Raw genomic sequence first — 52,468 nt, forward strand, 5'->3', positions numbered from 1 at the left:
CGGGTTGGCCATGGCGAAGACGAACGCGTCCTTCGCCATCGAGGCCACCGCCGCCTCGGGCACCGTGCCGCCGGAGACGCCGATGAAGACGTCCGCACCGGCCAGGGCCTGCTCCAGCGTGCCCGTGCGACCCGTCTTGTTCGTCAGGCCCGCGATCTCGGCCTTGACGTCCGTCAGGTCCGAGCGGTCCGCCGAGACGACGCCCTTGCGGTCGGTGACGCAGACGTCGCCGATGCCCGCGTCCACCAGGATCTTGGCGATGGCGATGCCCGCCGCGCCGGCGCCCGAGATGACGGCCCGCAGGTCGCCGAGGGTGCGACCGGTGAGCTTGGCGGCGTTGCGCATGGCGGCCAGCGTCACGATGGCCGTGCCGTGCTGGTCGTCATGGAAGATCGGGATGTCCAGCGCCTCCTGGAGGCGCCGCTCGATCTCGAAGCAGCGGGGGGCGGAGATGTCCTCCAGGTTGACCCCGCCGAAGGACGGGGCGAGACGGATGACCGTCTCGATGATCTCGTCCGTGTCCTTGGTGGCGAGCGCGATCGGAACCGCGTCCACACCACCGAACTGCTTGAAGAGAATGGCCTTGCCCTCCATCACGGGGAGGGAGGCTTCCGGGCCGATGTCACCGAGTCCGAGAACGGCCGTACCGTCGGTGACGACGGCGACCACATTGGACTTCCAGGTGTACTCGTTGACCAGGTCCGGCTGCTCGGCGATGGCGCTGCACACCTTCGCCACGCCGGGGGTGTACGCGAGGGACAGGTCGTCCTTGTTGAGGACGGGCACGGTGGCCTGAATGGCCATCTTGCCGCCCCGGTGCAGTGCGAACACCGCGTCGGGGTTGTTGTCCGTCGCACTGTCACTGCGAGGGTTGACGATCTCCGCTGCCACTTTGTGTGACCCCTTAAGTCCTTTGAATCGTTGAGGGTGGCCACTCCTGGTTAAGGGGTGGGCGGGCACCGCGTCCGTACTCCACGTCGACGGTTGGCCCGTCTCCGCGGAGGGGAGGTTCGTACGCGCGGGCGCGCCGCACGCGCGCCCTGAGCCCCGGATGAGGGGTGTAAGGATCTGTTCTACCCGAAGAACGCTCGGCCGGACGAGTCGATTCCCGCACGATCGTAGGCTCCTTGTCCCGGTTTTGGCTAAAAGTCCAAACCTCGGTGTCCAACAACCGAGACGCGCCGCAAAAACTGAGGCGAAAGCGGCTGGTCACAGGCTTTTGTGCGGCGCTGACAGCCGTTCCCCGCAGTCCTGTTGGGTGATCGGGGTCGCCCGTTATCTGATTTTGACCTTATGGGCAGTCTGAATGCGTCAGTCCGAATGGCAAGATGCCGTAATCACACAAGGTCGCGACACTCGATGGTGCGTGCCCCGACCGTTCTCGGATGCTTTTCCACCTGCCGGAGGAACCAGCTCATGACCGCAAGCACCACCCGTCGTACGACCGCCGCCCGGTCCCGGATCGCCGCGGTCGGCGCGATCGCGGTCACCGGTGCCCTGATCCTCACGGGTTGTGGCGACCAGACCGACTCTGGCTCCTCGACCCCCTCGGCCAAGACCGACAACAGCGCCCCGCTGTTCTCGAAGCTGCCGAAGAAGATCCAGGACGCCGGTGTCGTCAAGGTCGGTTCCGACACCGCCTACGCCCCGATGGAGTTCGTCGACGGCGGCAAGATCGTCGGCGTCGACCCCGACATCGCCGAGGCGCTGGGCAAGCAGCTCGGTGTGAAGTTCCAGTTCACCTCCGGCACCTTCGACGGCCTGATCACCTCGCTGGAGACGGGCCGCCAGGACGTCGCCATGTCGTCGATCACCGACAACAAGAAGCGCCAGGAAGGCCTGGACGACAAGGGCGCCAAGATCGGCAAGGGCGTCGACTTCGTCGACTACTTCTCGTCCGGCGTCTCGCTCCTGGTCAAGAAGGGCAACCCGGACAACATCAAGTCGCTCGACGACCTCTGCGGCAAGACGGTCGCCGTCCAGCGCGGCACCACGTACGAGGACACCTTCAAGGCGCAGGCCGAGAAGTGCGGCGACAAGAAGCTCACCATCGAGGCCTTCGACACCGACGCCGAGGCGCAGACCCGCGTCAAGGCCGGCGGCGCCGTGGCCGACCTGAACGACTTCCCGGTCACCGCGTACACCGCGAAGACGTCGGGCGGCGGCAACGACTTCGAGGTCGCCGGCCAGCAGGCCGACGTCGGCCTCTTCGGCATCGCGGTCTCGAAGGAGAACACCCAGCTCCGCGACGCCATCAAGGAAGCGCTCGACGCCATCATCAAGGACGGCTCCTACGCCAAGGTCCTGGAGAAGTGGAACGTGAAGGACAGCGCCGTGCCGTCCGCCACGATCAACGCAGGCAAGTGACTCCCGAGCGAGCGCACCACTGAAGGGCAGTCATTGTGACTGACAAGATCGACAAGGGTCCGGCCGCAACCCCGCCGGCCGGACCCGGCGCCTCGGGCACCACCTACGAGGCCATCAAGGCCATCCCCGTCCGCCACTACGGCCGCTGGATCAGCGCCGTGGTCGTGGCGGTCCTGCTCGCCTGGCTCGTCTACGCCTTCTCCCAGGGCAAGATCATCTGGGCGACGGTCGGCGACAAGCTGTTCGACCCGGCGGTCCTGGCCGGCCTCGGCAACACCATCATCATCAGCATCTCCGCCATGGCGCTGGGCCTCGTGCTCGGCATCCTGTTCGCGGTGATGCGACTCTCGAACAACCCGGTCACGAGCTTCGTGTCCTGGCTCTACATCTGGTTCTTCCGCGGCACCCCGGTCTACGTACAGCTCCTCGTGTGGTTCAGCCTCCCGCTGATCTTCCAGTACATCAACCTCGGTCCGATCTACAAGAACGAGACCGTCGACGTCATGACGCCGTTCATGGTCGCCCTGCTGGGCCTCGGCCTGAACGAGGGCGCCTACATGGCGGAGATCGTCCGTGCGGGCATCCAGTCCGTCGACGAGGGTCAGAGCGAGGCCTCGCACGCCCTGGGCATGACCCGGACGCAGACCATGCGCCGTGTCGTCCTGCCCCAGGCGATGCGGGTGATCATCCCGCCGACCGGCAACGAGTTCATCAACATGCTGAAGACCTCGTCCCTGGTCTCGGCGGTGCAGTACACCGAACTCCTGCGGGCCAGCTCCAACATCGGCAGCACGGCCGGCGCGGTCATCGAGATGTACTTCGTCGCCTCCATCTGGTACCTCGCCCTGACCAGCGTCTTCAGCGTCGGGCAGTACTACCTGGAGCGGCGCTACGCCCGCGGTTCGCTGCGCAGCCTGCCGCCCACGCCGTTCGAGCGGCTGAAGGCCAACCTGAACATGTTCCGCCGTACGGAGGTGGCGAAGTGACCGCCCAGCCGATGGTCAAGGCAGAAGGCGTCCACAAGTCGTACGGCGCCGCCCACATCCTCCGCGGCATCGACCTGGAGGTCGCGCCCCGGGAGGTCTTCTGCCTGGTCGGTCCGTCCGGCTCCGGCAAGTCGACGTTCCTGCGGTGCATCAACCACCTGGAGCGCGTCAACGCCGGCCGGCTCTCGGTCGACGGGCAGCTGGTGGGTTACAAGCAGAAGGGCGACAAGCTCTACGAGCTGAAGGACAGCGAGGTCGCGGCCCAGCGCCGGGACATCGGCATGGTCTTCCAGCGCTTCAACCTCTTCCCGCACATGACGGCCATCGAGAACGTCATGGAAGCCCCGGTCATGGTCAAGGGCGAGTCCAAGGCGGTGGCCCGTGCCCGCGCGGTCAAGCTCCTGGACCGCGTCGGCCTGGGCGACAAGGGCGGGAACTACCCGACCCAGCTCTCCGGCGGCCAGCAGCAGCGCGTGGCGATCGCCCGCGCGCTGGCCATGGAGCCGAAGCTGATGCTCTTCGACGAGCCCACCTCGGCGCTCGACCCGGAGCTGGTCGGTGACGTACTCGACGTCATGCGGGACCTGGCCGAGTCGGGCATGACCATGATCGTGGTGACCCACGAGATGGGCTTCGCCCGCGAGGTCGGCGACAACCTGGTGTTCATGGACGGCGGTGTGGTCGTCGAGTCCGGCAACCCGCGCGACGTCCTGGGCAACCCGCAGCACGACCGGACGAAGGCGTTCCTGTCCAAGGTGCTCTGAGCGGTACGAGCAGTACGCGCACGACGCCGCAGGGGCGGTACGGGATCCCGTACCGCCCCTGCGGCGTTTCCGCGCCGATTTCCTACTTCAGTCCTAGGACCAGCGCGTCCGAGGGGGAGCGCCAGACGGTACGGGCCTCGCCGAAGCCCGCCGCGCGCAGCGTCCGGGCGTGCCAGGCCTCGTCGGGGGTGTCGCCGTCGGCGTGCTCCCCGTAGATCGCGAACCGGGCCGCCGTCGGCCCGGCCAGCACGGGGTCCGCCGCTGCCAGCTCCCACCACTGCCGCCAGTCCAGGACCCCGTCCGCCTTGTCCCGATCCATGCCGGCGTGCCGGTGGGCGCGTTCGGCGGCGCCGATCCGCGGCGCCGAGGGGTCGGGCATGCGGTCGGCGTTCATGAACACCCCGCCCGGACGGACCAGGGGTGCCAGTTGCCCGTACAGCGCCGCCAGGTCGGGGCTGTGCAGCCAGTGCAGCGCGGTGGCGGTCAGGACCGCGTCGTAGGAGTCGTACGGGAGGGCCGCGCGCCAGTCGGGGTCCTTGAGGTCGGCGGTCACGAAGGTGACCCGGTCGTCGCCCTCGAAGTGGCCCCGGGCGATCGTCAGCAGCGCGGGGTCGAGATCCAGCCCCGTACTCGTCGCCGACGGGAACCGCTTGAGCAGCCGGTCCGTGATACTTCCCGTACCGCACGCCAGATCCAGTACCCGGGGGGAAGGGCCCACCAGTGCCTCGACCATGTCCAGCATCACCCGGAGCCGCTCCTCGCGGTCGGGCATGTACCACTCCTGCTGCCGGTCCCAGCTGTCCTGCCAGGCTTGCCAGTCCGTACCGATCGCGCCGGTCACAGCGTCCGTCACCCTGAAGCCCTCCATACGTAATACCCTCGAAGATGTATCAGCCGTTACCGCAGCTCGCGCTCACCCTAAACCGCAGCCGTAAGGACTACAAGTGGAACTGGCCCATTACTCGGACTATGCCGTGCGCCTGGTCAACACCGAGGAGCCGGCCCGCACCAAGGACTCGCTCACCTCGGTGGACGACGTCCGCGCCCTCTTCGGGACCAGCGTGCAGATGGCCCGCCGGGTCACCGACACCGACGTCACCCGGTTCCGCAACGTCCGCGGCCGGCTGCGGTCCGTCTTCGAGGCCGCCGACGGCGGGGACCACGTCCTCGCCGTGGACCTCCTCAACTCGCTGCTCATGGAGTTCCCGGTCAGCCCGCAGGTCTCCGGCCACGAGCTCGTCGGCCCCGACGGGCGACCCGACTGGCACATCCACCTCGCCGACCACCCGTCCAACGCCTCGGCCGGCTACGCCGCCATCGCCTCCATGGGCCTGGCCTTCCACCTCACCGTGCACGGCCCGGACCGCCTCGGCCTGTGTCAGGCCCCGCCCTGTCGCAACGCCTACCTCGACACCTCCACCAACCGCTCCCGGCGCTACTGCTCCGACCGCTGCGCCACCCGCGCCAACGTCGCCGCCTACCGCGCCCGCAAGCGGCTGGAGGCCGAGGAGTCCGCCCGCAGCACCCGCAGCGCCGACACCGCCCAGGACAGCCGGGCCCTCAGCGACCGCTGATCCATCGCGCGGGGCCGCAGCCGCAGCACGGCCGTCGCCAGCACCAGCTCCTCCGGGACGGCCCCGTAGTCGGTGCTGTCCCCGGACTCGTTGAACGGGTTGTCGCCGAGCATCCACCAACCGCCCGGGCGGCGCTCGGCCGCACGCTTGACCACCAGCAGGTCCTGCTGGAGCGGATGCCGGAACACGACCACGTCACCCGGCCGGACCAGCGCCCCGTACCGGACCACCAGCCGGTCCCCGTGCACGAGGGTCGGCACCATCGACGGGCCCGTCACCTCCACCACCTCGAAACGCGCCCGCGAGCGCCTGTTCTCCACCATCCGAGCCCTCCTCTTCCCTGCCCGCATGGTGCCGCACGGCCCCGTACGTTCGCTCACCACTCCTCGCGCGACCCTGGACTTTTGTCCTAAGCCCATGGGGGCGACGGCGAATTCCGCTTTCTCAGCGAGTAATCTCCCCTCTTGAGAAGACGATCACGAGGAGGACAAACTCCATGCTTACCCGCCTCTTCGCCCCCAAGGCGAAGGTCTCCGCCCACTGTGACCTGCCCTGCGGCGTGTACGACCCGGCCCAGGCCCGTATCGAGGCCGAGTCCGTCAAGGCCGTCCAGGAGAAGTACCAGGCCAACGACGACGCGGACTTCCGCGCGCGCGCCATCACCATCAAGGAGCAGCGCGCCGAGCTCGCGAAGCACCACGTCTCGGTGCTGTGGAGCGACTACTTCAAGCCCCCGCACTTCGAGAAGTACCCCCAGCTCCACACCCTGGTCAACGACACCCTGAAGGCCCTCTCGGCCGCCAAGGCGTCGAACGACCCGGCGACCGGCGCCAAGGCGCTGGAGCTCATCGCCGAGATCGACCGCATCTTCTGGGAGACCAAGGCCGCCTGATCCCGGGCGCCCCTGCATCCCCGCGCCTCCCCCCGGGCGGCGCGAACGACGACGGCCCGACCGCATCACGCGGTCGGGCCGTCGTCGCGTTTCCCGGAGCGGCCGCGCGGGAGGCGTGCGCGGGGCGCGTACGAGGTGCACGCGGGGGTGCGCAGGTCCCGGAGGGCGCGGCAGGGTGCGCGCCGGTGCCGCTCCGGTGCCGCGCCCGCGCGCGCCGGGTCGCCGGGGTGCCTACTCCTCGTCCTCGTCGTCATCGTCGAGGCGGGCCAGCCACGTGGCCAGGCGCTCCACCGGAACCTCGAAGTCCGGGTTGAGGTCGACGAAGGTGCGCAGCTGCTCGGCGAGCCACTCGAAGGTGACCTCCTCCTCGCCGCGCCGCTTCTCCAGCTCCTCGATGCCGCGATCGGTGAAGTACAAGTCGGGCTCCGTGCCGTGTCGGGATGGGGTGTTTCCCGCCAGGATAATCCGCCTTACGGCGAGACCTCCCGCCGTCCCGCGCCCCGGGGCTAGCCTGGACGTTCTCGGTGGGGTGAGCGGGGAGCGGGGGTCTGCGGATGCCGGATGGGCGCACGGCCGGCTCCGCGCGCGCCTTCGAGCTCCTGGAGCCCCTCGTCCGGGCGGCCACGGTACGCGTCCACGCGCCCCCGGGCGGGTATGAGACCCCCGGCAACGACGGGACCGGACCCACCTGGGGCAGCGGGTTCTTCATCGCCCCCGGCTGGGTCCTGACGTGCGCGCACGTGGTCGGCGAAGGGGGTGCTGCGGTGCGTCTGTCGGGGCGTGAGGTCGGCATCACCTTCTTCTCCGGAGCGTCCGCCGGAGCCGCCGGGACCACGGGCACGGTCACCGGCCGGGTGGAATGCGTCCTGCCGGAGCGGCTGGAGGAACACCGGCCCGGGCGGCGGGCCCTGTGGGACCTGCCCGACCTGGCCCTGGTCCGGGTGCTCTCGCCCGTCTCGCACGCCTGCGTCTGGCTGACCGACCGGGCCGGACCGCGGCTCGAGGAGGCCGCCTACTTCGGCTGCACCGAGGAACTCGGCATCCGCGAGATCACCGGCCGTACCACCCGGCTGCGCGGCACCGCCGGGAACGGCGCCGCGATCCGCCTCGGCGACGAAGACGAGATCGAGGCCGGGATGTCCGGCGGCCCCGTCGTCGACCTCACCCGCGGGGAGGTCGTCGGCGTCGTCAAGGCCCGGCGGTCCGCCGGCGGGGGCGGACTGGCCGTCTCCGTCTCCCAGTTGCGCACGGTACCGATGCCGGCGAACGGGCAGACCGGCCTGTACCGCCGCGTCATGCAGGCCCACGACCTGTACCACTACGACCGCCACCTCAGCGATCTCGACAGCCGCCGGACCTGGACCGACGTCCACGACGAACTCCCCGACCCCGACGACGCGTCGGACCGCCTCGGAGGCCGCGGCCGGCTGACCCCGGGCGAACGCACCACCCTGTGCGGGCTCCTCGCCGAACTCCCGCCGCCCGGCTCCTCGGAGGCCGTCCGGGAACTCGCCGAGCAGGCCCGGGGCGAGGAACCCGACACGGGGCTGCCGGCCCCGCTCAGCTGGCGCGACGGACTCGGCCTGCTGCACGACCCGCCCGGCGCGGGCGGCGAGGCCGCGGCGATGCTCCGCTACGCGACGGACGTGAGCGTCGCCGACCACCGCGAGCCGCCCTCCCCGGGCGCCGACGAGGAACTCTGGGACTGGGTACGGATCACCGCCGAGCGGCTCTGGCGCCCGCTGCGACGCGAGCTGGGGGAACGCCACGAGCGGGGCCTGGCCGCCCGCGAACGCCGCCGCCGGGCCCGCGCCGGGCAGGCCGTCCACGGCCCCGCCCGGCGGCGCGGCGGCCTGCCCCCGGGACCCTCGGTGCTGCTGGAGGTATGGGCCCACGGCTGGGAGGACGTCTACGACTGGCGGGTCTCGGTGCTGGCCGGCCCGGCGCGACCCGGCCGCGTCACCCCGGTGGCCTCCGGCGTACGGACGACCCCGGCCGCACTCCCCGACGCCCTGCGGGCCCCGCTCGCCGAAGGGTTCCGGCGCTGCGACACGCACGAGGCCCCCGCCCTGCTGGAAGTGGCGGTGGACCCCGAGCTGTTCGGACTGCCCGTGGACCAGTGGACGCTGTCGGGCGGCGTCCCCGTCGGCGTCCAACGGCCAGTCGTGCTCCGCCACCCGGCCGGACCGGGCGACGCCGACGACGCCGGCGGGGCCGCCGCGGCCGACCGGCGCTGGGCGCGGGTCCAGGCGGGCCCCCTGCTGGACCAACGGGCCGACTGCGCGCGGGGGCGCCCCCGCAGCCCCTCCCCGGAGTGGCTGCGCGCCCTGGTGGACAACACCGTCCCGGTGCTCTGCCGGGAGCCCGGCACCGAACCGACCCTGGGCGCGCTGCACCTCGTACGGGACGCGGGCTACGGAATGGCGGTGTGCCGACGGCCCCCCGGCGACCCCGGGGCCTCCTGCGCGCCGTTCCACCGCGGGCTGCGCGAGGAACTGGTCGACGCGGGCCGGGGCGCGGTGTTCCCGCTACGGCTCCAGACCCTGCGGGCCCGGGCCCACGGGGCCGACCCGGACGCGTACTGGGCTGCCGGCGCGGCGCTCGTCTGGCAGGACCCGACCCGGGCCCTGCCCGAGGACGAGCCGTTGCAGGGCGACCTGTGAGCCGGGCGGGACGGGGGCGGGGCGGACGGTCGCGGGGCATCCGGCACCCGGCGGCCGGGAGGGCCGCGCACGTGGTGGGGCATCGAGGGAGGGGACGGCCGTGAACGACGAATGGCTCATCTACCGGGGCGTGGGCGAACCCCACGACGGGATCGACGCGTTGCCCGACCCGCCGCCCTGGCGGGACTTCGACGGCGGCCCCGTCGCGGAGCCCTGCGGCGCGGCGGCCGCCCCGGACGGGAACGTGGCCCGCCGGCTCGGCGCCCACCGGCAGGCCGCCGAACTGCACCGGCCCGAACCCGAGGAGCTGGAGGCCGTCAACGCGGCCCTCTACCTGCGCCGACCGCTGCTGGTCACCGGCTATCCCGGAACCGGGAAGTCCACCCTGGCGCACGCCGTCGCGCACGAACTGAAACTGGGCCGGGTGCTGCGCTGGCCGGTGGTGTCGCGGACCGTGCTCCAGGAAGGGCTCTACCGCTACGACGCCCTCGCCCGGCTCCAGGACGTCCAGATCGCAGCGGGCGGCGGGGCCGGGGCCGGGGCCGGGGCCGGTTCCGTCGACGGGATCGGGAAGTACATCCGGCTCGGCCCGCTGGGCACGGCCCTGCTGCCCACCGCGAAACCCCGCGTGCTGCTCATCGACGAGCTCGACAAGAGCGACATCGACCTGCCGAACGACCTGCTGAACGTACTGGAGGAAGGGGAGTTCACCCTCCCCGAGCTGGAACGCGTCGCCGACACCGAACCCGAGGTCCGGGTGCTCACCGACGACGGGGCCCGGGTGACCGTACGGGACGGCCGCGTGCGCTGCCGCGCCTTCCCGTTCATCATCCTCACCAGCAACGGGGAACGGGACTTCCCCGCCGCGCTGCTGCGCCGCTGCATCCAGCTCAAGCTCGGCCAGCCCGGCGAGAAACGCCTCGCCACCATGGTCAGGGCGCACCTCGGGGAGGAGGCCGCGCAACTGGGCGCCGAACTGATCCGCGAGTTCCTCAGCCGCTCCCGGACCGAACTCGTCGCCGCCGACCAGCTCCTCAACGCCATCTACCTGACCCACTACGCCGCTCCGCCCACCCGGGAGGACCTTGCCGACCTGCTCATCCAGCGCCTCGATCGCCCGAGGTGAGCGCCCGTGTCCGCAGCCGTGCCGCCACCCCCCTTCGACCCCGAGGTCCGCGACCTCGCCGGGCTGCTGCGGGCCGCCGGGCTCGATCCGTCCGCCGAGGAACTGGCCGACGCCCTGTGGCTGGCCGCGCGGACCCGTCGCCCCGCGCGCACCGATCCCGATCCCGACGCCCCGGCGCCGGGCGAGCACCCCGAAGCCCCGTCGGAGTCGGGAGTTCGGGACGGGGCCGCCGGGGACGCGCCGGCGGCGCCGGAGCTCCCGGGGCCGGTCCCGCCGGAACCCGAGGTGGAGGATCCGGTCAGGCTGTACGCCGACGGGCCGGGCGCGTCCGGCGACGTCACGTCGGACGCCGAGGTCCCGGTCGGCGACGCCGTGCCCGTACGGGTTCCCGGGGCGGCCGCGCTGCCCCGGATACTCGACATCCAGCGGGCCCTGCGCGCCCTCCAACGCCACCGCCCGCCCGGGCCGCCCACCCGTACCGTCCTCGACGAGGACGCCACCGCGCAGGCCAGCGCCCGCGCCCTCGGCCTGGTCATCCCGGTCTTCCGGCCGGAGAGCCGGCGCGAGGCGACCGTACGGCTGGTCATGGACGCCTCCCCGTCCATGGCGGTGTGGCAGGAGATGTTCGAGGAACTCCGGGCGGTGTGCGAGCGCCTGGGCGCCTTCCGGGACGTCCAGGTGCACCGGCTGCACCGCCTCGCGGACGGCACCCCCGCCGTAGGCCGCGGCCCCGCCCCCGGCGTCGGACTCCGCTCGGGCGAGCAGCTGCGCGACCCCACCGGACGGGCCCTGACCATGGTGGTGTCCGACTGCGCCGGGCCGCTGTGGCGCGAGGGCGCGGCGCAGCGGCTGCTGTACCGGTGGGCCCAGTGCACCCCCTGCGTGGTCGTCCAGCCGCTGCCGCAACGCCTGTGGAGCCGCAGCTGGCTGCCGACCGAGCGCGGGGTGCTGGAGCGGACCGAGGACGGAACGGGCGGGCCGGGCGGGGGCCGGCTGCGGTTCCGCCGGGACCGGGCGCCGCGTCCCGGCCGGCCCTCCGGCGGGCTGACCGTACCCGTGCTCCCGCCGAACGCGACCGCGCTCGGCGCCTGGGCCCGGCTCGTCGCCGGCCTCGGTACCGGGCCCGTGCCGGCCGAGGTGGGGCGGGTGCTGGCCCGCCACCCGGCCGCCCCCGTCCCGCTGCCCCGGGCCGCCCGGCCGCCGCGCGAACTGGTGGGCCGCTTCCGGGCGTCGGCCGCGCCCGGCGCCGTACGGCTCGCGGTGTACCTGTCGGCGGCGCCCCTGACCCTGCCCGTGATGCGGCTGGTGCAGCGCACGATGCTGCCCGACTCCGAACCCTCGGACCTGGCCGAGGTGCTGCTGAGCGGGCTGCTGCGGCGCACCGGGGACGTGCCGGGCCAGTGGTACGAGTTCGTTCCCGGCGTCCAGGACGTGCTGCTGGGCCCGCTCGGCCGCGACGAGGCCGCGCTGGTGCTCAAGCACTGCTCCGAGTACGTGCTCGCCCACTTCGGGCGGGACGTGCGCAACTTCCCCGCGCTCGCCGTCTCGCAGCTGACCGGAGTGGCGTCGGCGCCCTCCGACCCCGGTCCGGCGCGGGCGCCCGGCGGGCAGCTCCCGCAGGCCTTCGCGCACGTCTCCGCGAAAGTCGTACGCCGCTACCTGCCGGGCCCGCCCGAGCCGCCCGAGGACGAACCCCCGGCGGGCGGGAGCGCGCCCGTCGCGCCCGCCCCGGCCGGTCGGGCCCGGGCGGTGCGGGCCGCCCGCGACCGGCTCGCGGACGGGGACGCCCGCGCCCCCTACGAGGCCGTGGCCCTGCTCCGGCGGGCCGTCGCGCTGCCCGCGGGGCCGCAGGACCCGCCGGAGGAGGCGGAGGCCGCGCTGACCGCGGCGCTGCTCGTGCTGTGGGCGGCGCAACGGGACCCCGAACTGCTCGACGAGGCACAGCGCGCGGCGACCGGGCTGCACACCCCGACCGCGCGGTCCCTGCTGGGCCGGGTGCTGTACGAGCGGGCCCTGGCGGGCGGGGGGGACGCGGAGCTGCTGGCCGCCGCCGACCGGGAGTTCGCGGCGGCGGGCGCCACCACGACGGACCCCGTGCTGCGCCGGGACTGCGCAGTCCGGCGCTCCCGGGCCCTGATCCGGCTGGCCGGCCTCAGCGACGACCCGGCTCCCCTGCGGGAGGCGCGGGCGGTACTGGAGGCGCTGACGTCGCCGGGGGTCGGGGGCGGCGGAGCCGGTGGGGCCGATGGGGCCGGTGGAGCCGGTGGGGCCCGTGGTGCCGGACGGGGCGAGAGGGCCGGCGGGGCGGGTGGGGCCGGCAGCGGCGGGGCGGGGGAGGGGAGCGGAACGGGCAGGGGCCGTGGCACGGGTGGGGCCGGCCGCGCGGGCGGGGCGGCCGAGGGCGGAGCGGTCAGCGGGCCCGGTGAGGGCCGGACGGCGTCCCGGGGCGGCGGGGCCGACGAAGCCGGCGAGCCGGCCGCGACCGGCCGGACCGGCACCGACGCGGGGCAGGGCGGGACCGGCCGGACCGGCGGGCGTGGCGGGCCGGCCGAGGGTCGCGGGGCCGGCGGGGCCGAGGGGGCCGGCACGGGCGGCGCGACCGGTGGGAGCGGTGGTACCGACGGGGGTGGCGCCACTGGCGAGGGCGCCCGAACCCGCGGGGCCGGCGGGGCCGATGGGACCGGGGCGGATGGCGCGACCGGCGCCGGCGGTGGGACCGGTACGGCCGGTACGGCCGGGGGCAGCGGTGCCACCGGCGCGGAGGGCGACGCCGGCAGGGCCGGTGGGCACGATGCCGACGGCGGGGCAGGCGGTGAGGTCGGCGCGGCCGGCGGCGCGGACGGGGCCGAGGTCGGGGACACGGATCCCGGGTTGCGGCTGGCGTTGGGGCGGGTGCTGTTGGCCCTGTTGCCGCGCACCCCGGACCCCGCCGCCCGTACCGCGCTCGCCGAGGAGGCCACGGTGGTCCTGACGGCCGTCCTGGCGGCCCTCCCCGGCGCCGCCCCCGGCTCCGACCCCGGAGCCGCGGATCCGGACGTCGCCCCGGCCGGTACGGGCGCCCCCGACGGTGTCGGCCCGCCGGCCCGGGTGCGGGTGGAGCTGGCCACCGCGCTGCGGTACCTGCCCGGGCGGCTGGAGGAGGCCGCCCGTCAGCTGGTGCGGGCCCTGGACGAGGCCGTCGGCGACACCGAACTGCGCCTGGCCGGGGTGCTGTGCCTGGCCCGGGTGCACCGGGCCCGGTACGCCCGCGACGCGGACCCGGCGGCCCTGGAGGAGGCGGCCGACGCGTACGGGCGGGCCCGGCGGCTGAGCCCCCGGGACGGCGAGGCCTTCGCGGAGCTGTTGCCCGAGTGGGGCGACGTACTGCTGGAACGGGCGCGGACGGCGGACGGGCAGCGGTTCGTCTCCGCCGCCGTGCGGGTGCTCCGCGAGAGCCGCGCCGCGGTGCCGCAGTCCGATCCGGGAGCCGCCTACCGACTGCTGCGGCTGGCCGCCGGGCTGCGCCTGCGGCACGCCTACGAGGGTGACCTGGTCGACCTCCGGGAGGCGGAGCACCTCCTGGAACTGGCCGCCCGGCACGGGCACGGGCCGCTGGAACGGGCCCGGGCCTGGCGGGAACACGGGGACGTCCAGCAGGAGATCCACGCCCACACCCGCACCGTCGACCGGCTCGACCGGGCCGTGGACTCCTACCGCAGGGCCTGGCGCGCCGCGCTGGAGGCCGACCGGGAGGACCGTACGCAGACGGCGCTGCAACTCGCCGCCCGGGTCCTGGAACTCCGCGGCGAGGTACTGGAACGGCTGGCCCGCCCCCGGGCCGCCCTCGACGCCTACCGCGCCGCGCTGGAACTCTGGCAACGCGTGGACGCCCCGCACCCCGCCGCCCCGCCCGCCCCCGGGTCGGACGCCACCGAACACGGCGACGTGCCGGCTCCGGCCCCGGGCGGCCCGAACTCCCCCGAGGGCAAGGGCCCCTACGAGGCACCACGCGAGGGCGGCGCCCCCGACCGGTTCGCCGGGCAGGAGCCCGGACCCGTCGGGCCGAACCCGCCCGAGCCCGGCAGCCCGTACGGGGCGCCGCGCCGGGCCGGTCACGGCGACGAGCCCGCCCCGGGCCGGGACGCCGAGGCGCGCACGGGCCGAGGCGCCGAGCCCGGCAGCCCTCCCAACTCCGGCCGGAACGCCGGGCCGGATGCGGGTCGGGACACCGGGGGCGCCGTCCGCCCCGGCACCGGGCCGGGTGCCGGTGGGGGCGAAGACCGGGGTGCCGCGCCCGGCGTCGAACCCACCTCCGGGCGGACCGACGGGCCGAACGACGCGCGGGGCGCGGCGCCTGACGCGGAGCGGGACGCGGGTCGGGACACCGGGCACGGCGCCGTACCCGATTCCGGACGGGACGCCGGGCACGCCGGGGAACCCGACTCCGGTCGGGAGAGCGTGCGGGGCGCCGGCCGGGATGCCGGGCACGGCGCCGTACCCGACTTCGACCCGGGCACCCGGCCGGCCACGGGCCGGGATTCCCGGCATGACGCCGCGTCGGGTTCCGGGGGGCTCGGCCCGGGCGCCGGCCGGAACGCCGGACCCGACTCCGGTCGAACGGGCGGAGCGGCCCATGACTCCGGGCCCGGCGGCGCGCCGGACGCCGGGCACGGGGCCGTGCCCGACTCCGTGCCGGGGGCCGAAGCGGGCGCCCGCGTCGCCGGCGGTCACGACGGGTCCCGCAGCGATGCGCCCGCTGCCCGGCAGGACCCCCGGCACGACGGCCCGCACGCCCACCCGCACGAGGGGCCCGCAGAGGGGCCCGGGGGCGGGGCCGGGGGCGGGCGGGACGCGGACCGGCCCGGTGATCGGCGGCGGGCGCTGCGGGCGCGGATACGGCGCCTGGAGGCGGGGCTGTGAGCCGTTTCCGCCCGCCGGGCGACGGGAAGAGGCAGTGGACCGACCGACAACAGGGGGACCAGCAGCCCATGGTGACCGGACGTCAGAAAGTGTCGGCAGTGCCCAGGCCCTGCCCCGGCCAGCTGCCGGACCTCTCGGGGCTCGACCTGGCCGCCCTGCGCGGGATCGACCATCCGGTGCTCGCCGAGGTGATCGAGGGCATGGTCGAGCGGGTTACGCACCCGGCCGAGATCCTGAACGCCTTCGACTCCGGCGTAGCCTGAAGTACCTCGGGCCCCAGGGGGAGTTGACCACTTTCCGCCGTTAGCCGGGCCGGTCCGGAGGGCAGGGATGCACCGTCCGCAGCGGGAGGTACAGGCGATGAGCCATGCGATCACGAGCGATCTCGTGCTGCCCGCCCCGCGGACCCCGTCCCGCCACGCGCGCCACGCCCCCTGGCCCTACACCCGCCTCGACGTGCCCGCCCTGCGCGCCGCGGGCCACCGCCCGCAGCCGATCCGGCAGTTCGTCCTCAAGACGCAGGGCCGCTGCAACCTGGCCTGCACCTACTGCTACGTCTACGAGATGGCCGACCAGGGCTGGCGCACCCGCCCCGCCGTCATGGCCCCCGCCACCGCCCTGCGCGCCGCCGAGCGGATCGCCGAGCACGCCGCCGCCCACGACCTGACCCGCGTCGACCTCGTCCTGCACGGCGGCGAGCCCCTCCTCGGCCCGCCCGCGACCCTGGCCGCCCCCGTCGAGGCGGTGCGGGTGGCGCTGGCCCGCCGCTCGCCCCGCACCAGGGTCACCGCGGCCGTCCAGACCAACGGGACGCTGCTCACCCGCGGCCGGCTCGCCGCGCTGTCCGCCGCCGGGATCCGGGTCGGTGTCAGCCTCGACGGCGGTCTCCCCGCGCACAACGCCCGCCGGGTCGACCACGCAGGGCGGCCCGGCTTCGGGGCGGCCGCCCGCGGCCTGCGCCTCCTGGCCCGGCACCCCGAGAGCTACGCGGGCGTGCTGTGCGTGGTGGACGTGACCCAGGACCCGGTGGAGACGTACGAGTCCCTGCTGGCCTTCCAGCCGCCCACCATCGGGCTGCTGCTGCCCCTGGCCAACTGGAGTGCCCCACCGCCCGGTTGGACGCGGCACGCCAGCCCGTACGGGGACTGGCTGCTGGCCGTGTTCGAACGCTGGTGGCACGACGGCGTGCGGCGCACCCGGATCAGGATCTTCGAGGAGGTCATCGCCCTGCTGCTGGGCCTGCCCGCCGCGACCGAGACGCTGGGCCTGGCCCCGGCGACGACCGCCGTCGTCGAGACCGACGGCAGCATCGAGCAGGCCGATTCCCTCAAGTCCGCCTACGAAGGGGCCGCCGCGACCGGGATGACCCTCGACAGCCACAGCTTCGACGAACTGCTCGACCATCCCGGGTTCGCCGCCCGCCAGCTCGGCCGGGAGGCCCTCGCTCCCGGCTGCCGGGCCTGTGAACTCGTCGAGGTGTGCGGGGGCGGGCACTACCCGCACCGCTACCGCGAGCGGGAGGGCTTCCGCCAGCCGTCCGTGTACTGCGCCGACCTCCAGGCCGTCATCCGGCACGTCGCCCGCGCCCTGCACACGGCCGCCACCACCGGACGGGCCGCCTCATGAACCACCCCGCCGAAGCCGGCCGGCGCGCCGAAGCCGGCCACCGCGCCCAAACCGGCCCGCGAACCGACGCCGCCCTCCCCACCGACCCCCTCCCCGCCGATCGGCCCGCGCGGACGGCGCGCTCCACGGTCGTACCCGCCCAGCACCCCGCCCCCACCGACACCACCGGGCGCACCGATCACACGGACCGCACCGATCGCGCGGATCCCACGGGCCGCCCCATCCACCCCACCTCCACCCCCGCGCAGCCCCCCGCCCCGACCGACCTGGCCCGATTCGCCGTCAGCTCCCACACCCTGCGCGCCCTCGCCTCCACCGAGCCCTCCGCCGAAGGGACCCGCCTGGTGCGCGACGTACGCCGCTCCAAGCGGCTGGTCCTGCTGCGCGCCGTCCTCGACGCCGCCCCCGACGCGGAGGCCGCCGAGCGCTGGGCCCTGCTGGAGGAGGCCGAACGGCAGGATCCCGACGCGGTCCGCGACGTCCTGCACTACCCCGCCACCGGGGTCTGGGCGGAGGAGACCCTGCGCCGGTTGCACGCGCCGCAGGGGCCGGCCCCCGACCTCGGTCACCTCGGCGCCCTCGCCGTCGCCGCCGCCCTGCGCGCCGGGATCAGCTTCAAGGTCACGCTCCGACCCCTGCACGGCCGTCTCGTACTGCCGACCCTCGGACTGCTGCGACCCGATCGGCCCGGCCCCCTCGCCCTCACCGAACGCTCCTGGGACGGCGCCGACACCCTCCCCCTGCACGCCCTGCCCGGAGGCTCCACCGCCCTCGACGACCTCGACCCGTACCGCGCCCCGACCCCCGCCGACGCCCGCCCCGGCGGGGTGCGCCCGGCCCGCCGGCTCACCCCCAAGGGGCACAAGCGCTGGGACACCCAGTGGTCCGGCGCCCTCACCCTGCTGGACCGCTACGACTCCACGCGCGCGCAGGAGACCGCCCTGCTGCTGCGCTCCGTCGTCCCGCTGGCCGGCGGTTCCCGCTCCAGCGGCGCCACGCTCCCCGCCGCCGCCGGCTCGGTGCTGGCCCGCGCGCAGGCCCCGCCCGCCCTCGCCGCGACCCTGGTCCACGAGGTCCAGCACGGGAAGCTGGCCGCCCTGGCCGACGTCCTGACCCTGCACACCGCCGACCGCACGCCCCGCCACTGGGCGCCCTGGCGCAGCGACCCCCGGCCGCTGGAGGGGCTGTTGCACGGCGCGTACGCCCATCTGGCGCTGGCCGGGTACTGGCAGCGCGCCGCCCTGTACGGGGCCCGCGGCGCCTGGGCCCAGCACGCCCGGGTCCGCGCCCAGGTGGCGGCCGTCCTGCCGGCCCTCCGCGCCCACCCGCAACTCACCCTCACCGGCAGTGAGTTCGTCGAGGGGATGACCATCGCCGAGCGGGCCATGGACGAACTGCCGCCCCCAGGGGACCAGCACGCCACCGCCCGTCGCGCCCTGGAGCGCGAACGCGGAGCCTGGTGCGAGGCCCATCCCGAACTCGCCGCGTTCGCCGGAGGATGAGAGGCGTCGCAGCGGCCTGACGGCCCGTCCGCTGCGGTACCTTTTCAGTCCCGCACCGCCCCCGCACTCCACCGCACCGCACCACCCCGTACCCGCCCCACCCCGTCCACCGCCCGGATCCCAGGGAGACGGCCGCATGACCGGTACCGGTACGCGTCACGACCGCGACGGAGCCCCCCCACCGCAGCGCTTCGTCATCAGCTTCGCGGGCTTCAACCGGCCCTGGGCCGTGTGGATCGCCCACCGCCTGGAGGAACACGGCCACCGCGTCGCCCTCCAGCGCTGGGACCCGCAGAGCAGCCCCGGCCTCACCGACGCCCTCGACGACCTCGCCCGGGCCGGCGGCAAGGTCCTCGTCGTCCTCAGCGAGCGCTACTTCTCCGCCGGCACCCACACCGACGAGGAGTGGAACGCCGCCCTGCGCACCGTCACCGCCTCCCACCCCGACCGGTTCGCCGCGGTCAGCCTCACCGACTCCCCGCTGCCCAGCGCCGTCGCCGCCCTGGAGAAGACCGACCTGTGGGGCCTGGACTCCTACGAGGCCGAGTACCGCGTGCTGCGCCGGCTGGACCTCCCCACCGACCGGATCGGCACCGAGAGCGGCCGCCGCGGACCCCGCTTCCCCAACGACCCGCCCGAGATCTGGGGCCGGGTCCCGCGCCGCAACCCGCGCTTCACCGGCCGCAACGACGTCATCGGCCGGCTCCGCGCCGCCCTCACCGAAGCCCCGCCCGGCGCGTCCACCGTGACGCTGCTGGGCCTGTCCGGCGTCGGCAAGACGCAGGTCGCCACCGAGTACGCCTACCGCTTCGCCTCCGAGTACGACGTCGTCTGGTGGGTGCCCGCCGAGGACCGGCCCACCCTGCGCGAACGCCTCGCCGACCTCGCGCCCGCCCTGGACCTGCCGCGCGGTGCGGGCAGCTACGGCGAGCAGATCCGGGCCGTACTGGAGGCGCTGCGCCGCGGCACCCCCTACCACCGCTGGCTGATGGTCTTCGACGGCTGCGACCACCCCGACGACCTCACCGACCTGCTGCCCTCCGGCGCCGGAGACGTGATCATCACCTCCCGCAACCGCGAGTGGGCCGCCCGGCACACCAGCCTCGTCGAGGTCCCCCTCTACGCCCGGCCCGAGTCCGTCACCTTCATCCGTCGCCGGGCCGGCCGCCTCACCGGCGAGGAGGCCGACCAGCTCGCCGAGGCACTGGAGGACTACCCCCTCGCCCTCGACCAGACCGCCGGTTGGCTCGCCGACTCGCCCATCGGCGTCGGCGAGTACCTCACCCTCCTCCAGCACCGGCTGGACTCGCACGAGGCCGTCACCCTCTCCGACGACTACCCGCTGCCCTTCCCGACCGCGCTGGCCATACTCCTCAACAACGTGCGGGAGAACTTCCCCGACGCCCTCGCCCTGCTCCGGCTGTTCGTGTTCTTCGCGCCCGGACGGGTCCCGCTGAGGCTGCTGCGCGAGTTCCCCGCCGACGACGTCCCCGAGCACCTCGCCGGGATCGTCAACGACCGGATCCGCTGGAACGCGGCCCTCAACAAGCTCGTCCAGTTCTCCGTCGTGCGCCTGGAGTACTCCGACCTCTCCGTGGAGGAGGGCGGTGGCCTGGAGACCGTCCAGCTCCACCGCATGGTCCACAACATCGTCCGCGAGAACCTCGCCGAGGACGAGGCCGAACAGCTGTCCCGGTCGGTCCGCCAGGTCCTCGCCGCCGCCGACCCCGGCCGCCCCACCGATTCCCGGCTCTGGCCCCGCTACGCCGAACTCATCCCGCACCTGGAGTCCGCGGGCGTCCTGACCAGCTCCAACCCGCGCATCCAGAACTTCCTGCTGCACTGTCTGCGCTACCTGACCCTCGCGGGGGAGTACCGCACCTGCCTGCGCCTGGCCGAACGCACCGACGGCATCTGGCGGTCCCTGCTCGGCGACGACCACGACCAGGTCCGCGAACTCAGCTACCACTACGGCGGCGCCCTGCGCATGCTCGGCCACTTCCGCCGCGCCGAAACCCTCGCCCGCGCCGTCGCCGACCGGCTCGTCGCCGAACGCGGCGACCGCGACCTCGAATCCCTCCGCGCCACCAGCACCTACGCCGGGGTCCTCCTCAGCACCGCCAAGTTCGACGAAGCCCGACGCCTGTTGGAGCACGCCTTCGCGACCTACCGCGAACTCCTCGGCGAGGACGACTCCACCACCCTCAACGCCCAGAACAACGTCGCCGTCGCCCTGCGCCTCCTCGGCCGCTACCAGGAGGCCTACGACATCGACCTGGACACCCTGCGCCGCCGCGAACGCGTCCTGCGCGTGCGGCACATCGCCACCCTCTCCTCCGGCGTCGGCTGCGCCATGGGCCTGCGCCTGATGGGCCGCTACCGCGAGGCCCTGGCCCGCCAGGAACAGGGCCTCAAACTGCACATCCAGGTCCTCGGCGCCAACCACCCGCAGACCCTGCGCGCCGAACACAACCTCGGCCAGTGCCTGCGCCGCTCCGGGGACATCCCCGGCGCCGGAGCCCGCCTGCGCAGCGTCCTGGAACGCTCCACCCGCGTCTTCGGCGCCGAGTTCCCCTGGACCCTGATGGTCGCCTCCGACTACGCGACCTACCTGCGCGAGTACGGGGACATCGAGGAGGCCCGGCGGATCTCCGAGGACGTCGTACGCGGCTACCAGTCCCAGCTCGGCCTCGCCCACCCGTACAGCATCGGCACCGTCGGCAACCTCGGCCTGGTCCTGCGCGCCCAGGGCGAACGCGCCGAAGCCCTCAACCTCGCCGAACAGGCCCTCGTCGGCATGCGCGGCGCCCTGGGCGACCGGCACCCCTGGACCCTGGGCTGCGCCCTCAACGCCACCGGGCACCGCAACATCACCGGCCGGCTCGACGACGCCCTCGACCTCAGCCGCGAAACCCTGCGCGGCGCCGAACACGTCCTCGGCCCCGACCACCCGATGACGCTCAGCGCCCAGATCGCGCTCGCCGCCGACCTGCGCGCCGTACGGGAGGACATCGAGGCCTCCAAGCACGAGGACGCCGGCATCAAGGCCCTCACCCGCACCCTGGGCCCGCAACACGTCCACACCGTGTCCGCCCGCCAACAGAGCCGCCCCTACTGGGACTTCGAACCCCAGCCGTAGCCGCCCCACGCGCGGGAACGCCGGAAGGCCCGGCCCCCCGAGGGGACCGGGCCTTCCACGCTCGGTGCTCCGGGCCGACTACGCCTCGAAGACCTCGTTCAGCAGGAGCTGCTGCTCCGCCTGGTGACGCTTCGCGGAACCGACCGCCGGGGACGAGCCGTGCGGACGGGAGATCCGCCGCAGGCGCTCGCCCGCCGGGACCTCCGCGCCGACCGCCAGGTCGAGGTGGTCGATCAGGTTCAGCGCGATGAACGGCCACGCACCCTGGTTCGCCGGCTCCTCCTGCGCCCAGATGTACTTCGCCGCGTTCGGGAACTTGGCGATCTCCGCCTGGAGCTCGGCGCCCGCCAGCGGGTACAGCCGCTCGATGCGGATGATCGCCGTGTCGGTGATGCCGCGCTTCTCCCGCTCGGCCTCCAGGTCGTAGTAGACCTTGCCCGCGCAGAAGACGACCTTGCGGACCGCGTTCGGGTCCACGGTGGCGTCACCGATGACCGGACGGAACGAACCGGTCGTGAACTCCTCCGCCTTCGACGCCGCCGCCTTCAGACGCAGCATCGACTTCGGGGTGAAGACGATGAGCGGCTTGTGGTGCGGGTTGTGGACCTGCCAGCGCAGCAGGTGGAAGTAGTTCGACGGCAGGGTCGGCATCGCGACCGTCATGTTGTCCTGCGCGCACATCTGGAGGAAGCGCTCGGGACGCGCGGACGAGTGGTCCGGGCCCTGGCCCTCGTAGCCGTGCGGCAGCAGCAGCGTGACGCCGGAGGTCTGGCCCCACTTCTGCTCGGCCGAGGAGATGAACTCGTCGACGACGGTCTGCGCGCCGTTGACGAAGTCACCGAACTGGGCCTCCCAGAGGACCAGCGCGTCCGGACGGGCCAGCGAGTAGCCGTACTCGAAGCCCATCGCCGCGTACTCGGAGAGCAGCGAGTCGTAGACGTTGTAGCGGGCCTGGTCGTCCGACAGGTAGAGCAGCGGGGTGTAGTCCTCGCCGGTCTCCCGGTCGATGAGGACCGCGTGACGCTGACCGAACGTGCCGCGGCGGGAGTCCTGGCCCGACAGGCGGACCGGGGTGCCCTCCATCAGCAGCGAACCGAAGGCGAGGGTCTCGCCCATGCCCCAGTCGATGGTGCCCTCGTCGATCATCGACGCGCGGCGCTGCAACTGCGGCAGCAGACGCGGGTGGACGGTGACGTTGTCCGGGATGTTGACCTGGGACTCGGCGATCCGCTTCACCACGTCCTGCGAGATCGCGGTGTTCACCTCGACCGGGAACTCCTGCGCGGTCTGCGCCGGCGTCACCGGGGCGCCGACGGCCGGAGCCGTGGCGGCCTCGCGGACCTCCGCGAAGACCTTCTCCAGCTGGCCCTGGAAGTCCTGGAGCGCCTGCTCCGCCTCTTCCAGCGTGATGTCGCCGCGACCGATGAGGGACTCGGTGTACAGCTTGCGCACCGAGCGCTTCTTGTCGATCAGGTCGTACATCAGCGGCTGCGTGAACGCCGGGTTGTCCGACTCGTTGTGACCGCGACGGCGGTAGCAGATGAGGTCGATGACGACGTCCTTGTTGAACGCCTGACGGAACTCGAAGGCGAGCCGCGCGATGCGGACCACGGCCTCCGGGTCATCACCGTTCACGTGGAAGATCGGCGCCTCGATCATGCGGGCCACGTCGGTCGCGTACATCGACGAACGCGAGGACTCCGGGGCGGCGGTGAAGCCGACCTGGTTGTTGATCACGACGTGGACGGTGCCGCCGGTGCGGTAGCCGCGCAGCTGCGACATGTTCAGCGTCTCGGCGACCACACCCTGGCCCGCGAAGGCCGCGTCGCCGTGCAGGGCGACGGGCAGGACCGTGAAGTCCGTGCCGCCCTTGTTGATGATGTCCTGCTTGGCGCGGACCACGCCCTCCAGGACCGGGTCCACCGCCTCCAGGTGCGAGGGGTTCGCGACGAGCGAGACCTTGATCTGCTCCCCGTCGAGACCCGTGAAGGTGCCCTCGGCGCCCAGGTGGTACTTGACGTCGCCGGAGCCGTGCATCGACTTCGGGTCGAGGTTGCCCTCGAACTCGCGGAAGATCTGCGCGTACGACTTGCCGACGATGTTCGCGAGCACGTTCAGGCGGCCACGGTGGGCCATGCCGATCGCGACCTCTTCGAGGCGGGCCTCGGCGGCCGAGTCGATGACGGCGTCGAGCAGCGGGATGACGGACTCGCCGCCCTCCAGCGAGAACCGCTTCTGGCCGACGTACTTCGTCTGGAGGAAGGTCTCGAAGGCCTCCGCCGCGTTCAGCCGGCGCAGGATCCGCAGCTGCTCCTCGCGCTCCGGCTTGGAGTGCGGGCGCTCGATGCGGTCCTGGATCCAGCGACGCTGCTTCGGGTCCTGGATGTGCATGAACTCGACGCCGGTGGTGCGGCAGTACGAGTCGCGCAGCACGCCGAGGATGTCGCGGAGCTTCATCATCGACTTGCCGGAGAAGCCGCCGACCGCGAACTCGCGCTCCAGGTCCCACAGGGTGAGGCCGTGCTCGGTGATGTCGAGGTCGGGGTGCTTGCGCTGCTTGTACTCCAGCGGGTCGGTGTCGGCCATGACGTGGCCGCGGACCCGGTAGGAGTGGATCAGCTCGAAGACGCGGGCGGCCTTCGTGACGTCGTCGTCGTGCGAGGCGTCGATGTCCCGGTTCCAGCGGACCGGCTCGTACGGGATGCGCAGCGCCTCGAAGACGTCGTCGTAGAAGCCGCTTTCGCCCAGCAGCAGGTTCGCGACGATGCGCAGGAACTCGCCGGAGGCCGCGCCCTGGATGACCCGGTGGTCGTAGGTCGAGGTCAGGGTCATGACCTTGGAGATGCCCAGCTTGTTCAGGGTGTCCTGCGAGGTGCCCTGGAACTCGGCGGGGTAGTCCATGGAGCCGACGCCCATGATGACCGACTGTCCGGGCATCAGACGGGGCACGGAGTGCACGGTGCCCAGGCCGCCGGGGTTGGTCAGGGAGACGGTGACGCCGGTGAAGTCGTCCATCGTCAGCTTGCCGATGCGGGCCCGGCGGACGATGTCCTCGTAGGCCATCCAGAACTCGAAGAAGTTGAGGGTTTCGGCCTTCTTGATGCCGGCGACGACGAGCTGGCGGTCACCGTTGGGCTTCACCAGGTCGATCGCGAGACCGAAGTTGATGTGCTCCGGCTTGACCAGGGTCGGCTTGCCGTCCTTCTCCGCGAAGGAGTGGTTCATGGCCGGCATGGCCTTGATCGCCTGCACCATCGCGTAGCCGATGAGGTGCGTGAAGGAGATCTTCCCGCCCCGGGCGCGCTTGAGGTGGTTGTTGATGACGATGCGGTTGTCGAACAGCAGCTTCACCGGGACGGCGCGGACGGAAGTGGCCGTCGGCACGTCGAGGGAGGCGTTCATGTTCTTGGCGACGGCCGCGGCCGGGCCGCGGAGCGTCACCAGCTCGGGGCCCGTGGGGGCCCCAGTGGTGGGCGCGGCGTCAGCTGCTCCGGTGGAGCCGGTGCTTGCACCGGGGGGCGTGGCCTTCTGGGCGGCGGGAGCGGCAGCCGGAGCGGCCGGGGCCTGAGGGGCAGGCGCGGCCGGTGCGGCGGCCGGGGCCTGGGGGGTGACAGTCACAGCAGGGGCACCAGAGGGGGTGGCAGGAGCAGGGGCAGGAGCTGACGCAGGCGTGGGCGCGGCGGAGACCGGGGCAGCTGCGCTCGCCGCCCCCGTGGCGGCGTCGGCGGCCTGTGGGCCCCGGGCGGCGGGAGCGGCGGCCTGTGCGGAGGCGCCGTCCGTCGTCGTGGGCTTCTCGGGACTGTCCGACTTCACCGGAGCGACTGCGCCCCCCGGCTTGTAGTCGGCGAAGAAGTCCCACCAGGCCCGGTCGACAGAGTTCGGGTCCTGGAGGTACTGCTGATAGATCTCGTCGACGAGCCACTCATTCGCACCGAAGCCTGAGGCAGGGGTCTTCCCACGCTCTGCTGTTTCGGTCGTGGTGCTCGGGTTACTGGGGGACTGTGGCGACACGGCGGCAACCGCCCTCTTCCGCTTCACAAGGTATGGACAGCGGTGATAAAGGCTACGCCTCCCCGGCCACCCAATGCAGGCCGGGCGGGACTTCCGTCGTGCAGGTCACATCGAACGGCGGGTTTCGCCGCCTGGAATGGCGGGAAACAAGCGTGGTTCGGGTAGCCGACACCCAGGTTGCGGCCTCCATGGCTTCGCACCCCTGACGACCCCGGGCACATGTGGCCGAGATCATGTCCTTCCCACTCGAACCCTACGTCAAGACGACGCCGGTGAGCTGCCCGGAAGAGTGACAAGGATTCGGCAACCTCGTGACGATTCGGCCACGCCGATGGCACCGCCGTGCAGGCCCACGGCCCACTGGGCGATCGCCAGCCCCAGCCCGGTGCCCCCGTCGCCGCTCCGCGCGGCCCCCCGGTTGAACCGCTCGAAGACCCGGTGCCGCTCGGCCTCCGGAATGCCCGGACCCTCGTCCACGACCTCCAGCTCCAGGCTCCCCGGCTCCTCCCCGGCCCGCGCCCGCACCGTGACCCGGCCGTGCGGCGGACTGTGCTTGACCGCGTTGTCGATCAGGTTGGCCACCACCTGGTGCAGCCGCTCCGCGTCCGCGTACGCCGTCAGCACCGGCGGGAACACGTCGAGGTGGAGGTGCACGTCGTTACGGGTGTGCCCGCCCGACCCGGTGGTCAGCCCCGGTCGCCCGGCGGCCGCCAGCCCCGACTCCTTCAACACCCCCGACAGGTACGGCCACACCTCGAACCGGCGCGCCCGCAGCGGCACCACCCCGTTGTCGACCCGGGACAGGTCCAGCAGCGTCTCCACCAACCGGCCCAGCCGCTCCGTCTGCTTCAGCATCGTCCGCATGGTCTCCGGATCGGCGGCCGAAACCCCGTCCACCACGTTCTCCAGCACCGCGCGCAACGCCGCGATCGGCGTCCGCAGCTCGTGCGAGACGTTCGCGACCAGCTCCTTGCGGTGCCGGTCCACCGCCTCCAGGTCGTCCGCCATCAGATTGATCGTCGTGGCCAGGTCACCGAGCTCGTCCCGGCGACCCGCCCCGCGCACCCGGCGGGTGTAGTCCCCCTGGGAGATCGCCCGCGCCACCCGCGTCATGTCGTCCAGCGGCGCCGTCAGGCCGTGCGCCACGAACTGCGTGATCAGCATCGAGGCGATCACCGAGAACACCGTGATGAACCGCAGCTCGGTGTCGGTGCGCAGGGCCACCAGCAGCAGCCCCGTCGTGATGAACACCGAGACCACGACGAGCGTGCCCAGCTTCGTCTTGATGGAGAACGGCGAGTACGGCCGCAGCCCGCCCGCCGACCGCCCGACGGGCGCCCGGGTACCGGGACGCCGGCCGCCCGGCCGGCGCTGCGCAGTGCCGCCGCTCATGCCTGGGCCGGGGTCTCCAGGGCGTACCCGACGCCGTGGACCGTACGGATCCGCTCCGCCCCGATCTTGCGGCGCAGCGCCTTGATGTGACTGTCGACCGTACGGGTCCCGGACGCGTCGGCCCAGTCCCACACCTCGGCCAGCAGCTGCTCCCGGGACAGCACCGCCCGCGGGGTCCCGGCCAGGCACACCAGCAGGTCGAACTCCGTCGGCGTCAGGTGCACGTCCTCGGCCTGCACCCGGACCCGCCGCTGCGCGTGGTCGATCTCCAGGTCGCCCAGACGCAGGGTCGCCCCGCGCGGGGCGTGCGCGGCCAGCGTGGCCCGCTCCACCCGCCGCAGCAGTACGTGGACCCGCGCCGCCAGCTCCCGCATGGAGAACGGCTTCGTCATGTAGTCGTCGGCCCCGACCCCGAGGCCCACCAGCATGTCGGTCTCGTCGTCGCGGGCGGTGAGCATCAGCACCGGAACCGGCCGCTGCGCCTGGACCCGGCGGCACACCTCCAGCCCGTCGAAGCCGGGCAGCATGACGTCCAGTACCAGCAGCTCGGGCAGCCAGCTCTCGGCCGCGGCGACCGCCGCCGGACCGTCGTACGCCGTCTGCACCTGGAAGCCCTCGGCGCGCAGCCGGGCCGAGATGGCGTCGGCGATGGTGCGGTCGTCCTCGACCACGAGCACGCGCCGCTGGGCGCCCGGGGTGGCCGCGGCGCCCGTGTGGGTGGTGTGTGTCTGTTCCATGTCCCGCCCCTGAAGATCCCGCGTGATGGGGTGCAGCGTAGAGGAGCCACCGGCCTGCGGCTATGCACGGTTCGGACAGGCCGTACCGGGCCGCGACCACCGCCACGGCCCACCGCGGGGGCGGTGGGGGCCGTGTGCGCGGCCCTTCGCGGGCCCGAGGGTCCCGCCCGACGGGGCCGCCGGTGACGTACCTCACCGCGCGGGCGCGGGTCAGGGAGAGGGCTCGAAGGGCGGGAGCCGGTCCAGGACCGTCGTCAGGCCCGGAGTCAGCGAGGACTGGTCGGAGGTGACCTCGGTGCCGGCGTGGACGAAGGCGTACACGAAGCCGTCGAAGACGGGCCGGTCGGCCGTCGCGACCCGGGGCAGCCGCGGCAGGTCGGCCTCGCGCAGGGCGCCGCGCAGCGCCTCCAGTCCGGCCGGCGTCAGCTTCCCCGCGCCGTCCGGACGGCCCTGCCCGTCCAGGCGGGCCCAGGAGCCGTCGCCCTCGACGACCAGGGTGTGGGTACGGCCGGCGTAGCCGCCGGTACGGGAGGCCCGCAGGAGGGTCACGCGGGCGGGGGGCGGGGCCGTGCTCGCGGACGGGGTGTCGCCGGCGCCGGGGGCCACCGGGGCGCTCGTGGCCGGCTTCGGGTCGGGGCCCCCGGCCGGATCCGGGGTCGTGCCCGCGCCGCAGCCCGCCAGGGCCACCGCGGCCAGCACCAGCGCCGCGGCTGCCGCCGCCGTGCGCGCCGGCCGTGCCGTGCGCGCCGGCCGTGCCGGTGCCTTCGTCGTTCGGAACGCTCGCACACCCACCTCCGCGGGTCTCGGCCCCGACCCCGAGTATGGAGTGCCCCTCGCCCCGTCCGAAAGCATCCGGAGGCCGTCATCCGCCGCATCGCCCCCTGGCGCGTGGTCCCCGCGGCCGTGGCCCTGCTCCTCGGCCTGTGGGGGCTGCGGCGCGGTCCCGCCGGCGGCAGCATGTGGCGCGACGAATCCGTCACCTGGCAGGTGGCCCACCGGCCGCTGACCGGCCTGTGGGAACTCCTCGGGCAGGTCGACGCCGTCCACGGCCTCCACTACCTGCTGATGCACGGGGTGTTCGCCCTCGGGGACGGCGGCCTGTGGGCGCTGCGGCTGCCCTCGGTCGCCGGCACGGCCCTCGCCGCCGCCGGAGTGGCCGCGGTCGCGCACCGGGCGGCGGGGGACCGGGCCGCGCTGTTGGCCGGGACCGCCTACGCCGCTCTGCCGCCCGTGCAGATGTACGCGCAGGAGGGGCGCTCGTACGCGCTCGTCGCGGCCGCCGTGGTCTGGGCGACGTACCTGATGCTGTGCGGGCGTTGGGCCGCGTACGCGCCGGTGCTGCTCCTCGGTTGTTGGCTGCACGAGTTCGCCGTCCTCGCGCTGCTCGCCCACGCCCCGGTCGCCCGGCACTCGCGCGGCTGGCGGTGGAGCGCCGCCGCGGTCCTCGCCGGTCTGCTGCCGCTCGCGGTGGTCAGCGCCCGGCAGGCGCAGCAGCAGTTGGGCTGGCTCGGCCGGCCGTCCTGGCAGGACTGGGCGGCGTACGGGGTCCTGACGCTCGCCGTGCTGCTGCTCGCGCGGAAGGCACCGGCGGACGAACGGGACCTCGTACGGGTCGCCGTGCCGCTCGCGCTGCTCCCGCCGGGGCTGCTGATGGCCGTTTCGCTCGTCCACCCCTGGTACGTCGACCGGTACGTCCTCTACTCCCTGACCGGCCTCGCCCTGCTCGCCGGGGCGCGGCTCGCGCGGGCGCGGGGGGTGTGGCCGTGGCTGCTGGTGGCCGCGCTGGCCGTGCCGTTCGGGATGTGGTCGGCGTGGCTGCGGACCCCGGACAGCCGCAAGGACGACGTCCTCGCGGTGGCCGCCGCCGTCCGCGAGCGGGCCCGGCCCGGGGACGCCGTCCTGTTCATGCCGTCCCGGCGGCGGGAGTGGCTGCTGTCCTCGCCCGACGCGTACGCGGGCCTGCGCGACGTCGCCCTGGAGCGCACTCCGGCCGACTCGCGCAGCCTCCAGGGCACCGAGCGCACGCCGGACGCCATCCGCTCCGCGCTGGTCGCCTCCCCCCGGGTGATCGCCCTCCTGGACCCGGCCGGCCAGCCCCTGGACCCCTACCCCCACGAAGCCGCCAAGCGCGAAGCCCTGGCGTCCTCCTTCACCCTGTGCTCGATGACCCCGGTACGGGGGGCGCGCGTCGCGGTGTACGCCCGACCGGGCGGCTGCGGCTGACGCCGGGGCGGGCACCGCGGCGGGGGAGGGGCGGGGCGCGGCGGGGTTCGGGCGGCGGCAGGGGTTCGGGCGCCGCCGGAGTCCGGGGCGGCGCCGGGGTCCGGCGGCGCAGGCGGCGGAAAACTCCGCGACCGGGCGGGCGTTCGGCGCGAGGATGACCCGACCACGCCGCGCGGCGGGCCCCGTCCCGTCGCCGAGCCCCGCCGATCCTCCGGAGTTGCCCATGCCGCCGTCAGTGGAACCCAGGCCCACCCCTGCCGCCGCCCGGACCGGGGTCGGCGCGTTGCCGGGCCCCCTCGTCGGGGCGCGGTGGGTCGCGGAGCGGCTCGGTGGACCCGGGTTGGTGCTCTTCGACGCCTCCGTCGGGGCCCACCGGGGAGCGGAGCGTCGGATTCCGGGAGCGCGGCCCTTCGACCTCGACGGCGCCCTGTCCGACCACACCGCCGCCGCCCCGCACACGATGCCCGGACCCGAGGACTTCACCGGGGCGATGCGCGGCCTCGGCGTCGACGACACCGACACCGTGGTCGTCTACGACGGCGCCGGGATCTACTCCAGCGCCCGCGCCTGGTGGATGCTGTGCGCGATGGGCTTCGACCGGGTCGCCGTCCTGGACGGCGGCCTGCCCGCCTGGACGGCCGCCGCACTGCCCGTCGAGGAGTCCGCGCCGGCGTACGCGGGTCCGTCCGGCTCCTTCACCGCCCGGCCGCGCCCCGGGCTGGTGGTGGACGCCGACACCGTCGCGAAGGCCCTGACCGACCCGGCCGCGACCGTGTTCGACGCCCGGACCCGGGGCCGGTTCGCCGGAACCGCCCCCGAGCCGCGCGAGGGCCTGCGCGGAGGCCACATGCCGGGTGCGGTGAACCTCCCCTTCGGGGAACTCCAACGCCCCGACGGGCTGATGCTCCCCGCGGCCGAACTCCGGGCCGCCTTCGCACCGCTGACCGGGGCCGGGCAGCGGCTCCACTTCAGCTGCGGATCCGGGGTCACGGCGTGCGTCCTCGCCCTCGGCGCCTCGCTGGCCGGGTACCGGGACCTGGCGGTGTACGACGGCTCGTGGAGCGAATGGGGCGACCCCTCCGGCGGCCGACCGGTGGCGACCGGCACCCCGGCGGGCGACTGACCGCGGGGCTCCGCCTCCCCCGGGGGATAACCCCACCCCCGGCCCGGGTACCGGCACCAGCGTGGTCGGCGGGGCGGGTCGACAGACTTGCCGCATGGCATCCGACACCGCATCAGCCCTGCTCGCCCGCAAGACGGTCGGCGCCACGGCGGTCGCCGTGCTGCTCCTCCTCGCGGGGTGCTCCGTCGACGGCATCGGGGTGAAGACGCACCCGAAAACCGTCGACGCCGACGCCACCGTCACCGAGGCGGTCACGGCCGTCGAGGTCAGCGACGGGCGGCGCGGCTCCGTCGAGGTGACGGCAGGCGCCGGCCCCGGGGTCGTCGTCCGCCGGACCGTGCACTACCGCGGGGACACCGCGCCGACGCCCGGCAGGCGGGTGACGGACGGGGTCCTCACCTTCACCACCGGCTGCGCGGACACCTGCTGGGTCGACTACCGCCTGGAGGTCCCCGCCACCGCGAAGGTCAAGGTCGGCACCAGCAGCGGCCGCATCACGGTGACGGGCGTCGCGGCGGCCGAGCTGACCTCCGAGTCCGGGGACGTGCGGGCCGACGGGATCGCGGGCCCGCTGAAGGTCCGTACGTCCTCCGGCTCGATCACCGGCGCCGCCCTGTCCGGGACGGAGGCCGACGTCCGCTCCGAATCGGGCGACGCCCGCCTCGGCTTCAGCGTGGTCCCGGTCTCGGTGAGCGCCGTCACCACCTCCGGCGACGTCACGCTCCGCGTCCCGCGGGCCCCGTACCAACTCGCCGGGTCCAGCACCTCCGGCGACCGCGACATCACCCTGCCGCACGCCCCCGGCGCCCCGTCCCGCCTGCGCCTCGAATCCACCTCGGGCGACGTGGAAGCCGCCGCCCTGACCTGAGGCACCCGGCCCGCCTCCCCCCGACCCCGGACTTTCCCCGCCGCCCGCCTCCACGGGCCCCGGAAGCCCGTTCGCCCCCGGCGAACGCACCTTGGGGAACATTGGGGGGCTCACGTGCATTGAGTCGGCATAGCTCAAGTTCACTGCCGGAGGGAAGATCATGGCTTCGACGTCCGTACCGCTCACCCTGCCCGTGCTGCCGCTGGACGACGAGGTCGTGCTGCCCGGGATGGTCGTTCCGCTGGACCTGTCCGACGCCGAGGTGCGCGCCGCCGTGGAGGCCGCGCAGGCCGCCGCCGGGACCGGGAGCGCCAAGCCCCGGGTACTGCTGGTGCCGCGCGTCGACGGGACGTACGCGGGCACCGGCGTGCTCGGCACCGTCGAGCAGGTCGGCCGACTCTCCGACGGGGACCCGGGCGCCCTGATCCGCGGCCGGGGTCGCGTCCGCATCGGCGCCGGGACCACCGGCCCGGGCGCCGCCCTGTGGGTGGAGGGCGAGACCGTCGACGAGCAGGAGCCCGAGCCGCTGCCCGGCGCCGTCGCCGAGCTGGTCACCGAGTACAAGGCGCTCGCCACCAGCTGGCTGAAGAAGCGCGGGGCCTGGCAGGTCGTCGACCGGGTGCAGCAGATCGAGGGCGTCTCCGCGCTCGCCGACAACGCCGGCTACTCGCCGTTCCTGACCGTGGCCCAGAAGGTGGAGCTGCTGGAGACCGCCGACCCCGTCGCCCGGCTCCGCCTCGCCGTCCGGTGGCTCAGCGACCACCTCGCCGAACAGGACGTCGCCGAGTCCATCGCCAAGGACGTGCAGGACGGGGTCGACAAGCAGCAGCGCGAGTTCCTGCTGCGCCGCCAGCTGGACGCCGTCCGCAAGGAGCTGCGCGAGCTCAACGGGGAGGAGGCCGGTGAGGAGTCGGACGACTACCGGGCCCGCGTCGAGGCCGCCGACCTGCCCGAGAAGGTCCGCGAAGCCGCGCTCAAGGAGGTCGAGAAGCTCGAACGGTCCAGCGACCAGAGCCCGGAGGGCTCCTGGATCCGGACCTGGCTCGACACCGTCCTCGAACTGCCCTGGAACGAGCGCACCGAGGACGCCTACGACATCCGCGGCGCCCGCGCGGTCCTCGACGCCGAGCACGCCGGGCTGAGCGACGTGAAGGACCGCATCACCGAGTACCTCGCCGTGCGCAAGCGTCGCGGCGAGCGCGGCATGGGCGTCATCGGCGGTCGCCGCGGCGGGGCCGTACTGGCCCTCGTCGGCCCGCCCGGCGTCGGAAAGACCTCGCTCGGCGAGAGCGTCGCGCACGCCATGGGCCGCGAGTTCGTCCGCGTCGCCCTCGGCGGCGTACGGGACGAGGCCGAGATCCGCGGCCACCGCCGGACCTACGTCGGCGCGCTGCCCGGCCGGATCGTCCGTGCCATCAAGGAGGCCGGGTCCATGAACCCCGTCGTCCTCCTCGACGAGATCGACAAGGTCGGCTCCGACTTCCGCGGCGACCCGGCCGCGGCCCTCCTCGAAGTCCTCGACCCGGCCCAGAACCACACCTTCCGCGACCACTACCTGGAAGTGGAACTGGACCTGAGCGACGTGGTCTTCCTGGCCACCGCCAACGTCCTGGAGGCCATCCCGGAGGCGCTGGCCGACCGGATGGAACTCGTCCGCCTCGACGGGTACACCGAGGACGAGAAGGTCGTCATCGCACGCGACCACCTGCTGCCCCGACAGCTGGAGCGGGCCGGCCTCGCCGCCGACGAGGTCGTCCTGGAGGACGCGGCGCTGCGCAGGCTCGCGGGCGAGTACACCCGCGAGGCCGGCGTGCGCACCCTGGAGCGGTCCCTCGCCCGGCTGCTGCGCAAGGTGGCGTCCCAGAACGAACTGGGGGAGCGGGACCTGCCGCTCACCCTGGGACCCGACGACCTGCGGGCGCTCATCGGACGGCCGCACCACGTACCCGAGTCCGCGCAGGACCCGGCGGAGCGGCGCACCGCCGTGCCCGGCGTGGCCACCGGCCTGGCCGTGACCGGGGCCGGCGGGGACGTGCTGTTCGTGGAGGCCTCGCTCGCCGACCCCGAGACCGGGGCCGCCGGGCTCACCCTGACCGGCCAGCTCGGCGACGTCATGAAGGAATCGGCGCAGATCGCCCTCAGCTTCCTGCGCTCGCACGGCGCCGAACTGGAGCTGCCCGTCGCCGACCTGAAGGACCGGGGCGTCCACATCCACTTCCCGGCGGGCGCGGTCCCCAAGGACGGCCCCAGCGCCGGCATCACCATGACGACGGCCCTCGCCTCGCTGCTCTCCGGCCGGCAGGTCCGCACCGACGTGGCGATGACCGGCGAGGTCTCCCTGACCGGACGGGTCCTGCCCATCGGCGGGGTCAAGCAGAAGCTGCTGGCCGCGCACCGCGCCGGACTGACCACCGTGATCATCCCGAAGCGCAACGAGGCCGACCTGGACGACGTCCCGGCCGAGGTACTGGAGGGGCTGGAGGTGCACCCGGTGACGGACGTACGCCAGGTCCTGGAACTGGCCCTCGCTCCCGCGGAGGTCTCCTTCACCAAGGCCGCCTGACCACCCGCCCGGCCGACTGACCTCGGGACCGCCCGGGGGGACCGACCGGCCGCCCGAACGAGGGCCCGGGAACCGCTTCGGCGGGGCCCCGGGCCCTCGCCGCGTCCACTGCGAAATACTGGGGCCCCGCACAGCGGGGTCTCGAACAAAGATGTCACCGGTGCCGTGCCGGCGCCGAAGAGCTCAGCCACAGAAATGCCACACACCACCAAGGGGAGCGGACGTGCACGGTAGTGAAGACCAGGAGTTCCTCGCCCTGGAGCGGGAGCTGTCCGTCTTCCTCCGGCGCGCCCGGGCCTCCTCCGGGGAAATGGCCCGCGCCCTGCACCCGGAGCTGGAGCCCGCCGCCTACGGACTCCTCGTCCGGCTGGAGGCGGCGGGACGGCAGCGGGCCACCGAACTCGCCGCCTACTTCGGGGTCGGCAAGGCCACCATGAGCCGCCAACTGCGCGCCCTGGAGGTACTGGGCCTGGTCGCCCGCGAGCCGGACCCCGCCGACGGCCGCGCCTTCCTCGTCGGACTCACCGAGGAGGGCCGGGAGCGCTTCCTGCGGGTCCGCGGCGCCCGCCGCGAGCAGTACATGCGCAAGCTGGCGGACTGGGACCGGGGCGAGGTCGCGGAGCTGGCCAGACTCCTGCGCCAGCTGAACTCCGGCGAGGAGTGAGCGCGCCCCGGTCCGGCGAGGAGTGAGCGTCCACCCGCCTCCGGCGAAGGCCGAACCCCGCACCCGCCTCCGGTGAGCGAGGGCCCGTACCCCGCACCCCGCTACAGCTCCGCGTAGAGCGCCGAGGCGTCGTCGTGCCGCTTGTACCGCGCCGACGGGCGCAGCGGATCGGACTCGATCGCCCGTACCCGCCCGATCAGCCCCTCGGCACCCTCCTTGCGCAGCACGTCCAGGCAGGCCGCCCAGTCGCCCTCCCCGAACGTGTCCGTCCAGCGGCTCGCCCCGTCCGTGAGCGCGGCCACGGCCACGACCTCCTCGCGCGGGGTGCGCCCGGTGACGGCCCGGTCGGCGGCCGCCGGGTCCGTGGCCGCCGTCCAGAAACCGCCTTCGGCATTGCGCAGGGCGTCCGTCGCCGCGACCGACGCCAGGACCTCGCGCGGGATCCGGTCCAGCCGGTCGTCGAGCACCGCCGAGACCCGGCCGTCCGCCCCGCGGAGCAGGAGCACCGAGTCCGACAGCACGAGGTGCTCCACGCAGGACCCGTCCCAGCGGACCATCACGACCGTCGCCTGGGGGGTCCGTGCGTGAGAAAGGTCACAGGTGCCCCGGTGGGCGTCGGCGGTGTCGCCGATGGCCCGCGCCAGGATCCGGTCCAGGGGCATGTCCCGCCGCGATCCGGACAGTTCGGTCAATCGGCCGCCGAGTCGCGCCGCGAACCACGGCACGCCGTGCACGCACCCGTCCTCGCCGCGCGGCGGGGTGACCCCGTCCAGCACCACCAGGACGCCGCCGCCCGAAGCGGGCGCCGAGGCCGACAGCCAGTCCTCATTGGGGTGTTCCGGGTCGCCGGGGGCCGTGGCGAGGTCGATGCGCATGGGGACATTCTGCCCGCCGGGGCCCCGGCGAGGGCCCCTGCACCCCAGGAGGTCCATACCAATTCGGCGGAGGGGGCGGCCCTGCCCGCAGGACCGCCCGTCGGTGGGCCCGCGCGATGTGGGCGGGCATACTGCCAAAGCCCGGCTCGATCTTTCAACCACCCGTCCACGGGCGGCCCCTGACACGGGGTGCCCGAGTTGGTCGGCCACTCCTCCGTGATGTTCACTCCTTCGAGTGGCCGGGTGGGCGATGTGCGGCTCTCTTCGCATCACACTGCAAAGGTCTGAGGCGGTACGAGGGGGCAGGGGGCGTTTACTTGTTGACCGGCCGTTACCTCGGCCACACGAGTAGACGAGCACGAGCACACGTACAGGATTGCGAGCACCGGTGCAGAAGAAGCGGTCTCGGAAGAACGGCACCGCCAGCGCCGACGGACCCGCCAAGGCAGGACGGCGCGTACGCGTCCGCCGCAGGCTGGTCATCGGTGTGGCAGTCGCCGGACTCACCGTCCTCGCGGCCGGCGCACCCGCCGTCGTCTCCGCAACGAGGGAACTGAACGACTCACAGCGCCTGGTCACCCTCGCGGAACAGACCCGGCACACCCTCACCCTCACCCACCTCCTGGGCGACGAGCGCGACGCCGTCGTCGAGTACGTGGCCAAGGGCCGGCCCGGCGCCGCCAAGGGCCCCGTCGACGAACGCACCGCCCGCACCGACCGGCAACTCGCCGAGGTCCGGGCCGAAGCCGACGAGGAACTCGCGCGCGCCCTCGGCAAGGTCCAGGCCGTCCGCGCCGAGGCCGTCGACGGCAAGGGCACCGCCCTCGCCGCCCACCAGGCCTACGCCGGCGTCCTCGCCGAACTCTTCGCCCCCGGCGACCGGCTCGTCGAACTCACCCCGCCGCGCGCCGAGGCCGCACTGGCCACCACGCGCCCCCTGGTCCCCCTCGGCCGCGCCGTGGAACAGGCCTCGGCCACCCGTGGACTGCTGCTCGCCGCGCTGGCCGTCCCCCGCGGCGAGCAGCCCCCCAACGCGGCGGTCGTGGACGAACTCACCACCGCCTCGCAGCGTTCCCGCGTCCGCGAACAGGCCGCCCTCGACGACTTCGCGCGCACGGCCCGGCCCGACGTACGGGAGACGCTCGCCGTCACCGTCACCGGCCCCGAGGTCAAGACCGCCGACGACTTCCTCAAGCGGCTCACCGACCGGCCCACGCTGACGCCCGCCGACCGCAAGGTCGACGCCGGGGCCGTCGGCACCGCCCTCACCGCCCGCATCGACCGCATGCGGTCCGTGGAATCCACGCTCGCCGGCAACCGCGCCACCGCCCTCGCCACCCAGCGGGACGACGACGTGACCCGCTTGGAACTCGTCGTCGCCGTACTCGGCGTCCTGTTCCTCTTCGTCATCGGCTTCTCCACCGCCATCGCCCGCTCCCTCACCCGGCCGCTGTCCGTCCTGCGCCGCGGCGCGGAACGGCTGACGACCGCGGAGGGCTCGGTCGAGCCGGTGCGCTTCACCGGCCGCAACGACGAGTTCGCCGAAGTCGTCCGCCACCTCAACTCCGTGCGCGACCAGACGGTCTCCCTGCACACCCGGATCGCCGGACTCGACGCCGACCGCCGCCGCCTCATCGGCCGCAACGAGGCCCTCGCCTCGGGCCGCGAGGCGCTGGAGACGGAACTCGCCGGGCTGCGCGCCGGCCTCGAAGAGCACCGCCGCGTCATGTCGACCACCTCGGTCTCCCTGTCGCTGCGGACCCTGGGCCTCGTCGAACGGCAGCTCGCCGTCATCGAGGAACTGGAGTCCAAGGAGGGCGACCCGGACCGGCTCGCGACCCTCTTCAAGCTGGACCACCTCGCGACGGTGATGCGCCGCCACAACGAGAACCTGCTCGTCCTCGCCGGACAGGAACACGGCCACGGCCAGAGCCTGCCCGTACCGCTCGTCGACGTCATGCGCGCGGCCGTCAGCGAGATCGAACGCTACGAACGCGTCGAGCTGGCCGCCCTCCCCTCGTACACGCAGGTCGCCGGGCACGCCGCCGACGACATCTCGCACGTCCTGGCCGAACTCCTGGAGAACGCGACGACGTTCTCGCCCCCGGACGCCAAGGTGAAGGTCTCCGGCCGGCTCCAGGACTCCGGCGAAGTGGTCCTGTCCGTCGTGGACTGCGGCATCGGGGTCACCGAGGACCGCCTGGAGTCCCTCAACGCCCGCCTGTCCAGCCCCGAGGCCTACGACGAGGAACCGGAGGCCGAACACGGCCTCGGCCTCGGCCTGTACGTCGCCGGCCGGCTCGCCGCCCGCCACGGCGTCACGGCCGAGCTGCGCGCCGCCCGCCACGGCGGCACCGAGGCTCTCGTCGTCGTCCCCCGGACGCTGCTGCCCGCCGGCCCTCCCGCCGGCGCCGTCCACACCCTGGCCGAACCGGGTCTGCCCGCGTTCCAGCTGCCCGGAGTGGTCGCCGAGGCCAACGAGAACACGCTGCCGCCCCGGCCGCGGCCCGGCCACGACAGCGCGGAGCCCGCCCAGCTGACCGAGCCCGACACGGCCGTCGTCGTGGAGGCGCCCGCCCGGGTGGTCCCGCTGGCCGAGGCCTTCGACACGGAGGCCTCGGACACGGCCGCCGTCGAGAACCCGGGCGTCGAGACCGCGACCGTCGAGACCGCCCCCTTCGAGAGCGCGGCCGTCGGGAACGCTGCCGCCGGGAACGCTGCCGTAGGGTCCGAGGCCTTCGACGCCGAGGCCTTCGACACCGGAGCCGTGGACGCCGAGCCGGTGTCCGCCGCCGAGGAGCCTTTCGCCCGCCTCGTGCCCGACGCGGACCCCGCCGACCCCATCGGTGCCGGTGCGGGCTTCGCGGGCTTCGACGCCGGGGAACTGCCCCCCGCCGAGCAGGTCTTCACCGCCTCGGCCCCGCAGCCCGCGCCGGGCGAGCACGCCGACGCGGACACCCCCGTACGGGTGGTCCCGCTGGCCGAGGCCTTCGACGCCGACGAGCCCACCGAACCGCGCCCCGCCGAGCAGGACTTCACGGTGCCCGCCCCGCAGGCCGAGGCACCGGACGCCACCGGAGCGGGCGAGGAACTCCTCGCCCGAGTCGTCGCCGACGCCGACGCGGACGCCTTCACGGCGGCGGACCCCGACCCGGAGGCTCCCGGTCCGGACGCCGACGCCGCCGCGCGGGTCTCCGTACAGGACGAAGGACTGTCGCTCCTCGCGCAGCCCTACACCGTCCCCGCCCCCGACGCCGAACAGGGCGCGCACCGACGGGCCGACGCCGACGAGCACTTCGTCCCCCGCCAGGGCAGCCACCCCGGACACGAGGCCGAGACCGCCCCCCGGCGCCCCACCACCGAGGCCGTCACCCCCAAGGGACTCCCCAAGCGCACCCCGCGCGCCGCCGCGGGCCCGGCACGCCCCGCCGAGCCCCGCCCCGCCGAGACCCGCGCCGAACCCCACCGGGTGGACGCCGAGGAACTGCGCCGCCGACTCGGCGGTTTCTACCAGGGCGCCCAGGACGGTCGGCGCGTCGTCGCCGCAGAACTCGCCCAGGACCAGTATCAGGATCAGTACCAGGACCAGGACGGTACGCAGGACCGGGGGCAGGGTCGCACCGACCAGGGGGACACCGCACAGGAGGCACGCACATGACCGCGCCCAGTACGTACGGACTGAGCACCCAGGCCCGCAACCTGCAGTGGCTGCTGACCGACCTCGTCGAGGAGGTGCCCGGCGTCAACTCCGTCGCCGTCGTCTCCTCCGACGGCCTCCTGTTGCTCTCCTCCGAGCCAGGCCCGGACGCCCCGCAGGACCGGCCCAAGGGCCCCCGCGGCGCCTCGGCCGACCTCGCCACCATCGTCTCCGGACTCGGCAGCCTCACCACCGGCGCCGCGGCCCTGATGGAGTTCGGCGCCGTCAAGCAGACCATGGTGGCCATGGAGAACGGCTCCGTCTTCGTCATGGCCATCAGCGACGGCTCCCTGCTGGGCGTGCACGCCACGCCCGACTGCGACATGAGCGTCGTCGCCTACCACATGGCCCTGTTCGTCGGCCGCGCCGGCCACGTCCTGACCCCCGAAGTCCGCAGTGAGCTGCGCCAGTCGATGGAGAAGACCCCGTGAGGAGTACGGCCTCCGACCGACTGCCGATACGCGGCGCCGACCGCCGGCCCGCCCGCGTCCGCCCGTACTCCCTCACGGGCGGTCGCACCCGCTTCACGCAGGTCCTGCTCGTGGAGACCTTCGTCGCCGCCCTGGACACCGACACGGCCGCGACGAACGACCGCACGCCCGAGATGCGCGCCATCGTCGAGGTGTGCCGCCGCATGCGCACGATCGCCGAGATATCCGCCCTGCTCAAGCTTCCGCTGGGCGTCGTCCGCGTCCTGGTCAGCGACCTCGCCGACCAGGGCCGCGTCCGCGTCTACGGCACGGGGCACGGCACCGGCCGCCCCGAACGCGCACTGCTCGAAAGGGTGCTCAGTGGTCTTCGCCGTCTCTGACCCGGCCGCCCTCGTGGACGACGAGCCCGTACAGCCCTGGCAGTACGACCGCTCGCGCGCGCCCGTGGCCGTCAAGGTCCTCGTCGCCGGTGGCTTCGGCGTCGGCAAGACGACCTTCGTGTCCTCCCTCTCCGAGATCACCCCGCTGCGCACCGAAGCGGTCATGACCGAGGCGGGCAGCCCCACCGACGACCTGACCGGGACCCCGGACAAGCGCACCACGACCGTCGCCATGGACTTCGGCCGCGTCACCCTCGCCGACGACCTCGTGCTGTACGTGTACGGGACGCCGGGCCAGGAGCGCTTCTGGTTCATGTGGGACGACCTGGTGCGCGGCGCCATCGGCGGCCTCGTCCTGGCCGACACCCGCCGACTGCGCGACTGTTTCCCCGCCCTCGACTACTTCGAGAGCTGCGGCCTGCCGTACGCCGTCGCCGTCAACCACTTCGAGGGCTCGCACGCGTACGAACCCGAGGACGTGCGCGAGGCGCTCTCGATCCCGCCCGGGGTACCCGTCGTGATCATGGACGCGCGACGCCAGGACTCGGTCGTCGAGTCCCTGCTGACCCTGGTGGGCCACGCGTTGGACGAGACCCCCGAATAGGTCCGTCCGGCGGGCCGCTCGCCCGGGTCGTTCGCCGGGCCCGACCGTCAGGTCCGGCCGCCGGATCCGCCGGGTCCGTCCGTCCGGCAGGTCCGGCGCCCCTTTCCGCCCCCGCGGTCCGGTGCTATACCGTCCCCGTCCCCTCGGTCCCCACAGCCCGAATTGAGAACGTGAGATGCGCAAGATACTTGTCGTAGGAGCCGGCCAGTCCGGCCTCCAGCTCGCCCTCGGCCTCCAGGCGAAGGACTACGAGGTCACCCTCATGTCCAACCGGACCGCGGACGAGATCCGCACCGGACGGGTCATGTCCACGCAGTGCATGTTCGACACCGCGCTGCAGCACGAGCGGGACCTCGGGATCAACTTCTGGGAGCGGCAGGCCCCGAGGATCCAGGGGCTCGGCGTCTCGGTCGCCGCCCCCGACGGCTCCCGCCCCATCGACTGGCTCGGCCGCCTCAAGGGCCACGCCCAGTCCGTCGACCAGCGCGTGAAGATGGCCGGCTGGCTCGACACGTTCACGCAGCGCGGCGGCCAGCTCGTCATCCACGGGGCGTCCGTCGCCGACCTCGACTACTTCTCCCGTACGTACGACCTCGTCCTGGTCGCCGCCGGCAAGGGCGAACTCGTCTCGATGTTCGGACGGGACGCGGCGCGTTCCCCCTACGACGCCCCGCAACGCGCCCTCGCCGTCGCCTACGTGCACGGACTCGGCCCGCGCCCCGAACACCCGGACACCGAAGCGGTCCGCTGCAACCTGGTGCCGGGCGTCGGCGAGCTCTTCGTCATGCCGACCCTCACCACCTCCGGCCGCGCCGACATCCTCTTCTGGGAGGGGGTCCCCGGTGGCCCGCTCGACGTCTTCAAGGGCGTGAACGATCCCGCGGAGCACCTCGCGCTGACGCTGGAGCTCATGAAGACGTACACGCCCTGGGAGCACGAGCGGGCGACCAAGGTCGAACTGACCGACGCGGGCGGCACCCTCTCCGGCCGGTACGCCCCGGTGGTCCGCAACCCGATCGGCCGCCTCCCCGGCGGCGGCCTCGTCCTCGGCGTCGCCGACGTCGTCGTCGCGAACGACCCGATCACCGGGCAGGGCTCGAACTCCGCCGCCAAGTGCGCCGCCTCGTACCTCTCCTCGATCCTCATGCACGGGGACAACCCGTTCGACGAGGCGTGGATGAAGGCGACCTTCGACAAGTACTGGTTCACCACCGGCAAGCCGGTGACCCAGTGGACGAACGCCATGCTGGGCGTCCCCCCGGAGCACGTGCTGAACCTGATCGGCGCCGCCGGGCAGCTCCAGCCGGTGGCGGACCGCTTCGCCAACGGCTTCGACAACCCGGCCGACTTCGACGACTACTTCTACGACCCCGAGGACGCGGCCGACTACCTGGCCGAGGTCGGCGCGGCGGCCGGCTCGGCCGCCGGTTCCGCATCCTCCACGTCCTCCGCGTCCGGAGCCTCCTCGGCCGAGTAACCGGAATCGTCCCCCGCCGTCGCGGCCTCCGGCAGCGGCGGCGGGGTGAACTCCGCCAGCGGAGTCCCCTCCGGATCCGGCCGCACCGCACCCAGCAGCGGGTTCGCCGCGATCGGCGACACCTTCACGGCCGCGCCCGGACGCGGCGCCTGGATCACCTTGCCGTCGCCGATGTACAGCGCCACGTGCGTCGCCTTCGGGAAGTACACCACCAGGTCCCCCGGCCGCAGCCGGTCCAACGGCACCTTCGGCAGCCGCGCCCACTGCTCCTGACTGGTCCGGGGGATCGACCGCCCGGCGTGCTCCCAGGCCTTCGACGTCAGCCCGGAACAGTCGAACGAACCCGGCCCCTCGGCACCCCACACGTACGGCTTGCCGATCTGCGCCGTCGCGTACCCCAGGGCGGCGCCACCCGCCGCCGTCGGCGTACCCGTACGGTCGGGCAGCCGGCCCGAGCCGACCAGATCCCGCTGCGCCCCGGCCGTCACCGCCTCCTCGCGTTCCCCCAGCCGGGCCAGCTCCTCGGGCGTCAGCGCCGCCAGCAGCCGCTCGACCTCCTTCAGACGGCCCGCGACGTCCTCGCGGTGCCGCTTCTGCTCCCCGGACAGGACGCGCTGCGCCTCCAACGCCTTGCGCGCCTCGGCGGCCAGCGCCCCGGCCCGCTTCTCGCCCTGCTCCAGCCGCGCCACGACCCCGGCCCGCCTGGCTCCCTCACGGGAGGTCAGCCGCCGCTGGTCGACGGCTTGCTGGGGGTCACCGGAAAGCAGCAGCCGTAGGTAGGGGGAGAACTCCCGCGAGCCCTGGTACTGCTCCCGGGCCAACCGCCCGGCGGCCGCCTTCTCGGCCCCGAGCGCCGTCCGGGTCCTCCCCAACTCGGCGCCGAGACGCCGCTCGTCGTCCTGCCGCGCCTTCAGGGCGACCTCGGCGGCGTTGTAGGCCTCGCTGGCCTCTTCGGCCTTCTGGTAGAGCCCCTGCAACCGGACGAGCAGCTCCCCGACGGGCTCGGCCTGCGCACTGGGCGGGGATCCGACGGTGACCAACACCGCCGCGATACACCCAAGACGAACCAGTCGTTTTGTCACAAAATCACCTCCAACCCCGGATGCTGCCACGCCCGGTATGACGAATCCCCCAACGGAGTCGGCCGAGTCGCGGGCGCCATCCGTTCGGGGGGTGGGGGCGGGGGCGGGGCCGGTGTGGCGGGGTCGGGGGCGTCGGGGTGCGGGTGGTCGGGGTTCCGGACGGCGGGTCGGGGTCTCGGTGGGGGCGGGATCTCGTTGGTCCGGATAAGGGTGGGTTTGGGGGGTTCCCGCCGGTCTCATCGTCTCCCCGTGCCGTACCGGTCCCTCAAGGGCGCTCCCTTCGGTCGCGTCGCTTCGCGATGGCCTTCGGCCACCCTTGACCGACCGGCACGTCCCGGAAAGCCGAAGACCGCCGGGAACCCCCCAAAAGAACGGTCACGGGTCAGAGGAGCAGGAGCAGCTCCCTCAGTGACGAGACGAGGGACCGTGCGTCGGCCGGCAGGGCATGCGGGCACGTCACAGCCCCTCTCCACACCCGACAGACGACCAAGGGCCCCTACCCGCCCGTCAGGGCGACGACATCAACCTGGAGTGCAGGGAGGCGGGGATACGCGCCGGTTCGCCGTGTCCCGTCGCTCGGTCAAGCGTCCGACGACCGTCCGTGGCCGGACATAAGCCGCCCCTACCGTCCGTGGTGGCCCACGGCGTGCGTCTGCCACTCGACGACACAAACCAGGCGCCCGTCTGGCGATCTGCTGGTCGAACCACGGCCGGTGGTCAGTCGCCGAGACGGCATCGGCCATGAAGTGGGCTGGTGCGGCCTATGTCCAGCCACGGCCGGTGGTCAGTCGCTGAGCCGAGCGAAGTTCGTAGCGATCCGACGCGCTTTCCCGCCCACCCGCAATCCCGGTTGATGTGGTCGTCCTGACGGGCGGGTAGTGGTCCTTGGCCGCGCCCGTGGCCCTGCCGCAGGTCTCTTGGCGTGCCCGTATGCCCTGTCGGCCGACGCCCGGCCCCTCGCCTCGTCACTGAGGGACCCGCTCCTGCTCATCCGTCCCCCGTGACCGTTCTTTTGGGGGGTTCCCGTCGGTCTTCGGATTTTCGTGGCGGGTCGGTCGGTCAAGGGTGGCCGAAGGCCATCGCGAAGCGACGCGACCGAAGGGAGCGCCCTTGAGGGACCGGCCCGACGCGGAGAGACGATGAGACCGGCGGGAAACCACCAAACCCTCCCTGATCCGGATCGCGGGGGTCCCGCCCCCGGGCCCCGAACCGCTGCTACCCCCTCAGCAGCTTCGACTTCGCCGTCGTGAACTCGTGCGGGGTCAGCAGGCCTTCCCGTGCCAGGGCCGCCAGTTGGGTGAGCTCGGCCGCCAGGCCGACCTGCGTGGTCGGCGCCTGTTCGGGGGTGCCCGGGGTGTTCGCCCCATCGGTTCGTGCGGCTTCCGGGAGGGCGGCGGCTTCGGGCGCCTCCGCGTCCGCAGCCCCCTCCGTCGCGTCTCCCCGTACCCCCGCTCCCCGTCCCGCCACTCCCCAGGCCTCCGCGTCCCCCTCCAGGTCCGCAATCGCGTCCGCAGCTCCCCCAGGTCCCGCAGCCGTCCCCTCGCCCCCCTCGCCCCAGCCCGTCCGCTCCCACTCCTCCCGTTCCCGCTCCCGTTCCAGCTCCTCGCCCTGCGTCCACTCCGCCGCGCCCGCCGCTCGGCGGAGGAGGCCTCGTAGGAGGGGGTGGCCGGACGGTCGGGTCGCCGCCGTGACCGTGGGGCCCGCCGGGCGGATGAACATCACGCGACCTCCACCCGTCCCGTCATCCGCTCCTCCACCCGCTCCGCCGGGATGCGGACCGAGCCCACGATCCGGCCGCCGGCGGCCCGTACGGCGACGGCGGCGTCCTGGGCCCACACGTGCTCGACCACCAGGAGCAGCGCGCAGCTTCCCCGGTCCAGGAGTTCCGCGGCCTCCCGTACGTCTTCGGGGCCGATCAGTCGGGCCACGTCCCGGCCGGCCAGCAGGCCGCGGAGTTCGAGGTACTCGTCGAACTCGGCGGCCAGGACCTCTCCCGCGGCCGTCCTCGTGGCGACGAGGCCGTCGATCAGTCGGACCACCCCGGTCTTGCGCAGGCCCATGACGGCCTCCACGGCGGACACCCGGAGTTGTTCTTCCGGGAAGGCGAGGACGATGAATTCGACTGGTCCCATTGCGCCGCGGCCCTCTTCCCTGACTGACGCCGTCCTGACCGTTTCTGACGACTCTTCGGCACACTATGACATAAGCGGACATACCCTCTGCTCCCTTGCTACGTTTCCTGGTATGACCGCCCTGACGGCGAAGGTGACGGAACCCGTTCCGCCCCCGCCCCCCGACGCCCGAGCCCCCAAGCGCCGGGGGATCGAGCTCACCCTCCTCGTCGGCGCGGTCCTGATCTCGGTGCTGGGCTACCTCTCCGTCGGGCTCGCCGCCACCGGCCGGATCCCCCGCCCCGCCGCGCACCACGCGGCCGGCCTCGCCGGGGGCGCGCTGCTCGCGCACCTCGCCGTCCGGCTCCGGGCCCCGTACGCGGATCCGCTGTTGCTGCCCATCGCGGCGCTGCTCAACGGCCTCGGGCTGGTCCTGATCCAGCGGCTGGACCTCAGCACCCCCGGCGAGCCCGCCGCGGGCGACCAGCTGCGCTGGTCCGCGCTCGGGGTGGTGCTCTTCGTCGTGGTGGTGTTCGTGCTCCGGGACCACCGGGTGCTCCAGCGGTACGCCTACCTCTCCGTCACCGCCGCCCTCGCGCTGATGCTCGTCCCGGTGTTCTTCCCGGCCGTCAACGGCGCCCACATCTGGATCCGGTTCGCGGGGCTGTCCTTCCAGCCCGGGGAGTTCGCGAAGATCCTGCTCGCCGTGTTCTTCGCGGCGTACCTCGCCGCCAACCGCACCGCCCTCGCGCTGACCGGCCGGCTCCTGTTCTGGAAGCTGCGCCTGCTACCCGGTCGGGTCCTGGGGCCGATCCTGGCGATCTGGCTGCTCAGCGTGGGTCTGCTGGTCCTGGAACGGGACCTCGGCACCTCGCTGCTCTTCTTCGGCCTCTTCGTGATCATGCTGTTCACCGCGACCGGGCGGATCGGCTGGATCGCCATCGGGCTGCTCCTGGCCGCGCTCGGCGCGTACGCCGTCGGCGCGTTCGAACCGCACGTGCACAGCCGCGTGGAGGACTGGCTGAATCCTTTCGCCTCCATCGAGCGCGGCGAGGGCCCCGGTCAGCTCGCCCAGTCCCTCTTCGCCTTCGGCGCCGGCGGCCTGCTCGGGGCGGGCCTCGGGCACGGGCAGTCCTTCCTCATCGGCTTCGCCGCCAAGTCGGACTTCGTCCTCGCCACCGCGGGGGAGGAGCTCGGATTCGTCGGCCTGACCGCGATCCTGCTCCTGTACGGGCTCCTCGTGTCCCGGGGCTTCCGGGCCGGGCTGGCGCTGCGCGACCCGTTCGGCCGGCTGCTCGCCACCGGCCTCGCCTCGATCGTCGCCCTCCAGGTGTTCGTCATCGCGGGCGGGGTCACCGGGCTGATCCCGCTCACCGGCATGGCCATGCCGTTCCTCGCCCAGGGCGGATCCTCCGTCGTCACCAACTGGATCATCGTCGCCCTGCTGGTCCGGCTCAGCGACAGCGCCCGCAGGCCCGAGCCGCAGGAGGCCCTCGCGTGATCCGCTACATCCGCTGGTGCGCGTACTTCTGCGCCCTGCTGCTGGTCGCCCTGCTGGTGAACGTCGGCCGGGTGCAGGTCTGGGAGGCCGCCGGCTACGGCGCGAACCCGGCCAACAAGCGCCCCGCCATCGACCGGTACGCCGAACCGCGCGGGGACATCCTCGTCGACGGCCGGCCCGTCACCGGCTCCCGCGACAGCGGCCAGGTGCTGCGCCACGAGCGGACCTACACCGACGGCCCGCTCTTCGCGCCCGTCACGGGCTTCTCCTCCCAGACGTACGGGACGAGCTTCGTCGAACGGGCCGAGGACCCGGTCCTGTCGGGCACCGACCCGGGGCTCTCCGCCTTCCCGCTCTGGTACGACCTCTCGCGCGGGCGTCCCGGCGGCGGCAACGCGGTCACCACCATCCGGGCCGCCCTCCAGCGCGCGGCGTACCGGGGCCTCGCCGGCAAGCGGGGCGCGGTGGCCGCCCTGGAACCGGCGACCGGGAAGATCCTCGCCCTGGTCAGCAGCCCCTCGTACGATCCCGGCGTGCTCTCCGGCACCGGCGGGCGGGTGGAGGCGGCCTGGGCGCGGCTGAACGCCGACCCGGCCCGGCCGATGCTCAACCGGGCGCTGCGCGAGACGTACCCGCCCGGGTCCACCTTCAAGATCGTGACGGCCGCAGCCGCGCTGGACGCGGGCGTGGTGACCGACGTGGACGCGCCGACCCGGACGCCGGACCCGTACCCGCTGCCCGGGACGCACACGCTGCTGCCGAACGCGGGCACGGGGTGCGAGGACGCGTCGATGGCGGAGGCGGTGCAGTGGTCCTGCAACACCGTGATGGCCAAGATCGGGGTGCAGGTGGGGCTGCGGCGGATGGCCGAGGCGGCGGACCGGTTCGGGTTCAACGACGCGGGGCTGCGCGTGCCGTCGTGGGTGTCGCGGTCGAACTTCGACACGGACATGAGCCGGGACCAGCTGGCGCTGTCCTCGATCGGGCAGTTCAACACGAGGGCGACGCCCTTGCAGATGGCGATGGTGGCGGCGGCCGTCGCCAACGGGGGCGAGCTGAGGTCCCCGTACCTGGTGGACCGTACGACCCAGGACGACGGCTCGCAGGTCCGGCGCGGTGATCCGCGGTCGCTGGGGCGGGCGATGAGCCCGTCCACGGCGCTGCGGATGCAGGAGCTGATGGTCAAGGTGGTGGAGGACGGCACCGGCCGCAACGCCGCGATCCGAGGCGCGCGGGTCGGCGGGAAGACGGGTACGGCGCAGCACGGCGTCGGCAACGCCGGTACCCCGTACGCCTGGTTCATCTCCTGGGCGCGGGCCGAGGGGGCGCCCCAGCCGGCGGTGGCGGTCGCGGTGGTCGTCGAGGACGCGGCGGCGGACCGCGGCGGCATCAGCGGCAACGGCGCGGCGGCGCCGATCGCGCGGGCCGTGATGGAGGCGGCCCTGTCGGCGCCGCCGACGAGCTGAGGCGCCGGCCGTCGCGGGCGGGGAGCGGCGGGCCGGTACGTACGAGCCCTACTCCGCTTCGCCCTCCCGGACGGTCGCCTCCACCTCCGCCACCCGGTCGCGTTCCTCGGCGGCGAAGCGCTCGCGGTCGAGGGCCTCGGCGATCTCCTCGTCCTGCGTCATCAGCAGGTCGAGGTTGGAGTTGCCCATGTCGAAGACGCCCATGTCGAGGTAGGCCTTCTGGAGGCGTTCGCCCCACAGTCCGATGTCCTTGACGCAGGGCACGATCCGGCTGAACAGCAGCTTGCGGAACAGGTGCAGGAACTCGGACTGCTCGCTGAACTCCTCCGCCTCGCGCCTGGGTATGCCGAAGTTCTCCAGCACCTCCACGCCGCGCAGCCGGTCCCGCATCAGGTAGCAGCCCTCGATCACGAACTCCTCGCGTTCGCGCAGTTCGGCGTCGGTCAGCTGCTTGTAGTAGTCGCGCAGCGCCATCCGTCCGAAGGCGACGTGGCGGGCCTCGTCCTGCATCACGTACGCGAGGATCTGCTTGGGCAGGGGCTTGTCCGTCGTATCGCGGATCATCCCGAAGGCGGCCAGCGCCAGCCCCTCGATGAGCACCTGCATGCCCAGGTAGGGCATGTCCCAGCGGGAGTCGCGCAGGGTGTCGCCGAGCAGCCCCTGGAGGCTGTCGTTGATCGGGTAGAGCATCCCGACCTTCTCGTGGAGGAAGCGCCCGAAGACCTCCGCGTGCCGCGCCTCGTCCATGGTCTGGGTGGCGGAGTAGAACTTGGCGTCCAGGTCCGGCACCGATTCCACGATGCGGGCCGCGCACACCATCGCGCCCTGCTCGCCGTGCAGGAACTGGCTGAAGTTCCAGGCGCTGTAGTGCCGGCGCAGTTCACCCTTGTCGCGCTCGGTCATCCTGGCCCAGTGGCGGGTTCCGTACAGGGTGAGGACCTCGTCGGGGGTGCCGAGCGGATCGTACGGGTCCACCTCGATGTCCCAGTCGATGCGCTTGGCGCCGTCCCACTGCTTGTCCTTGCCCTTCTGGTAGAGCGCGAGCAGCCGCTCCCGGCCGCCGTCGTACTCCCAGCTGAAGCGGGCCGAACCGGAGGCGGGGATCTGCCAGACGCCCTCGCCCGGGTCCTTCGTGTAGAGCTCGTGCGTCGACACGACGCCTCCTCGTCTCGCGTACTTCCGTACCGGACCGGACAGTTGGCAGCGTCACACGTTGGTAGACGCGGGGTCAACAAGTCGCGCGCGAGGGATTGACGACCTTGCTGACAGGCAGTCTCATAAGAGGAGACCGCCGGTAACCCCCGACCACGAGGTGCCCGAAGCCATGACCACCGTGACGCAGCGAGCCGTGCTGAGGGACGCCCTCGGCGAGCTGAAGGACCGTGAGCAGATCGCCGAGCGCCTGCTCGAATCCTCGGCCAAGCACTCCTTCGACCCCGACAAGGAACTCGACTGGGACGCCCCGACGGTCGACGGCAAGTACTACTGGCCGCCCGAACTGCTCTCCCTCTACGACACCCCGCTGTGGAAGCGGATGGGTGAGGAGCAGCGCATCGAACTGTCCCGCCACGAAGCCGCCGCGCTCGGCTCCCTCGGCATCTGGTTCGAGATCATCCTCATGCAGCTGCTGGTCCGGCACATCTACGACAAGTCGCTGACCAGCAACCACGTCCGCTACGCCCTCACCGAGATCGCCGACGAATGCCGGCACTCGATGATGTTCGCCCGCATGATCCAGAAGGGCGGAGCCCCCGCCTACCCGGTCTCCCGCACCAACCACAACCTCGCCCGGATCCTCAAGACGGTCTCCACCACCCCCGGTTCCTTCGCCTGCACCCTCCTCGGCGAGGAGATCCTCGACTGGATGCAGCGCCTGACCTTCCCGGACGAGCGCATCCAGCCCCTCGTGCGCGGGGTGACCCGCATCCACGTCATCGAGGAGGCCCGGCACGTCCGTTACGCCCGCGAGGAACTGCGCCGCCAGATGCTCACCGCCCCGCGCTGGGAACAGGAACTCACCCGGATCAGCTGCGGCGAGGCCGCCCGCGTCTTCTCCCTCGCGTTCGTCAACCCGGCCGTCTACGACAACATCGGCCTCGACCGCCGCGAAGCCGTCGCCCAGGTCAAGGCCAGCGGCCACCGCCGGGAAGTCATGCAGACCGGAGCCAAGCGCCTCACCGACTTCCTCGACGACATCGGCATGATGCGCGGAGTCGGCCGGAAACTGTGGAAGAGCTCCGGCCTCCTGGCCTGAGAGGCGTCGTCTACGCTGCGGACATGACCGTACGCGCCTACCGCAGACTGAGCGTCGAGGAGCGGCGTGCCCAGCTCCTCGACGCCGCCCTGTCGTTGTTCGCGCACCGGGCACCGGAGGAGATCTCCCTCGACGACGTCGCCGAGGCCGCAGGGGTCTCCCGCCCGCTCGTCTACCGCTACTTCCCCGGCGGCAAGCAGCAGCTCTACGAGGCCGCCCTGCGCTCGGCGGCCGACCTCCTCCAACTCTGCTTCGCCGAACCCCAGGCCGGCCCGCTGACCCAGCGCCTGTCCCGGGCCCTGGACCGCTACCTCGCCTTCGTCGACGAACACGACGCCGGCTTCGCCGCCCTCCTCCAGGGCGGCAGCGTCGTCGAAACCTCCCGCACCACCGCCACCGTGGACGGCATCCGGCGGGCCGCCGCCGAACAGATCCTCCTCCACCTCGCGGTCCCCACCCCCGGCCCGCGCCTGCGCATGATGGTCCGCACCTGGATCACCGCCGTCGAGGCCGCGTCCCTGATCTGGATCGACGAGGGCAAGCAGCCGGAGGTCGACACCCTCCGCGACTGGCTCGTCGACCAGTTCATCGCCCTGCTCACCGCCACCGCCGCCACCGACCCGGAGACCGCCGCCGCCGCACGGGCTGCGCTCGCCCTCGAATCGGCGGACGGCCCGGTCGGGCTCCTCGCCCGCCGCGTGATCCCCGTGGTCTCCGAGGCCGCCCACCTGCTGTGACACTGGAGGGGTGAGAAGCGAACCCACCCCGTTCGAGGGCGGCCCGATGGACGGCCGGGTCCTCCCGATCCTCGTCGGCCCGACCGGCCACCCGCCGAAGTGGTACGAGATCCCCGTCCCCGACGCGGCCGGCGGCCCCCCGACGGTCCTCCTCTACGAACGCGTCCCGGCGGGCTACTCGAAGCGCCTGGGCCTCCAGAAGGGCTGGAAGTACGCCTTCACCCCGACCGGCGTAAAACCCAAACCCCGCTGGCCCTGGACCAAACCTCCCCGCGCCTGACCTGGCCGGTCGTCTCCCGGGCGGGCCGCCTCGCCGCCGGATGCGCCGGCGCCCCGGGGCACGCCGCAAGCTCCGGGGCTCCGCCCCGAACCCCGCGCCTCAAACGCCGGCGAGGCTGATTCGACGGGCCACCGCCGGCGAGGCTGGTTCGCCCGGCCACCGCCTGCGGGGCTGGAGTTGCCCGGTTTGGGTTCGGCGGGGCGGGAGTCGCCAGGTCGGGGTCGGGGTCGGGGACGGGGTGGGGTGTCGGCCGGGACTAAAACGTGATTTGTTGGCGCGCGGTGCCGCCCAAGGAATGCGACTCGGACAGGGCGCCATAAATCATGCCCGTCCCGGACGACACCCCACCCCGGCACCGGCCCCCCCCCCCCCCCCCCCCCCCCCCCCCCCCCCCCCCCCCCCCCCCCCCCCCCCCCCCCCCCCCCCCCCCCCCCCCCCCCCCCCCCCCCCCCCC

Annotated in this window: 40 protein-coding genes (1 of these 40 cut by a window edge); 27 read left to right on the plus strand and 13 right to left on the minus strand. The window is 73.5% G+C overall.

The window, feature by feature from the left end; translation table 11 throughout:
- Nucleotides 1–891, minus strand: partial view of an NADP-dependent malic enzyme gene (locus ACFY0I_RS02840; protein ID WP_388889159.1) — the 5' portion only. It extends 312 nt beyond the left edge of the window; only the first 891 of its 1,203 coding nucleotides appear in the window; its start codon is at nt 889–891; its stop codon lies off the left edge, out of view.
- Between the two features lie 525 nt (nt 892–1,416).
- Here ACFY0I_RS02840 and ACFY0I_RS02845 point away from each other — a divergent pair.
- The 3 genes from ACFY0I_RS02845 to ACFY0I_RS02855 are packed head-to-tail and all read left to right on the plus strand — an operon-like array spanning nt 1,417 to nt 4,117.
- Complete coding sequence (locus ACFY0I_RS02845; protein ID WP_385585723.1) at nt 1,417–2,367, plus strand: ABC transporter substrate-binding protein; 951 nt, start codon at nt 1,417–1,419, stop codon at nt 2,365–2,367.
- Nucleotides 2,368–2,402: 35 nt separating this feature from the next.
- On the plus strand, nt 2,403–3,353 hold the full coding sequence (locus tag ACFY0I_RS02850; protein ID WP_388889162.1) for an amino acid ABC transporter permease: 951 nt from the start codon (nt 2,403–2,405) through the stop codon (nt 3,351–3,353).
- A gap of 11 nt (nt 3,354–3,364) precedes the next feature.
- Nucleotides 3,365–4,117 (plus strand): amino acid ABC transporter ATP-binding protein, encoded by a 753-nt coding sequence (locus tag ACFY0I_RS02855; protein ID WP_281210568.1) that lies wholly within the window; start codon nt 3,365–3,367, stop codon nt 4,115–4,117.
- A gap of 82 nt (nt 4,118–4,199) precedes the next feature.
- Here the strand turns inward: ACFY0I_RS02855 and ACFY0I_RS02860 are convergent, their stop codons facing one another.
- Nucleotides 4,200–4,985, minus strand: a complete 786-nt coding sequence (locus tag ACFY0I_RS02860) for a class I SAM-dependent methyltransferase (protein WP_388889165.1) — start codon at nt 4,983–4,985, stop codon at nt 4,200–4,202.
- A 76-nt stretch (nt 4,986–5,061) separates the two neighbouring features.
- On the opposite strand from ACFY0I_RS02860, the gene ACFY0I_RS02865 reads away from it, so the two are divergent.
- Nucleotides 5,062–5,691 carry a CGNR zinc finger domain-containing protein gene (locus ACFY0I_RS02865; RefSeq protein ID WP_388889168.1) on the plus strand — a complete coding sequence of 210 codons (630 nt, stop codon included), beginning with the start codon at nt 5,062–5,064 and terminating at the stop codon, nt 5,689–5,691.
- Here the strand turns inward: ACFY0I_RS02865 and sodX are convergent.
- Entirely contained in the window at nt 5,595–6,014 is a 420-nt protein-coding gene (sodX, locus tag ACFY0I_RS02870; protein ID WP_388889170.1) for a nickel-type superoxide dismutase maturation protease, read from the minus strand. The genes ACFY0I_RS02865 and sodX overlap by 97 nt on opposite strands.
- Nucleotides 6,015–6,187: 173 nt before the next feature.
- Here sodX and sodN point away from each other — a divergent pair, with 173 nt between their 5' ends.
- Nucleotides 6,188–6,583 carry a superoxide dismutase, Ni gene (gene sodN / locus ACFY0I_RS02875; RefSeq protein WP_388889173.1) on the plus strand — a complete coding sequence of 132 codons (396 nt, stop codon included), beginning with the start codon at nt 6,188–6,190 and terminating at the stop codon, nt 6,581–6,583.
- Nucleotides 6,584–6,814: 231 nt separating this feature from the next.
- On the opposite strand, the gene ACFY0I_RS02880 is transcribed toward sodN, so the two are convergent.
- Nucleotides 6,815–7,000 (minus strand): DUF6104 family protein, encoded by a 186-nt coding sequence (locus ACFY0I_RS02880; RefSeq protein ID WP_388889175.1) that lies wholly within the window; start codon nt 6,998–7,000, stop codon nt 6,815–6,817.
- Nucleotides 7,001–7,137: 137 nt separating this feature from the next.
- Between ACFY0I_RS02880 and ACFY0I_RS02885 the strand changes: the two genes are divergently transcribed.
- The 7 genes from ACFY0I_RS02885 to fxsT all read left to right on the plus strand — a co-directional run bounded on the left by ACFY0I_RS02885 (nt 7,138) and on the right by fxsT (nt 21,538).
- Entirely contained in the window at nt 7,138–9,246 is a 2,109-nt protein-coding gene (locus ACFY0I_RS02885; protein WP_388889178.1) for a trypsin-like peptidase domain-containing protein, read from the plus strand.
- A gap of 100 nt (nt 9,247–9,346) precedes the next feature.
- Nucleotides 9,347–10,372, plus strand: coding sequence for an AAA family ATPase (locus ACFY0I_RS02890; RefSeq protein ID WP_388889181.1), 1,026 nt, complete (start codon nt 9,347–9,349; stop codon nt 10,370–10,372).
- A 6-nt stretch (nt 10,373–10,378) separates the two neighbouring features.
- Complete coding sequence (locus ACFY0I_RS02895) at nt 10,379–15,271, plus strand: SAV_2336 N-terminal domain-related protein (RefSeq protein WP_388889183.1); 4,893 nt, start codon at nt 10,379–10,381, stop codon at nt 15,269–15,271.
- 98 nt (nt 15,272–15,369) lie between these two features.
- Nucleotides 15,370–15,534 (plus strand): FxSxx-COOH cyclophane-containing RiPP peptide, encoded by a 165-nt coding sequence (gene fxsA / locus ACFY0I_RS02900; protein ID WP_388889186.1) that lies wholly within the window; start codon nt 15,370–15,372, stop codon nt 15,532–15,534.
- A 97-nt stretch (nt 15,535–15,631) separates the two neighbouring features.
- Entirely contained in the window at nt 15,632–16,897 is a 1,266-nt protein-coding gene (locus ACFY0I_RS02905) for an FxsB family cyclophane-forming radical SAM/SPASM peptide maturase (RefSeq protein ID WP_388889189.1), read from the plus strand.
- Complete coding sequence (locus ACFY0I_RS02910) at nt 16,894–18,399, plus strand: HEXXH motif domain-containing protein (protein WP_388889192.1); 1,506 nt, start codon at nt 16,894–16,896, stop codon at nt 18,397–18,399. The genes ACFY0I_RS02905 and ACFY0I_RS02910 overlap by 4 nt, the downstream gene beginning before the upstream one ends.
- Nucleotides 18,400–18,535: 136 nt before the next feature.
- On the plus strand, nt 18,536–21,538 hold the full coding sequence (fxsT, locus tag ACFY0I_RS02915) for an FxSxx-COOH system tetratricopeptide repeat protein (protein ID WP_388889195.1): 3,003 nt from the start codon (nt 18,536–18,538) through the stop codon (nt 21,536–21,538).
- 78 nt (nt 21,539–21,616) lie between these two features.
- On the opposite strand, the gene ACFY0I_RS02920 is transcribed toward fxsT, so the two are convergent.
- From ACFY0I_RS02920 to ACFY0I_RS02935, 4 genes are all read right to left on the minus strand, one after another.
- A complete protein-coding gene (locus ACFY0I_RS02920; RefSeq protein WP_388889198.1) occupies nt 21,617–25,549 on the minus strand; it encodes a multifunctional oxoglutarate decarboxylase/oxoglutarate dehydrogenase thiamine pyrophosphate-binding subunit/dihydrolipoyllysine-residue succinyltransferase subunit in 3,933 nt (1,310 codons plus the stop codon).
- Between the two features lie 258 nt (nt 25,550–25,807).
- Nucleotides 25,808–26,941 carry an ATP-binding protein gene (locus tag ACFY0I_RS02925; RefSeq protein WP_388889201.1) on the minus strand — a complete coding sequence of 378 codons (1,134 nt, stop codon included), beginning with the start codon at nt 26,939–26,941 and terminating at the stop codon, nt 25,808–25,810.
- Nucleotides 26,938–27,678 carry a response regulator transcription factor gene (locus tag ACFY0I_RS02930; RefSeq protein WP_362877003.1) on the minus strand — a complete coding sequence of 247 codons (741 nt, stop codon included), beginning with the start codon at nt 27,676–27,678 and terminating at the stop codon, nt 26,938–26,940. The genes ACFY0I_RS02925 and ACFY0I_RS02930 overlap by 4 nt, the downstream gene beginning before the upstream one ends.
- Before the next feature lie 210 nt (nt 27,679–27,888).
- Entirely contained in the window at nt 27,889–28,464 is a 576-nt protein-coding gene (locus ACFY0I_RS02935; RefSeq protein ID WP_388889204.1) for a hypothetical protein, read from the minus strand.
- Between the two features lie 117 nt (nt 28,465–28,581).
- Between ACFY0I_RS02935 and ACFY0I_RS02940 the strand changes: the two genes are divergently transcribed.
- The 5 genes from ACFY0I_RS02940 (at nt 28,582) to ACFY0I_RS02960 (ending at nt 35,119) form a co-directional block, all read left to right on the plus strand.
- Complete coding sequence (locus ACFY0I_RS02940; RefSeq protein WP_388889207.1) at nt 28,582–29,901, plus strand: hypothetical protein; 1,320 nt, start codon at nt 28,582–28,584, stop codon at nt 29,899–29,901.
- Between the two features lie 223 nt (nt 29,902–30,124).
- Nucleotides 30,125–31,024: a sulfurtransferase gene (locus ACFY0I_RS02945; protein WP_388889210.1), complete on the plus strand. Its 900-nt coding sequence runs from the start codon at nt 30,125–30,127 to the stop codon at nt 31,022–31,024.
- Between the two features lie 94 nt (nt 31,025–31,118).
- Entirely contained in the window at nt 31,119–31,892 is a 774-nt protein-coding gene (locus ACFY0I_RS02950) for a DUF4097 family beta strand repeat-containing protein (protein ID WP_388889212.1), read from the plus strand.
- 160 nt (nt 31,893–32,052) lie between these two features.
- Nucleotides 32,053–34,455, plus strand: coding sequence for an endopeptidase La (lon, locus tag ACFY0I_RS02955; protein ID WP_388889215.1), 2,403 nt, complete (start codon nt 32,053–32,055; stop codon nt 34,453–34,455).
- Nucleotides 34,456–34,678: 223 nt separating this feature from the next.
- The gene (locus ACFY0I_RS02960; protein ID WP_388889218.1) at nt 34,679–35,119 is read left to right on the plus strand and encodes a MarR family winged helix-turn-helix transcriptional regulator; all 441 of its coding nucleotides are present in this window, start codon (nt 34,679–34,681) and stop codon (nt 35,117–35,119) included.
- Between the two features lie 101 nt (nt 35,120–35,220).
- Here the strand turns inward: ACFY0I_RS02960 and ACFY0I_RS02965 are convergent, their stop codons facing one another.
- Nucleotides 35,221–35,994 (minus strand): protein phosphatase 2C domain-containing protein, encoded by a 774-nt coding sequence (locus tag ACFY0I_RS02965; RefSeq protein WP_388889220.1) that lies wholly within the window; start codon nt 35,992–35,994, stop codon nt 35,221–35,223.
- 388 nt (nt 35,995–36,382) lie between these two features.
- On the opposite strand from ACFY0I_RS02965, the gene ACFY0I_RS02970 reads away from it, so the two are divergent.
- The 5 genes from ACFY0I_RS02970 (at nt 36,383) to ACFY0I_RS02990 (ending at nt 42,583) form a co-directional block, all read left to right on the plus strand.
- Entirely contained in the window at nt 36,383–39,652 is a 3,270-nt protein-coding gene (locus ACFY0I_RS02970; RefSeq protein ID WP_388889223.1) for a nitrate- and nitrite sensing domain-containing protein, read from the plus strand.
- On the plus strand, nt 39,649–40,122 hold the full coding sequence (locus ACFY0I_RS02975; RefSeq protein ID WP_388889226.1) for a roadblock/LC7 domain-containing protein: 474 nt from the start codon (nt 39,649–39,651) through the stop codon (nt 40,120–40,122). The genes ACFY0I_RS02970 and ACFY0I_RS02975 overlap by 4 nt, the downstream gene beginning before the upstream one ends.
- Nucleotides 40,119–40,502: a DUF742 domain-containing protein gene (locus ACFY0I_RS02980; protein ID WP_388889229.1), complete on the plus strand. Its 384-nt coding sequence runs from the start codon at nt 40,119–40,121 to the stop codon at nt 40,500–40,502. The genes ACFY0I_RS02975 and ACFY0I_RS02980 overlap by 4 nt, the downstream gene beginning before the upstream one ends.
- Entirely contained in the window at nt 40,483–41,106 is a 624-nt protein-coding gene (locus ACFY0I_RS02985) for an ATP/GTP-binding protein (RefSeq protein WP_388889232.1), read from the plus strand. The genes ACFY0I_RS02980 and ACFY0I_RS02985 overlap by 20 nt, the downstream gene beginning before the upstream one ends.
- 175 nt (nt 41,107–41,281) lie before the next feature.
- Nucleotides 41,282–42,583, plus strand: a complete 1,302-nt coding sequence (locus ACFY0I_RS02990; RefSeq protein ID WP_388889234.1) for a styrene monooxygenase/indole monooxygenase family protein — start codon at nt 41,282–41,284, stop codon at nt 42,581–42,583.
- Here the strand turns inward: ACFY0I_RS02990 and ACFY0I_RS02995 are convergent.
- From ACFY0I_RS02995 to ACFY0I_RS03005, 3 genes are all read right to left on the minus strand, one after another.
- Complete coding sequence (locus ACFY0I_RS02995; protein ID WP_388889237.1) at nt 42,493–43,623, minus strand: NlpC/P60 family protein; 1,131 nt, start codon at nt 43,621–43,623, stop codon at nt 42,493–42,495. The two genes, ACFY0I_RS02990 and ACFY0I_RS02995, sit on opposite strands and share 91 nt — an antisense overlap.
- 1,257 nt (nt 43,624–44,880) lie before the next feature.
- Nucleotides 44,881–45,384 (minus strand): hypothetical protein, encoded by a 504-nt coding sequence (locus tag ACFY0I_RS03000; protein ID WP_388889240.1) that lies wholly within the window; start codon nt 45,382–45,384, stop codon nt 44,881–44,883.
- Nucleotides 45,384–45,797, minus strand: coding sequence for a DUF6325 family protein (locus ACFY0I_RS03005; RefSeq protein WP_388889243.1), 414 nt, complete (start codon nt 45,795–45,797; stop codon nt 45,384–45,386). Before ACFY0I_RS03005 ends, ACFY0I_RS03000 begins: the two co-directional genes overlap by 1 nt.
- A 112-nt stretch (nt 45,798–45,909) precedes the next feature.
- On the opposite strand from ACFY0I_RS03005, the gene ACFY0I_RS03010 reads away from it, so the two are divergent.
- Entirely contained in the window at nt 45,910–47,277 is a 1,368-nt protein-coding gene (locus ACFY0I_RS03010; protein ID WP_388889246.1) for an FtsW/RodA/SpoVE family cell cycle protein, read from the plus strand.
- Nucleotides 47,274–48,743 (plus strand): penicillin-binding transpeptidase domain-containing protein, encoded by a 1,470-nt coding sequence (locus ACFY0I_RS03015; protein WP_388889249.1) that lies wholly within the window; start codon nt 47,274–47,276, stop codon nt 48,741–48,743. Before ACFY0I_RS03010 ends, ACFY0I_RS03015 begins: the two co-directional genes overlap by 4 nt.
- A gap of 48 nt (nt 48,744–48,791) precedes the next feature.
- Here the strand turns inward: ACFY0I_RS03015 and ACFY0I_RS03020 are convergent, their stop codons facing one another.
- Nucleotides 48,792–49,898: a ferritin-like domain-containing protein gene (locus tag ACFY0I_RS03020; protein ID WP_388889252.1), complete on the minus strand. Its 1,107-nt coding sequence runs from the start codon at nt 49,896–49,898 to the stop codon at nt 48,792–48,794.
- Between the two features lie 169 nt (nt 49,899–50,067).
- Between ACFY0I_RS03020 and ACFY0I_RS03025 the strand changes: the two genes are divergently transcribed.
- From ACFY0I_RS03025 to ACFY0I_RS03035, 3 genes are read left to right on the plus strand one after another with little or no spacing between them, the layout of a single operon-like run.
- Nucleotides 50,068–50,997, plus strand: a complete 930-nt coding sequence (locus tag ACFY0I_RS03025; protein WP_281207199.1) for a diiron oxygenase — start codon at nt 50,068–50,070, stop codon at nt 50,995–50,997.
- A gap of 23 nt (nt 50,998–51,020) precedes the next feature.
- The gene (locus ACFY0I_RS03030; RefSeq protein ID WP_388889254.1) at nt 51,021–51,734 is read left to right on the plus strand and encodes a TetR/AcrR family transcriptional regulator; all 714 of its coding nucleotides are present in this window, start codon (nt 51,021–51,023) and stop codon (nt 51,732–51,734) included.
- Nucleotides 51,735–51,744: 10 nt separating this feature from the next.
- Nucleotides 51,745–52,014 carry a hypothetical protein gene (locus tag ACFY0I_RS03035; RefSeq protein WP_388889256.1) on the plus strand — a complete coding sequence of 90 codons (270 nt, stop codon included), beginning with the start codon at nt 51,745–51,747 and terminating at the stop codon, nt 52,012–52,014.
- Nucleotides 52,015–52,468: the final 454 nt, after the last annotated feature.

This window comes from Streptomyces sp. NPDC001568, from assembly GCF_042893755.1.
GTDB lineage: Bacteria > Actinomycetota > Actinomycetes > Streptomycetales > Streptomycetaceae > Streptomyces.

Coding starts and splice junctions, on each gene's coding strand:
- ACFY0I_RS03000 (WP_388889240.1), bottom strand. CDS start 45,384: ATGTTCATCCGCCCGGCGGGCCCCACGGTCACGGCGGCGACCCGACCG.
- ACFY0I_RS03005 (WP_388889243.1), bottom strand. CDS start 45,797: ATGGGACCAGTCGAATTCATCGTCCTCGCCTTCCCGGAAGAACAACTC.
- ACFY0I_RS02905 (WP_388889189.1), top strand. CDS start 15,632: ATGAGCCATGCGATCACGAGCGATCTCGTGCTGCCCGCCCCGCGGACC.
- ACFY0I_RS02950 (WP_388889212.1), top strand. CDS start 31,119: ATGGCATCCGACACCGCATCAGCCCTGCTCGCCCGCAAGACGGTCGGC.
- ACFY0I_RS02885 (WP_388889178.1), top strand. CDS start 7,138: ATGCCGGATGGGCGCACGGCCGGCTCCGCGCGCGCCTTCGAGCTCCTG.
- lon (WP_388889215.1), top strand. CDS start 32,053: ATGGCTTCGACGTCCGTACCGCTCACCCTGCCCGTGCTGCCGCTGGAC.
- fxsT (WP_388889195.1), top strand. CDS start 18,536: ATGACCGGTACCGGTACGCGTCACGACCGCGACGGAGCCCCCCCACCG.
- sodX (WP_388889170.1), bottom strand. CDS start 6,014: ATGGTGGAGAACAGGCGCTCGCGGGCGCGTTTCGAGGTGGTGGAGGTG.
- ACFY0I_RS02965 (WP_388889220.1), bottom strand. CDS start 35,994: ATGCGCATCGACCTCGCCACGGCCCCCGGCGACCCGGAACACCCCAAT.
- ACFY0I_RS02860 (WP_388889165.1), bottom strand. CDS start 4,985: ATGGAGGGCTTCAGGGTGACGGACGCTGTGACCGGCGCGATCGGTACG.
- ACFY0I_RS03025 (WP_281207199.1), top strand. CDS start 50,068: ATGACCACCGTGACGCAGCGAGCCGTGCTGAGGGACGCCCTCGGCGAG.
- ACFY0I_RS02990 (WP_388889234.1), top strand. CDS start 41,282: ATGCGCAAGATACTTGTCGTAGGAGCCGGCCAGTCCGGCCTCCAGCTC.
- ACFY0I_RS02910 (WP_388889192.1), top strand. CDS start 16,894: ATGAACCACCCCGCCGAAGCCGGCCGGCGCGCCGAAGCCGGCCACCGC.
- ACFY0I_RS02855 (WP_281210568.1), top strand. CDS start 3,365: ATGGTCAAGGCAGAAGGCGTCCACAAGTCGTACGGCGCCGCCCACATC.
- ACFY0I_RS02975 (WP_388889226.1), top strand. CDS start 39,649: ATGACCGCGCCCAGTACGTACGGACTGAGCACCCAGGCCCGCAACCTG.
- sodN (WP_388889173.1), top strand. CDS start 6,188: ATGCTTACCCGCCTCTTCGCCCCCAAGGCGAAGGTCTCCGCCCACTGT.
- ACFY0I_RS02930 (WP_362877003.1), bottom strand. CDS start 27,678: ATGGAACAGACACACACCACCCACACGGGCGCCGCGGCCACCCCGGGC.
- ACFY0I_RS02945 (WP_388889210.1), top strand. CDS start 30,125: ATGCCGCCGTCAGTGGAACCCAGGCCCACCCCTGCCGCCGCCCGGACC.
- ACFY0I_RS02845 (WP_385585723.1), top strand. CDS start 1,417: ATGACCGCAAGCACCACCCGTCGTACGACCGCCGCCCGGTCCCGGATC.
- ACFY0I_RS03010 (WP_388889246.1), top strand. CDS start 45,910: ATGACCGCCCTGACGGCGAAGGTGACGGAACCCGTTCCGCCCCCGCCC.
- ACFY0I_RS03030 (WP_388889254.1), top strand. CDS start 51,021: ATGACCGTACGCGCCTACCGCAGACTGAGCGTCGAGGAGCGGCGTGCC.
- ACFY0I_RS02925 (WP_388889201.1), bottom strand. CDS start 26,941: ATGAGCGGCGGCACTGCGCAGCGCCGGCCGGGCGGCCGGCGTCCCGGT.